Annotated in this window: 62 protein-coding genes, 4 pseudogenes and 1 other annotated feature (2 of these 67 running past the window's edge); of the genes and pseudogenes, 11 read left to right on the top strand and 55 right to left on the bottom strand. The window is 42.1% G+C overall.

Features of this window, described 5'->3' with window-relative positions:
• The 17 genes from BN1067_RS13310 to BN1067_RS13230 all read right to left on the bottom strand — a co-directional run.
• Positions 1 to 971, bottom strand: partial view of a spore germination protein gene (locus tag BN1067_RS13310; protein WP_053219338.1) — the 5' portion only. Its footprint begins 535 nt before the window's first position; the window shows 971 of its 1,506 coding nt (coding positions 1-971); its start codon is at positions 969 to 971; the stop codon falls past the left edge of the window.
• A complete protein-coding gene (locus BN1067_RS13305; protein ID WP_053219337.1) occupies positions 968 to 1,534 on the bottom strand; it encodes a stage V sporulation protein AE in 567 nt (188 codons plus the stop codon). Before BN1067_RS13305 ends, BN1067_RS13310 begins: the two co-directional genes overlap by 4 nt.
• Before the next feature lie 28 nt (positions 1,535 to 1,562).
• The gene (locus BN1067_RS13300; RefSeq protein WP_053219336.1) at positions 1,563 to 1,982 is read right to left on the bottom strand and encodes a stage V sporulation protein AB; all 420 of its coding nucleotides are present in this window, start codon (positions 1,980 to 1,982) and stop codon (positions 1,563 to 1,565) included.
• Positions 1,960 to 2,595 carry a stage V sporulation protein AA gene (locus tag BN1067_RS13295; RefSeq protein ID WP_324777977.1) on the bottom strand — a complete coding sequence of 212 codons (636 nt, stop codon included), beginning with the start codon at positions 2,593 to 2,595 and terminating at the stop codon, positions 1,960 to 1,962. The genes BN1067_RS13300 and BN1067_RS13295 overlap by 23 nt, the downstream gene beginning before the upstream one ends.
• A gap of 413 nt (positions 2,596 to 3,008) precedes the next feature.
• Positions 3,009 to 3,764: an RNA polymerase sporulation sigma factor SigF gene (gene sigF / locus BN1067_RS13290; RefSeq protein ID WP_053219335.1), complete on the bottom strand. Its 756-nt coding sequence runs from the start codon at positions 3,762 to 3,764 to the stop codon at positions 3,009 to 3,011.
• Between the two features lie 10 nt (positions 3,765 to 3,774).
• Positions 3,775 to 4,215 (bottom strand): anti-sigma F factor, encoded by a 441-nt coding sequence (gene spoIIAB, locus BN1067_RS13285; RefSeq protein WP_053219334.1) that lies wholly within the window; start codon positions 4,213 to 4,215, stop codon positions 3,775 to 3,777.
• Entirely contained in the window at positions 4,212 to 4,565 is a 354-nt protein-coding gene (gene spoIIAA / locus BN1067_RS13280; RefSeq protein WP_053219333.1) for an anti-sigma F factor antagonist, read from the bottom strand. Before spoIIAA ends, spoIIAB begins: the two co-directional genes overlap by 4 nt.
• Positions 4,566 to 4,670: 105 nt before the next feature.
• Complete coding sequence (locus BN1067_RS13275) at positions 4,671 to 5,870, bottom strand: D-alanyl-D-alanine carboxypeptidase family protein (RefSeq protein ID WP_053219332.1); 1,200 nt, start codon at positions 5,868 to 5,870, stop codon at positions 4,671 to 4,673.
• A 93-nt stretch (positions 5,871 to 5,963) separates the two neighbouring features.
• Positions 5,964 to 7,265, bottom strand: coding sequence for a pyrimidine-nucleoside phosphorylase (locus BN1067_RS13270; protein WP_053219331.1), 1,302 nt, complete (start codon positions 7,263 to 7,265; stop codon positions 5,964 to 5,966).
• Positions 7,266 to 7,277: 12 nt separating this feature from the next.
• Complete coding sequence (locus BN1067_RS13265) at positions 7,278 to 8,096, bottom strand: purine-nucleoside phosphorylase (RefSeq protein WP_053219330.1); 819 nt, start codon at positions 8,094 to 8,096, stop codon at positions 7,278 to 7,280.
• Between the two features lie 13 nt (positions 8,097 to 8,109).
• Positions 8,110 to 9,291, bottom strand: coding sequence for a phosphopentomutase (gene deoB / locus BN1067_RS13260; protein WP_110943488.1), 1,182 nt, complete (start codon positions 9,289 to 9,291; stop codon positions 8,110 to 8,112).
• 96 nt (positions 9,292 to 9,387) lie between these two features.
• Positions 9,388 to 10,275: a site-specific tyrosine recombinase XerD gene (gene xerD / locus BN1067_RS13255; RefSeq protein ID WP_053219433.1), complete on the bottom strand. Its 888-nt coding sequence runs from the start codon at positions 10,273 to 10,275 to the stop codon at positions 9,388 to 9,390.
• A gap of 8 nt (positions 10,276 to 10,283) precedes the next feature.
• A complete protein-coding gene (locus tag BN1067_RS13250; protein WP_053219329.1) occupies positions 10,284 to 10,502 on the bottom strand; it encodes a YqzK family protein in 219 nt (72 codons plus the stop codon).
• 126 nt (positions 10,503 to 10,628) lie between these two features.
• Complete coding sequence (fur, locus tag BN1067_RS13245) at positions 10,629 to 11,093, bottom strand: ferric iron uptake transcriptional regulator (protein WP_053219328.1); 465 nt, start codon at positions 11,091 to 11,093, stop codon at positions 10,629 to 10,631.
• 109 nt (positions 11,094 to 11,202) lie between these two features.
• A complete protein-coding gene (gene spoIIM / locus BN1067_RS13240; RefSeq protein ID WP_053219327.1) occupies positions 11,203 to 11,841 on the bottom strand; it encodes a stage II sporulation protein M in 639 nt (212 codons plus the stop codon).
• Positions 11,842 to 11,928: 87 nt separating this feature from the next.
• Positions 11,929 to 13,044: an endonuclease Q family protein gene (locus BN1067_RS13235; RefSeq protein ID WP_053219432.1), complete on the bottom strand. Its 1,116-nt coding sequence runs from the start codon at positions 13,042 to 13,044 to the stop codon at positions 11,929 to 11,931.
• A 52-nt stretch (positions 13,045 to 13,096) separates the two neighbouring features.
• Positions 13,097 to 13,642: an NUDIX domain-containing protein gene (locus BN1067_RS13230; RefSeq protein ID WP_053219326.1), complete on the bottom strand. Its 546-nt coding sequence runs from the start codon at positions 13,640 to 13,642 to the stop codon at positions 13,097 to 13,099.
• A gap of 137 nt (positions 13,643 to 13,779) precedes the next feature.
• On the opposite strand from BN1067_RS13230, the gene BN1067_RS13225 reads away from it, so the two are divergent.
• On the top strand, positions 13,780 to 14,700 hold the full coding sequence (locus BN1067_RS13225; protein ID WP_053219325.1) for an aldo/keto reductase: 921 nt from the start codon (positions 13,780 to 13,782) through the stop codon (positions 14,698 to 14,700).
• A 97-nt stretch (positions 14,701 to 14,797) separates the two neighbouring features.
• On the opposite strand, the gene BN1067_RS13220 is transcribed toward BN1067_RS13225, so the two are convergent.
• The 8 genes and pseudogenes from BN1067_RS13220 to BN1067_RS13190 form a co-directional block, all read right to left on the bottom strand.
• A complete protein-coding gene (locus tag BN1067_RS13220; RefSeq protein ID WP_053219324.1) occupies positions 14,798 to 15,025 on the bottom strand; it encodes a YqkE family protein in 228 nt (75 codons plus the stop codon).
• Positions 15,025 to 15,357: an iron-sulfur cluster biosynthesis family protein gene (locus BN1067_RS13215; protein ID WP_053219323.1), complete on the bottom strand. Its 333-nt coding sequence runs from the start codon at positions 15,355 to 15,357 to the stop codon at positions 15,025 to 15,027. Before BN1067_RS13215 ends, BN1067_RS13220 begins: the two co-directional genes overlap by 1 nt.
• Before the next feature lie 67 nt (positions 15,358 to 15,424).
• The gene (locus BN1067_RS13210; RefSeq protein ID WP_053219321.1) at positions 15,425 to 16,219 is read right to left on the bottom strand and encodes an SDR family NAD(P)-dependent oxidoreductase; all 795 of its coding nucleotides are present in this window, start codon (positions 16,217 to 16,219) and stop codon (positions 15,425 to 15,427) included.
• Between the two features lies 1 nt (position 16,220).
• A complete protein-coding gene (locus tag BN1067_RS13205) occupies positions 16,221 to 16,418 on the bottom strand; it encodes a hypothetical protein (protein ID WP_053219322.1) in 198 nt (65 codons plus the stop codon).
• Between the two features lie 210 nt (positions 16,419 to 16,628).
• Positions 16,629 to 17,423, bottom strand: a complete 795-nt coding sequence (locus BN1067_RS13200) for an SDR family NAD(P)-dependent oxidoreductase (protein ID WP_053219321.1) — start codon at positions 17,421 to 17,423, stop codon at positions 16,629 to 16,631.
• Position 17,424: 1 nt separating this feature from the next.
• Positions 17,425 to 18,390 (bottom strand): MBL fold metallo-hydrolase, encoded by a 966-nt coding sequence (locus tag BN1067_RS13195; RefSeq protein ID WP_053219320.1) that lies wholly within the window; start codon positions 18,388 to 18,390, stop codon positions 17,425 to 17,427.
• Positions 18,391 to 18,610: 220 nt separating this feature from the next.
• Positions 18,611 to 18,918, bottom strand: a pseudogene (locus tag BN1067_RS20230) (IS5/IS1182 family transposase); the annotation flags it as partial.
• A gap of 217 nt (positions 18,919 to 19,135) precedes the next feature.
• A complete protein-coding gene (locus tag BN1067_RS13190; RefSeq protein ID WP_053219319.1) occupies positions 19,136 to 20,758 on the bottom strand; it encodes a M20/M25/M40 family metallo-hydrolase in 1,623 nt (540 codons plus the stop codon).
• Positions 20,759 to 20,840: 82 nt separating this feature from the next.
• Between BN1067_RS13190 and BN1067_RS13185 the strand changes: the two genes are divergently transcribed.
• The 3 genes from BN1067_RS13185 to rnz are packed head-to-tail and all read left to right on the top strand — an operon-like array spanning position 20,841 to position 23,572.
• Positions 20,841 to 21,572, top strand: a complete 732-nt coding sequence (locus BN1067_RS13185) for a glycerophosphodiester phosphodiesterase (RefSeq protein WP_053219318.1) — start codon at positions 20,841 to 20,843, stop codon at positions 21,570 to 21,572.
• A 41-nt stretch (positions 21,573 to 21,613) separates the two neighbouring features.
• Positions 21,614 to 22,633 (top strand): NADPH dehydrogenase NamA, encoded by a 1,020-nt coding sequence (namA, locus tag BN1067_RS13180; RefSeq protein ID WP_053219317.1) that lies wholly within the window; start codon positions 21,614 to 21,616, stop codon positions 22,631 to 22,633.
• A gap of 15 nt (positions 22,634 to 22,648) precedes the next feature.
• Positions 22,649 to 23,572 carry a ribonuclease Z gene (gene rnz, locus BN1067_RS13175; RefSeq protein WP_053219316.1) on the top strand — a complete coding sequence of 308 codons (924 nt, stop codon included), beginning with the start codon at positions 22,649 to 22,651 and terminating at the stop codon, positions 23,570 to 23,572.
• A 643-nt stretch (positions 23,573 to 24,215) separates the two neighbouring features.
• On the opposite strand, the gene BN1067_RS13170 is transcribed toward rnz, so the two are convergent.
• Positions 24,216 to 25,484 (bottom strand): DNA polymerase IV, encoded by a 1,269-nt coding sequence (locus tag BN1067_RS13170; protein WP_053219315.1) that lies wholly within the window; start codon positions 25,482 to 25,484, stop codon positions 24,216 to 24,218.
• A 266-nt stretch (positions 25,485 to 25,750) separates the two neighbouring features.
• On the opposite strand from BN1067_RS13170, the gene BN1067_RS13165 reads away from it, so the two are divergent.
• Positions 25,751 to 26,125 carry a hypothetical protein gene (locus BN1067_RS13165; protein WP_053219314.1) on the top strand — a complete coding sequence of 125 codons (375 nt, stop codon included), beginning with the start codon at positions 25,751 to 25,753 and terminating at the stop codon, positions 26,123 to 26,125.
• Positions 26,071 to 26,880 (top strand): membrane protein insertase YidC, encoded by an 810-nt coding sequence (gene yidC, locus BN1067_RS13160; RefSeq protein WP_053219313.1) that lies wholly within the window; start codon positions 26,071 to 26,073, stop codon positions 26,878 to 26,880. The genes BN1067_RS13165 and yidC overlap by 55 nt, the downstream gene beginning before the upstream one ends.
• A 225-nt stretch (positions 26,881 to 27,105) precedes the next feature.
• On the opposite strand, the pseudogene BN1067_RS13155 reads toward yidC, so the two are convergent.
• Positions 27,106 to 27,354 (bottom strand): annotated as a pseudogene (locus BN1067_RS13155) (transposase); the annotation flags it as partial.
• Positions 27,355 to 27,834: 480 nt separating this feature from the next.
• On the opposite strand from BN1067_RS13155, the gene BN1067_RS13150 reads away from it, so the two are divergent.
• Positions 27,835 to 28,017: a hypothetical protein gene (locus BN1067_RS13150; RefSeq protein ID WP_053219312.1), complete on the top strand. Its 183-nt coding sequence runs from the start codon at positions 27,835 to 27,837 to the stop codon at positions 28,015 to 28,017.
• A 442-nt stretch (positions 28,018 to 28,459) separates the two neighbouring features.
• Positions 28,460 to 29,347, top strand: coding sequence for a glycine betaine ABC transporter substrate-binding protein (locus BN1067_RS13145; protein ID WP_053219311.1), 888 nt, complete (start codon positions 28,460 to 28,462; stop codon positions 29,345 to 29,347).
• A gap of 524 nt (positions 29,348 to 29,871) precedes the next feature.
• Here the strand turns inward: BN1067_RS13145 and BN1067_RS13140 are convergent.
• Positions 29,872 to 30,234 (bottom strand): SpoIIAA family protein, encoded by a 363-nt coding sequence (locus BN1067_RS13140; RefSeq protein WP_053219310.1) that lies wholly within the window; start codon positions 30,232 to 30,234, stop codon positions 29,872 to 29,874.
• 84 nt (positions 30,235 to 30,318) lie between these two features.
• On the bottom strand, positions 30,319 to 31,554 hold the full coding sequence (locus tag BN1067_RS13135) for an MFS transporter (RefSeq protein ID WP_407701371.1): 1,236 nt from the start codon (positions 31,552 to 31,554) through the stop codon (positions 30,319 to 30,321).
• Between the two features lie 93 nt (positions 31,555 to 31,647).
• Positions 31,648 to 31,902: a binding site (T-box leader), on the bottom strand.
• A gap of 141 nt (positions 31,903 to 32,043) precedes the next feature.
• Between BN1067_RS13135 and BN1067_RS13125 the strand changes: the two genes are divergently transcribed.
• Complete coding sequence (locus BN1067_RS13125; protein ID WP_199868528.1) at positions 32,044 to 32,415, top strand: carboxymuconolactone decarboxylase family protein; 372 nt, start codon at positions 32,044 to 32,046, stop codon at positions 32,413 to 32,415.
• 860 nt (positions 32,416 to 33,275) lie between these two features.
• Here BN1067_RS13125 and BN1067_RS20225 read toward each other — a convergent pair.
• Positions 33,276 to 33,419, bottom strand: a pseudogene (locus BN1067_RS20225) (IS1595 family transposase); the annotation flags it as partial.
• Positions 33,420 to 33,514: 95 nt separating this feature from the next.
• Between BN1067_RS20225 and BN1067_RS13115 the strand changes: the two are divergent.
• Complete coding sequence (locus BN1067_RS13115) at positions 33,515 to 34,753, top strand: MFS transporter (RefSeq protein WP_053219308.1); 1,239 nt, start codon at positions 33,515 to 33,517, stop codon at positions 34,751 to 34,753.
• Here BN1067_RS13115 and BN1067_RS13110 read toward each other — a convergent pair.
• From BN1067_RS13110 to BN1067_RS13045, 16 genes and pseudogenes are all read right to left on the bottom strand, one after another.
• Positions 34,691 to 35,500, bottom strand: a complete 810-nt coding sequence (locus BN1067_RS13110; protein ID WP_053219307.1) for a helix-turn-helix domain-containing protein — start codon at positions 35,498 to 35,500, stop codon at positions 34,691 to 34,693. The genes BN1067_RS13115 and BN1067_RS13110 overlap by 63 nt on opposite strands.
• A 147-nt stretch (positions 35,501 to 35,647) precedes the next feature.
• Positions 35,648 to 36,619: a quinone oxidoreductase family protein gene (locus BN1067_RS13105; protein WP_053219306.1), complete on the bottom strand. Its 972-nt coding sequence runs from the start codon at positions 36,617 to 36,619 to the stop codon at positions 35,648 to 35,650.
• A 197-nt stretch (positions 36,620 to 36,816) separates the two neighbouring features.
• Positions 36,817 to 37,173: a VOC family protein gene (locus tag BN1067_RS13100; RefSeq protein WP_053219305.1), complete on the bottom strand. Its 357-nt coding sequence runs from the start codon at positions 37,171 to 37,173 to the stop codon at positions 36,817 to 36,819.
• Positions 37,174 to 37,186: 13 nt separating this feature from the next.
• Positions 37,187 to 37,648: an SRPBCC family protein gene (locus BN1067_RS13095; protein WP_053219304.1), complete on the bottom strand. Its 462-nt coding sequence runs from the start codon at positions 37,646 to 37,648 to the stop codon at positions 37,187 to 37,189.
• Positions 37,645 to 38,004 carry a VOC family protein gene (locus BN1067_RS13090; RefSeq protein WP_053219303.1) on the bottom strand — a complete coding sequence of 120 codons (360 nt, stop codon included), beginning with the start codon at positions 38,002 to 38,004 and terminating at the stop codon, positions 37,645 to 37,647. Before BN1067_RS13090 ends, BN1067_RS13095 begins: the two co-directional genes overlap by 4 nt.
• A gap of 48 nt (positions 38,005 to 38,052) precedes the next feature.
• Positions 38,053 to 38,841, bottom strand: coding sequence for a helix-turn-helix domain-containing protein (locus BN1067_RS13085; protein WP_234400698.1), 789 nt, complete (start codon positions 38,839 to 38,841; stop codon positions 38,053 to 38,055).
• 9 nt (positions 38,842 to 38,850) lie between these two features.
• Complete coding sequence (locus BN1067_RS13080; protein WP_053219302.1) at positions 38,851 to 40,314, bottom strand: carboxylesterase/lipase family protein; 1,464 nt, start codon at positions 40,312 to 40,314, stop codon at positions 38,851 to 38,853.
• A 418-nt stretch (positions 40,315 to 40,732) separates the two neighbouring features.
• Entirely contained in the window at positions 40,733 to 41,545 is an 813-nt protein-coding gene (locus BN1067_RS13075) for a GNAT family N-acetyltransferase (RefSeq protein WP_053219301.1), read from the bottom strand.
• Positions 41,546 to 41,569: 24 nt separating this feature from the next.
• Positions 41,570 to 42,598, bottom strand: a complete 1,029-nt coding sequence (locus tag BN1067_RS13070; RefSeq protein ID WP_053219300.1) for a serine hydrolase domain-containing protein — start codon at positions 42,596 to 42,598, stop codon at positions 41,570 to 41,572.
• Positions 42,599 to 42,883: 285 nt separating this feature from the next.
• Positions 42,884 to 43,060 (bottom strand): hypothetical protein, encoded by a 177-nt coding sequence (locus BN1067_RS19905; RefSeq protein WP_199868527.1) that lies wholly within the window; start codon positions 43,058 to 43,060, stop codon positions 42,884 to 42,886.
• Between the two features lie 16 nt (positions 43,061 to 43,076).
• Entirely contained in the window at positions 43,077 to 43,379 is a 303-nt protein-coding gene (locus BN1067_RS13065) for a hypothetical protein (protein WP_053219299.1), read from the bottom strand.
• A gap of 10 nt (positions 43,380 to 43,389) precedes the next feature.
• Entirely contained in the window at positions 43,390 to 43,899 is a 510-nt protein-coding gene (locus tag BN1067_RS13060; RefSeq protein ID WP_053219298.1) for a serine hydrolase domain-containing protein, read from the bottom strand.
• 285 nt (positions 43,900 to 44,184) lie between these two features.
• The gene (locus tag BN1067_RS19900) at positions 44,185 to 44,361 is read right to left on the bottom strand and encodes a hypothetical protein (RefSeq protein ID WP_199868527.1); all 177 of its coding nucleotides are present in this window, start codon (positions 44,359 to 44,361) and stop codon (positions 44,185 to 44,187) included.
• Positions 44,362 to 44,377: 16 nt separating this feature from the next.
• Complete coding sequence (locus BN1067_RS13055; protein WP_053219297.1) at positions 44,378 to 46,336, bottom strand: aconitate hydratase; 1,959 nt, start codon at positions 46,334 to 46,336, stop codon at positions 44,378 to 44,380.
• Between the two features lie 190 nt (positions 46,337 to 46,526).
• Positions 46,527 to 47,003 carry a GNAT family N-acetyltransferase gene (locus tag BN1067_RS13050; RefSeq protein ID WP_053219296.1) on the bottom strand — a complete coding sequence of 159 codons (477 nt, stop codon included), beginning with the start codon at positions 47,001 to 47,003 and terminating at the stop codon, positions 46,527 to 46,529.
• Between the two features lie 490 nt (positions 47,004 to 47,493).
• Positions 47,494 to 47,892: pseudogene (locus tag BN1067_RS13045) on the bottom strand (VOC family protein); the annotation flags it as partial.
• Between the two features lie 58 nt (positions 47,893 to 47,950).
• On the opposite strand from BN1067_RS13045, the gene BN1067_RS13040 reads away from it, so the two are divergent.
• Positions 47,951 to 48,472, top strand: coding sequence for a cysteine hydrolase family protein (locus BN1067_RS13040; RefSeq protein ID WP_053219295.1), 522 nt, complete (start codon positions 47,951 to 47,953; stop codon positions 48,470 to 48,472).
• A gap of 332 nt (positions 48,473 to 48,804) precedes the next feature.
• Here the strand turns inward: BN1067_RS13040 and coaA are convergent, their stop codons facing one another.
• The 9 genes from coaA to BN1067_RS12995 all read right to left on the bottom strand — a co-directional run.
• Positions 48,805 to 49,746 carry a type I pantothenate kinase gene (gene coaA / locus BN1067_RS13035; protein ID WP_053219294.1) on the bottom strand — a complete coding sequence of 314 codons (942 nt, stop codon included), beginning with the start codon at positions 49,744 to 49,746 and terminating at the stop codon, positions 48,805 to 48,807.
• Positions 49,747 to 49,847: 101 nt separating this feature from the next.
• Positions 49,848 to 50,693: an alpha/beta fold hydrolase gene (locus tag BN1067_RS13030; RefSeq protein WP_053219293.1), complete on the bottom strand. Its 846-nt coding sequence runs from the start codon at positions 50,691 to 50,693 to the stop codon at positions 49,848 to 49,850.
• Positions 50,694 to 50,845: 152 nt separating this feature from the next.
• The gene (gene ddlA / locus BN1067_RS13025; RefSeq protein ID WP_053219292.1) at positions 50,846 to 51,946 is read right to left on the bottom strand and encodes a D-alanine--D-alanine ligase; all 1,101 of its coding nucleotides are present in this window, start codon (positions 51,944 to 51,946) and stop codon (positions 50,846 to 50,848) included.
• 279 nt (positions 51,947 to 52,225) lie between these two features.
• On the bottom strand, positions 52,226 to 53,269 hold the full coding sequence (locus BN1067_RS13020; protein WP_053219291.1) for a DUF2332 domain-containing protein: 1,044 nt from the start codon (positions 53,267 to 53,269) through the stop codon (positions 52,226 to 52,228).
• Between the two features lie 160 nt (positions 53,270 to 53,429).
• Positions 53,430 to 53,927, bottom strand: a complete 498-nt coding sequence (locus BN1067_RS13015; RefSeq protein ID WP_053219290.1) for a Crp/Fnr family transcriptional regulator — start codon at positions 53,925 to 53,927, stop codon at positions 53,430 to 53,432.
• Positions 53,928 to 54,043: 116 nt separating this feature from the next.
• Positions 54,044 to 54,487, bottom strand: coding sequence for an RrF2 family transcriptional regulator (locus BN1067_RS13010; RefSeq protein WP_053219289.1), 444 nt, complete (start codon positions 54,485 to 54,487; stop codon positions 54,044 to 54,046).
• A 343-nt stretch (positions 54,488 to 54,830) separates the two neighbouring features.
• On the bottom strand, positions 54,831 to 55,256 hold the full coding sequence (locus BN1067_RS13005; RefSeq protein ID WP_053219288.1) for an OsmC family protein: 426 nt from the start codon (positions 55,254 to 55,256) through the stop codon (positions 54,831 to 54,833).
• Between the two features lie 112 nt (positions 55,257 to 55,368).
• A complete protein-coding gene (locus BN1067_RS13000; protein WP_053219287.1) occupies positions 55,369 to 56,496 on the bottom strand; it encodes a M20/M25/M40 family metallo-hydrolase in 1,128 nt (375 codons plus the stop codon).
• Between the two features lie 100 nt (positions 56,497 to 56,596).
• A protein-coding gene (locus tag BN1067_RS12995; protein WP_053219286.1) for an acyl-CoA carboxylase subunit beta crosses the window boundary here: on the bottom strand, positions 56,597 to 57,541 show its 3' portion. It continues 603 nt past the right edge of the window; the window shows 945 of its 1,548 coding nt (coding positions 604-1,548); its start codon lies beyond the right edge, outside the window — the gene reads right to left on this strand; its stop codon occupies positions 56,597 to 56,599.

The raw sequence follows: 57,541 nt of genomic DNA, 5'->3' as shown, positions 1-57,541 counted from the left end.
TCCGGTTCCATTACCAATACCAGCCAAAATGGCAGCAGGAATACCGATGCAAATATCCCCAAAAAGCGAACCCAGCGCACAAAGGTCCCGATTGCAGGCGCTTGTCTGTATTCTTCCGCATGCTGAACGTGATGGAAAAAAGTAGTCGGAGTGATGATCATGCTCGGCGAAGTATCCACCATGATTAGAACATGGCCTTCCAGTAAATGAGTCGACGCGACATCAGGTCTCTCGGTGTACCTGACGAGCGGGAAGGGATTGAAGCCTTGTTTTACAAGGAATTCTTCAATGGTTTTATCCGCCATGGAGATCCCGTCTATTTCGATGTGTTTTAATTCGTCCTTGATTAGTTTTACGAGGCCGTGGTCCGCAACATCCTGTAAGTAAGAAATGCAAATATCAGTTTTGGAACGTTCTCCTACTTTAATCATCTCATGACGGAGCCGCTCGTCTCTGATTCTTCTCCTCGTTAAAGCGGTGTTTTCGATAATATTTTCTGTAAAACCATCCCTAGAGCCCCTAACGACCTTTTCAGTATCCGGCTCTTCTGGTGTACGACCTGGATAAGTACGGACATCCACTACATATGCTTCCGATTCATTATCCATGAATATAACGATTAATCCGCTAAGCATTTGGTCTATTGCTTCATCCATGGTGGACACTTTGGTAACTTGTTGATGGACTAGGTGGCTTCCTATTATCTCAGAAATATTGCTTTTATTTCTTCCTGTTGTAACAGAGGAGGTTTCATTGATGTCCGTTAGTTTCTTTAACAGCTCGACAATCGTTGGTGTCTCACAAAGACCTGTCAAATAATAGAGCTGTATTTTTTTCTTCAATATGTCCAGTTCGCGAAAACCAACGTCAAAGGATGTACCGACACCGACTTTTTCTTCCATAAAATGCTGGTTATCCAAGAGGTCTTTTGATATGGTGTTTTTTTTCTTCTGTTCTTTTTGTTTTTTCATCGATTACCACCTCTTTCCAGGATGATTTCTATGGCTTTTCTCGTAATCGGTGATCCCACTTTCACGTCATCTTTTCCTTGCATTTTCCCAATATCGCCAATGGCAACCACGACAGGAATATCTACTTGGTCCAAGGCATAAATCGTATCCCCGTTTATCCTTCCAATTTCGGGAATGGGGATACCTTCTTTGCTGATGCCGTAGGAAGTCAATTCGCCATCCTGGTCAATTGCCAGTGTGAATCTTGTCCATTCTGCATTTTTAGTATGCGAGGCTACAGCAATTGCACCAATTATTTGTACCTTTTCGTTTGCTGCAAGTGCGAGTAATATTTTCTCGCCTGCCCCAGGGCCCGGTGCCCCACCGTCATCGATCAAAACATATACCGGCTCTTCTTCCGCAGCCATTATTGCTTCTGTTACCTGATTTTCCGTCACATGTGTGGGATTATCGGATAAATACGACAAGCAAGTTCCCCCGATTTCCCTAGATAAGTAATCGATGGTTTTCTTTGCGTATTCATCCCCATCTGTAATGATAATTACCTTTTTCGGTCGTACCATGGCACCGATTCCTTTCGGGTGGTGATAATTATTTAACAAAAAATATCCATTGAAACAGCGAACCGGCTATTTTTCCAAGCACAATAGCCATGAGCAGCCAAAGAAGATGATTTTCCATCCCGATCCGTTTTGCTAATAATGGAAAAACATTCAATACTTCCGTCAGCGCTGCAGCCAGCATTCCTATGAAAACGCCGTGGAAAGCTCCCCAGAAAATCGGAACCCACAATGATAGATGAAGTGAAACACCGACGAAGGAAAGATAGGTGCCAAATAGAGCGCCAACTGTCACACTTGCTTCATACGTTTTAATAAAAGCGTTGGTTTTGCTTAATTGAACGAGTCGCGGAATGATGCCCAGTACCGTCAGGAATGCGACAAACCCAGTTCCTACTACAAGCCCGGACGCTAATCCAATAAATATCTCAACGAGTATGGTGATTATCATGCTCTTTATTCAACTCGTTTTCATGGTAAGTGACATAACTGTCCAGGTCCTGCTGGTATTTAAATATTTCCACTTCCAATGGACTTGGTTCTTCATTGAACCTTTTTTTGAATAAATGGTTAAAAAAAAGGATCATCCCTATCCCCAAACCAAATGAGTAAGGAATTTGCATCCAAAGGGGATAATCTTTGTGTTCTCCTGTCAACAAAAAATGCAACCGTTGTTGGACATCCTGCATACTGACATCATAGTGAAAGTTCATGATTGCCATCGCTGATCCAATAAACAGGAGTAACCAGATCAATGTCACCAGCAGAATGGGAACCTCTTTCTTCTTTTTTTCAATCATTAATATTGTTTGAGCTGCGCCAACTTGCTGGAATTCCAGATTGGGATAAAGAACGGTCAATTTGTCAATAACAGTGAAAATGTCTATTACCGATACATTTTGATCTTCAGGGGTTACTTGATAAATGTGTGTTTCACCCAACTGTTGAACATCGGCCATGGTACCTGATATAACAGCGATATCCTTAAGACGGATTGTTGTATCCTCCGTGACATATAGCTTCTTCTTCAATCTCAGGTATACAATACCTTTCAAACCAGCCACCTCCACTGTCGGATTCCTTCTTATTATGGATAACCGGTACCGTAAACATGCATCAACTGCCCAAAAGCCCGTCAAGGCATTTGGGAAAAGAACAACTTATTCCATTACAATTATAAGACGAATGAAAGGAACGATCTCGCTATTGCCGAAAAATGGAGAATGTCAGTAAGATAAACTTCTTTTGACATCGTTTATCATTTGAAGGGGGAGGTTTCTTTTGGATGAACGTTACTCTACATAACAACGGGGTAGTACAAAACCATTTGATCAAAGAAAAAACCGAACAATGATTCGAATATGATAAACATTCGAATTCGCTCGGTTTTCATTTTATAATCGGCAATTAAAAGGCTTCCAGGGTCTCTGGTAAGGTACTTGGCTTTCAAGCCGCCACAGTATGACAAGATACTCTTCTAAACACCGATCTGGTCTTTTATATATTGAAGAATTCGCTTTTCGAGCCGCGATACTTGTACTTGAGAGATTCCAAGCCGTTCTGCCACTTCTGATTGTGTCTGGTCCTTATAGTACCGGAGATAAACAATCAGCCTTTCCCTTTTTTCCAGGTTCCGGATTGCATCTTGCAACGCAATTTTGTCAAACCACTTCGTATCCTGTTCTGCTATTTGATCGAGCAGGGTAATCGGATCTCCATCATTCTCATATACGGTTTCGTGAATCGAATGAGGGAGTTTGGAAGCCTCCTGAGCATGAACAACTTCCTCTGGCGATATCTCCAGCTTGTCGGCTAGTTCACTAACAGTCGGCCCCCGACCTAGCGTTTTGGTCAATTCATCCTTTGCTTTACGTATCTTATTCCCTGTTTCTTTCAAGGACCGGCTCACCTTGACACTACCGTCGTCCCGTATAAAACGTTGGATTTCTCCGATAATCATGGGCACGGCATATGTACTAAACCGCACATCATAGGACAAATCGAATTTATCAATGGATTTTAACAAGCCAATACAACCAATTTGAAACAAATCATCCGGATCATATCCCCGGTTGATAAAACGCTGGACAACGGACCAAACCAACCTGACATTACTTTCCACAAGCCGATCTCTGGAACACTGGTCACCTTTCTGACTTTTCACAATCAATTCCTTTACCTGTTCATTTGTCAATGGGTCCTCTTTATGACTTTTTTTCAGCTCTATCTCCATCGGCATCCCCTTAATTGCACAAGGTTTTACTCTTTTTCAGTTGTTTATACAACTTAAGCGTGGTGCCTTCTCCGGGGTGTGAAATAACCTCAACCTTATCCATAAAATTTTCCATGATGGTAAATCCCATTCCCGAACGTTCCAATTCAGGTTTCGAGGTGTACAATGGCTGTACGGCTTCGTCAATATCCTGGATACCTACACCTTCGTCCCTAATGATTAATTCAATTTCATCGTCCTCAATGGAACAACTGATATAAATCTTTTGGTTTTCACAATTGTCATAGCCATGAATAATGGAATTCGTTACGGCTTCGGAGACAACTGTCTTCAGTTCGGTTAATTCGTCCATCGTCGGATCAAGCTGTGCCACAAAAGACGCGACAGTAACACGTGCAAATGCTTCATTTTCACTGATACTGGTGAATTCTAAATGCATATTATTTTTCATGAGGCTACCCCCAAACGAAGCAATGCATACTCTTCACTTTCTTCCAGCCGAAGGATTTTAAATAATCCCGACAAATCAAACAAACGTTTCACTGCAGGAGATATTGAACAAACAACCATCTCTCCACCCAATTGCATCACTTCTTTGTACCTCCCCAAAAATACTCCCAATCCAGAACTGTCCATGAAATCCAATTCTTCTAAATTTAATATTACATGTTTCGCGTTATTATCCCTGATTGCCTGCTGCCATTCCTTTTTCAAACGATCTGATGCATGGTGGTCAAGCTCACCCGAGAGACGAACCAATAAAACATTCTCTTTGGTTGTAAATTGTACGTTTAGACTCACTACTGATTCCTCCTTACTGTTTCTGTAGTGAATCTTTTCTTTACCGATTAACTTAAATCCTGCAAGGTGACAAAAGAAGTGATAATTCGTTAAAACCAGAAAAAATCAATCTTTTTTCAACATGGCATGAAACGTCCTTTTAAATAATTGCCAGTAACCTGCATGGTCAACGTTTTCTTTTACTATCAGTGGCGTTTCGGATAAGATGTTCCCATCATGGACGATTTCGACCTTTCCTACTGTATCTCCCTTTTTTAATGGGAGTGAAATATCTTCCTTCATGACAACATTGGTTTCGATGTCATCCAAAGGCTCCCCTTTTTTGTAAATCAAGGATATTGGTTCATCGGTAACCGCATCAATCGTCTCATTGGCTGCTTTTAACAGCTTCAACTTTGATACTGGTTGATTGCTCTTAAATAACTGTTTGGTATCAAAATGGTTGAATGCATAATCAAGCATCTGCGTGACATCACTGTTGCGTTTCTTAGGTGTATCTGCTCCCAACACAACACTAATCACCCGCATATCATCTTTCTTTGCGGTTGCGGTTAAACAATATTTTGCTTCAGAAGTATAACCTGTTTTCAGTCCGTCAACCCCCGGGTAAAACTTGACCAGTTTATTTGTGTTGACCAGCCAAAACTCGTCCTCTGTACCTTCTCGTAAATAGCCGTCATATATGCTTGTATATTCTGTTATTTCTTCGTGCTTTAACAGTTCCTTTGCCATGATTCCCATATCGTAAGCCGTACTGAAATGTCCTTCTGCAGGCAGCCCTGTCGTATTTTGGAAACGTGTATTTTCCAATCCTAATTTTCTTGCTTTATCATTCATCATTTTGACAAAGGCTTGTTCACTTCCGGCAATTCTTTCTGCCAATGCAACACTAGCATCATTTCCAGAAGCGACAGCCACCCCCATCAAAAGATCCTTTACCTTCATTTCTTCTCCTGCCTCAAGAAAGATTTGCGACCCACCCATCGAGGCGGCATAATCGCTCACTCTCACTTTTTCATCTAGTTTTAATTTCCCCTCATCCAAAGCTTCCATAATAAGAATCATGGTCATGATTTTCGTCATGCTCGCCGGCGGCAATTGCTTATGTGCATCTTTTTCATAAAGGATTTTTCCCGTGTCTCGCTCCAACAATATTGCTGATTGAGAGTTCTCTGCTAGATTCAGCTGATCCTCTTCTGTCTTGTCATTATTTTGATTATCCTTATTTTCCTCAGCCATCAAGTTGCCGGGCAAAACGACAGAGAAAATCAACAGAAACGAAAGTAGCAAGATTATTTTTTTCATAGCAATACCTCCATATGTTAGTATTGCTATTTTTTCCATGTAGAGGATAATTTATAACAAAAAAATGACCCGGATTTAACCCGGGTCATTTCATTATTTGATCACTTCATATATTAGCTGTTGTTTTTTTGGTTTTTCTTGGGCAATTTTGTATGCTTCTTTCACTTTTTCCAAGGAATCATTCGGCGTTGTATCTTCACTATGCAAAACCGCTATCGTTTCACCTTTTTTCACTTCGTCGCCGATTTTTTTGTTCAGGGTTATACCGACGGAATGATTGATTTTATCTTCTTTTGTCGCCCTTCCTGCCCCCAAATACATGGCTGCAACCCCTATCGATTCGGCATCTATCTCTTCTACGTATCCTTCCTTGTCAGACACCACCTTGATATGGTGGGCTGCTGCCGGCAGTCGGGATAAATCATCAATCATGGATATATCCCCGCCCTGGGCAGAAATGAATGTACGGAATGCTTGGAACGCTTTTCCATTATCCAGATTGTTTTCAAGCTCGCCGTATGCATCCTGATAAGATGAAAAAGCCCCTGCCAACACCGCCATATGCGCGGCCAATTCCAGGCTGAGATTCCGTAAATCCTCGACCTTTTTTCCCTGGAGTACTTCTGCAGCTTCTTTTATTTCATTTGCATTACCGATTTCATAGCCAAGAGGCTGGTTCATATCACTAATTACGGCTATCGTGTTACGGCCTAATTTCTTGCCAATATTGACCATCTCTTGAGCAAGTGCCCGTGATTCATCCAATGTTTTCATAAAAGCTCCGGATCCTGTTTTCACATCCAAGACGATACTGTCTGCTCCGGAGGCAAGCTTCTTGCTCATGATGGAACCAGCAATTAAAGGAATGGAATCGACTGTTCCCGTTACATCTCTCAATGCATAGAGCTTTTTATCTGCTGGGGCCAAATTGCCTGTTTGGCCAGCTACAGACAGCTTATTTGTATTGACGTTTGAGATAAAATCTTCTTTGCTCATTTCAATTTGAAAACCGGCAATCGATTCTAGTTTATCCAATGTTCCTCCTGTATGACCCAATCCCCTGCCGGACATTTTCGCTACAGGTACACCGACCGAAGCAACCAAAGGGCCGGTGATAAAAGTAATTTTATCTCCTACGCCTCCTGTGGAATGTTTGTCCACTATATGCCCTTCGATTGCCGATAGATCGATAGTATCTCCAGATTGCGCCATTGCTTCTGTAAGAACCGCTGTTTCATCAGCGCTCATTCCCTTAAAATAAATCGCCATCATTAGTGCAGAGGCTTGATAATCCGGGATGTCTCCAGCGGTGTATCCTTCGACAAAATAACGAATTTCCGCCTCTGTCAACATTTGACCATTCCGTTTCTTCAGTATCACATCAACCATTCTCATAGTAATCACCTTTTATGGTAAAGTTTTGACAATTTGTTTCACGAAACTTAAGAAATCCTGACGTACCTGTTCAGTCGTTTCGATTACTTCCTGATGAGACAAAGGCTGGTCCAGAATACCAGCTGCCATATTGGAGATACAAGAAATACCTAGTACTTTGATTCCCATATGGGCTGCTACGATCACTTCAGGCACCGTTGACATTCCAACCGCATCGCCTCCCAGTGTACGTAGCATTTTTACTTCTGCTCCCGTTTCATAAACAGGACCAGTATTACCGACATACACACCTTGTTGAATCGATAAATCCAATTGTTCTGCACATTTGCGAGCATGTACCAGTAAATCTTTGTCATAAGCGCGAGACATGTCCGGGAAACGGGGACCAAATTCTTCTTCATTAGGACCAATCAACGGATTTGTTCCCATATTGTTGATATGATCCTCGATCAGCATTAAATTCCCTGGTTCAAAGTTTTCGTTGATACCGCCGGCTGCATTGGTGACTAGTAATTTCTCCACTCCTAATAGCTTCATGACACGTACAGGAAATGTTACCTGATCCATATGGTATCCTTCATAAAAATGAAAACGTCCCTGCATAGCAATTACTTGCTTTCCTTCAAGTTCGCCGGCCACCAATTGGCCTTTATGACCGGATACCGTAGATTCTGGAAAATGCGGTACCGTCTTATAAGGAATGACGACAGGATTTTCGATTTCTTCGGCCAGTACTCCGAGGCCAGAGCCAAGTATCAGACCGATAACCGGCTTCTCCTCCAACTTAGATTCAATAAATTGCACCGATTCTTTCAATTCTTTCTTATTCATTGGCTTATTCCCCCTATTCACTGATTTCTTTCAAGAAACTGTGTCCATGTTCCGGCATTTTAACCTGAAAATTATCGGCAATCGTTGCCCCGATATCGGCAAATGTTTTTCTTACCTCAAGTTCATTTCCGGTTTTCACTCCCGTATGATATACGAGCAATGGCACATATTCCCTTGTATGGTCTGTTCCGTGATGAACGGGATCATTTCCATGATCAGCAGTAATGATGAGCAAATCATCGTCTTTCAATTTATCGAGCACTTCCGGTAAACGGGAATCATAACTTTCCAATGCTTCCCCGTAACCTTGCGGATCGCGACGATGGCCATATTTAGCATCGAAATCTACCAAATTCAAAAAGCTCAAGCCACGAAACGGTTTATTCATTGATTCGGACAATTTGGTCATTCCATCCTCGTTGTCTACCGTGCGGATTGCTTCTGTTACACCTTCTCCGTCGTAAATATCGGAAATTTTACCTAGTGCGATGACATCCAGGCCGCCATCTTCCAACTCATTCATCACTGTTCTTCCAAAAGGCTTCAACGCATAGTCATGACGGTTCGAGGTTCTTTCGAATGCACCCGGTTCTCCAACAAACGGACGAGCAATTACACGGCCGACCATGTATTTTTCATCAAGCGTCAGTTCTCGGGCGATTTCACAAATGCGGTACTGTTCTTCTATCGGAATAATCTCTTCATGTGCAGCGATTTGCAATACGGAATCGGCAGAGGTGTACACGATCAATGCCCCTGTTTCCATATGCTCTTTCCCAAGCTCTTTGATGATTTCAGTACCGGATGCAGGCTTATTCCCAATAATCTTCCGTCCCGTTTTTTCTTCTAATTCCGATAGCAATTCATCAGGAAACCCCTCTGGAAACGTCCGGAACGGTTGTTGAATATTCAACCCCATTATTTCCCAATGTCCAGTCATCGTGTCTTTGCCATTGGATGCTTCTTGCATTTTTGTATAGTGTGCTTTTGGGGCGGACGCTTTGGATATTCCTTTTATTTCTCTAATATTGCTCAAACCAAGCTGACCCATATTCGGCATCTTCAAACCGCCCATATGTTCTGCAATGTGGCCTAATGTATCCGCTCCTTTATCATCAAATTTCTCAGCATCCGGAGCCTCTCCTATCCCTACAGAATCCATAACAATTAAAAATACACGATTGAATTTCTTCACAACGATCCCTCCTATATAAATTACTTTCCCTTAATTAACTGCAATTATGCTGCTAAAGAATTGTTGTAGGATGTCAGACAACTGTAAACAGAAAATTCAGGCTCTTGGGTGATAAGCCTGATAGATATCCTTCATTCTCGCTTTTGTTACATGCGTATATACCTGGGTGGTCGATATATCTGCATGGCCGAGCATTTCCTGTACCGCTCGTAAATCTGCACCATTCTCAAGCAAATGTGTCGCAAAGGAATGTCTTAATGTATGCGGCGTGATTTCTTTTTTGATCCCAGCATCTCTGGCAATCGCTTTCAATACCTTCCAAAACCCTTGTCTCGTCAATTGGTTTCCGTGATGGTTTAAAAATAAGGCATCGGTATTTTTTCGATTAAGCAATGCACCTCGAGCAGAATGAATATATTTTTCCACAGCTTCACTTGCAACGTTGCCTAAAGGGACAATTCTTTCCTTTGATCCCTTCCCAAAGCACCGGACAAATCCCATGGTAAGATGAAGATCCGAAACCTTTAATGAAATCAATTCACTAACCCGGAGTCCAGTAGCATACAGCATCTCCAGCATGGCTTTATTTCGAATCGCCAATGCATCCTTTTCCGGAATGTTCAGCAGCTTGTCCACGTCCTTAGAAGAGAGGACTTTCGGAAGCTTTCGTTCCTTTTTCGGTGTTTCTATATGTAAACTTGCATCTTTGCTGATGCCGTACTCTCTTACGATAAATTGATGAAAAAGCCTTAAAGAAGACAGTGTCCTGGCAATCGTAGCTGACGATTTGCCGTTATCTTTTAGCTGGTATAAGAATTGCATGATGTGATGGCGTTCCACCTCTTCCCATTCCTTAACCTCCAGGGTTTCGTTCAGAAATAACTGGTATTGCTTCAGATCTCGTTTATAGGATTGCAAGGTGTTCTCGGACAATCCCCGCTCCACGGTCAAGTAATGGAAAAAATCATTCATTTCATCTTTCATCTTTGCTTCTACTCCCCTAATCGAAAAAATATCGACAAACGTTCCATCCAATCCTGGTCCTCCTGATTAAATACCTTTACCGCCCTGCCCTCAGGCGGGTCGTAACGGTGATAATCCTGATATTCAGCATGCATCGCTCTTAAACCGAAATAGAATAAGAGGGTACAAGCCGTAAAAATGATGAATATTTTCAACGCATCTTTAATCAGTAATAATGCGGGTTTCATAGGCATATCTCCTCAATCAGACTAATCGTTTTTCTATTAATAAAGATATGCCAAAAAAACGGAAAAATATACGTCAAATTAAGATTAACAGATTCTAACGAAGGATAAAAGCATTTCCCTGAAGGTTTAAGAGGTTTGTGTTTTTTTCGCAGCTTCCAACTGGCAGTTTCTGCACACTCCATGGAAGGTCAGTCGGTGATCCTTTACCTGGAAACCCCAATCACTCTGGACGATTTTTTCCACATCCTCCAATAGATCATCCTCTATCTCCTCCACAGATCCACACTCCATGCAAACAAGATGGTGGTGAAAATGGGCGGCTCCTTCTTTTCTTAAGTCATAACGGGAAACTCCGTCCCCGAAATTTATTTTATCGACAATTTTCAATTCTGATAGCAATTCTAACGTACGATAAACGGTTGCCAAACCTATTTCAGGGGCTTTTTCTTTTACAAGTAGGTAGACATCTTCCGCACTCAAATGGTCTTCTTCCCGTTCCAACAAGACACGAACGGTGGCTTCCCGTTGAGGGGTCAATTTATAACTTTGCGCATGCAGCTGTTTTTTAATCCGGTCGATTCGGTGTTCCAAGTCCCATCCCTCCCTCATAATACCAACTTAATTATAAGCAGACATGGAACCAGTGTCAAATTGTAATAATTATAATCTGTAATTTAAAATAATTATAAATTAATACCTATTACTGATAAATCCATTCTATTACCTGTTGCATGGCAGGTTTTGTCACGAAAGATTCCACGATTGATGCAGCGGCTACAAAGATTAAGAGGGTGACAAAAGAAACACTGTATTTTGCCAGCGGCTGTAATATCGGTTGTTGGGAGCGTCGGCTGAACAACTTACGCAAAAGGGCAAGCGAAAAAATCATGGCAAGGCTTCCAGCGATCAAATATGCTGGTATGATCAGCAAATTTTGCGGCGCTATCGAAGCAGCAGCAAACAATAGCCCCTTCAGGCCCATTTGATTGACAAAAAATCCGACGGAGAACCCCACTACAAGCCCCTTTACAAACAGCATTACCCAAATCACCGGCAGCCCGATGATCGACAACCCCAATATAAATAAAAGAAGCAAATATTTTAAATGATAAAAAATACTTGATTTAAGGATTTCCTGACTATCTGCTATGGTTCCTTCTGTCATCTGGCCGAAAAAACGTTCCAAGTAAAAGAATAAATCCTGCTTTTGGGCAAAATTCATACTGTTAACAATAACGGCACCAAAGATGATTCCGATTAAAAACAAAACAAGCATAAAAAAATAAACGACAGCATGGTCTCTCATATGGTTTGCGATCAGGTTCCGATTTTTATACATGTATATCCCCCATCATCCAGCAGATAGTTTTGCTTATACTTCAAATCTATGAGGGATGATGAATAATTAGACCAAAAAATAGAACCATTACGGAAGCTCCACTTTGCCATACTTCCCTCCGCCTCCAGCTACGACGCGGATCCGGCCTTCTCTCATTGAGACGATAGCTTTTGCAAGTTTTTCAGAGACTACTTCTTTTAACGCCTTTTCGGTAGTATGATGGAGAATGTCCATCTCTGTGCCAAAAACATTAAGCAACTTTTCAAGTGTCTTGGGACCAAGTGTCGGCAAATATTCCAGTGGAACCTGATAAATATAGGGAGGTCGGGAAGGAAACACGTTGGCATCAGCTAACTCGTTGATTCGATCGGCCACACCCTTGACCCACTTGTTGCTACTGCATTTTCTGCATGTATCCCCTGCTTTCACTGGCTGGAAGCATTCTGCACATACCGTTTTATGGTACTTACCAAGAAGCGGATTCATCCCGTAATTGGCCTCGATTTTCCTTCCTTCCAAGTTGTGAAGAGCACTTTTTAATTCTTGAAAGGAAGGCATTTCCATGTGAATTTTTTGATATTCCCTTCCTATTTTAGCAAGAGAATGAGCGTCCGAATTTGTCAGAAAGGTGTAACGATGCAATTCACTGATTTGATCTGCCATTGCTGTATCCGCACTCAATCCCAACTCGATGGCATCTATTAATGCAGGGTCCAAAACTTCCGTGAGTGACCGTTTCACTCCTTTTCCATATACGCTTTTAAAAGGGGTGAACACATGCGCCGGGATGAATAACCCAGAAAGTTCTTTTACTTTGTATTGCAGCTGTCTCGCAGTCCCGTAATACCGCTGGGAACTTAAATGGATGTTAGTCACGCGCCTCTTTAGCCACTGGGTGAACTCTTCCATGCTCTTCAAATCCGGCAAAAAACAGAGAACATGGATCGGCCCTTGGCAAAGTGAATCATAAACCTCTATTTCCGAACCGAGAATTAACGTCGTTCGTTCATATTGGATACCGCCATTTGCCAATTCCCGTGCTCCTTGGTTGGTTAACAACTCTCTCAATTCCATTTGAACAGCAGGTACATGGCTGTCGATAACACCAACTAAATCCATCCCTTTGTTTCTGCTCGCTTCCAACAAGATATTCGACAAAGTGAGGGATTTTGCTCCGGTGATTTTCACCGGCTTATCGAACATATCTCGGCCGATATGGATATGCAAATCGGCAAAATAACTGTTGAAAACCACTTTATTTACGCTCCAACAGCCGCAAATACAATACAGCGTAAGCGGTTTTTACATCATGAATCCGTTGTTCTCTGACTAATTGCTCTGCTTCTTCAAGCGTCAACTCCATTAATTCCACAAATTCATCTTCATCCCCGGCTACCTTTTCCTCCAGCGGAATAAGGTCTTCTGTCATATAGAGGTGAATGATTTCATCTGCAAAGCCCGGAGAAGTATAAAAGGAGGTGATGAAGGTCAAATCATTCGTCGTATAACCTGTTTCTTCTTCTAATTCCCTTTTCGCCGTGACTTCAGGTTTTTCGCCAGGTTCCAACTTGCCAGCAGGGATCTCTACGATCGATTTTTCAAGCGGCTTGCGGTACTGTTCGACAAAAACGATTTTATTGTCTTTGGTCACCGGAATAATCGCTACAGCGCCGGGATGTTTTACAATTTCCCGTTTTGATGTTTTTCCGTCAGGCAAAGCCACTTCATCTACTTGAAGGTTAACTACTTTTCCTTTAAATATCGACTGAGAGGCTGTTGTTCTTTCTTCAAATTTGTCCATGTTAATCCTCCTAAGGTCATTTATTACCATAAAGCATACATCAGTTTAACATACATCCCTATCTTGATTCTTCTTATTTGTCATATGTCTATCCGCTTCCTTAGAATAGGAATCAGATAGAACAAGGAGGAGATGTAATGGAAAAGCGCCAAATCGGCAATTCAGATTTATATGTTTCCCAACTTGGCCTGGGTTGTATGTCTTTGGGATCAAATGAACAGAAAGCGCGATATATCCTGGACAAAGCCCTTGACTCCGGTATTAATTACTTAGATACAGCTGATTTGTATGATTTTGGAAAAAATGAAGAAATAGTCGGCAAGGCTTTGAAAGGGAAAAGAGATCAGGTTATCCTGGCGACAAAAGTCGGAAACCACTTTGAAGGACAGAATGGTGGTTGGTATTGGGATCCTTCCAAGGCATATATTAAATCAGAAGTAAAAGAAAGCTTACGGAGACTTGGAACCGATTATATTGACTTGTATCAATTGCACGGAGGAACAATCGATGATCCGATCGATGAAACGATCGAAGCGTTCGAAGATTTAAAACAAGAGGGGGTTATCCGTTATTACGGAATCTCGTCTATCCGACCTAATGTTATTAGGGAATATATAAAGCGTTCCTCTATTGTTAGTGTCATGATGCAATACAGCCTCTTGGACCGCCGGCCAGAGGAAGAAATGCTTGACTTGCTCCACAAGCATCGGATCAGTGTGCTGGCTCGCGGGCCACTTGCTAAGGGCATGCTCAGCAATCAAGCCGAAAAAAAAGCGGAAGCAAAAGGCAAGGAAGGATATCTTGATTACAGGGCACAGGAACTGCAGACTATCGCAGAAAAGCTGAAGGAATACAGCAGCCATAACAGGTCGAGTAATGCGCTTGCCCTTCAATATGTTTTACAACATCCTGCCGTTACTGCCGCTGTCTTTGGAGCGAGCAGTGTCCAACAACTGGAAGATAACTTAAGTATCCAAAATGCAGACCCGTTGACTGCAGAAGATGTGAAGCATTTACAATCGATCAGTAAGCCAATCAAGTATGCCAATCACCGCTAAGTAAAGGAAACGTCAAAGAATACTTGAAGCTTGTAGAGAAACCCCGGTTTTTCTACAAGCTTTTTTCTTACCTCTTGCCACTGAGAATCTAGCAGAATCATTTGTACTGATGCCAGTCAAGATCGCTTTCCTTGAGCAGTTCTTCAAAGCTTTTATTTGCTTCCCTTATTTTTCGTTCTTCCGCTTTTCGCTGTTTTTCCTGTTCCAGCTTAGCCTGCTCCTCCTTTTTCAACTCCTTCTTCTTGGAAGATAATTTGTTAACTAATTCAGGATCTAAACGTTCCTTTAACGAATTGGTATCTCCATTCTGACTTTTCTTAGCCATTATACTGTCACTTCCTTATCCAGGTCTTGGGGAGAAATAAACGCATTTAAAACTCCCTGTGGACTTGTTAAGCGGAATGTCCGTTGATTAAAATCCAGTTTCATCTCTTTTTCAAAAAAAGTCGTTTGCTGTGGATGAACGATGACAGAGAGAGATTCATTATCCACTAGTAAATCTTCCGGATGTTTTTCGTCTCTCAGTCTGATTGTAGGCACCCCGTTTACACCACAACAACCCTCTGTATCATAATAAATTTGCAAATAATTTTTTTGATTAGCTTTCATTTCCTCGTTCAGTCGCGCTAGTGCTGCCTCTGTAATTGCCAGATACATAAGCGTCCCTCCTTCCCTATTATTTTTCATTATATCAATCGCATCAACGCTGTTCATTTTCCGCGACTTATTTTTTGTTAAATTGATTTTTCAACAATTTTTCCATCCATCCTGGAGAAAACTGATACAGCCTGCTTCCGAATTCCATCCATCGCGGCAGATTAATTTCCCTCTTCTTTCGAAACAGGTTCAATACCACTTGATCGGCCACCTTATCGGCCTTCAGCATGTATTTTCCCACTGCCTGTCGATACTCACCAGATGGATCGGCATGATCAAAAAAGCTTGTAGCGATTGGACCAGGATTAACTGTAGTTACCCATATACCCTTTTGTTCTACTTCCAGCCTCAAAGCATTGGAAAACCCAATAACGGCATGCTTGCTTGCACTGTAAACGGAAGATTTAGGTGTGGCAATTTTACCAGCCTGTGAGGCGATGTTCACAATATGCCCGTATTGGTTTTGGAGTAAGTGCGGCAGTAATTGATGGACGACTTTAACCAATGCAATAACATTAAGCTTGAGCATGTTTTCCACCTCGCTCCACTGCGCATCCTGGAAAAAATCAAATACCCCAAATCCTGCGTTATTCACCAATCCTTGAATTGGCTGATGCTTCTCTAGTATATCTGCCAACACCCCTTCCAATTGATCGATTTCAGTCAAATCTGCTGTATAAAAAGGTATGTTGGTTTGATGAGTCTCTGACAACTCATTAGCCAATTTTCTTAAGGTATCTTCCGATCTTGCAATCAATATTGGCACGCCACCTTGTTGCGCAATCTTTTTGGCTATTTGTTCACCCAAACCACCGGATGCTCCAGTGACGATTATCTTTTTCCCTGCTATTCTGTCACCCACACTATTCACTCATTTCTAATTTGAACTTAGACAGTCCATTTATGTTCATTCTTTGAATATGACCGCATGCTTCCAAATAGTCAAGCTGACCAATCGTTTCGGACATCGTCAGCCCGAATTCTTTTTCAATATGGTTGGGAAATAATCTTTCACAGACCTGGAAAGCAGTTTTTTCCCCATCGTCGAGGATTTCTTTCACTCTTTCTGCACGTTGTTCTTGTTTTTGTATCCGTTTATCGATTAAAGGGACAGCTCCACTGAAAATTNCAAATAATTTTTTTGATTAGCTTTCATTTCCTCGTTCAGTCGCGCTAGTGCTGCCTCTGTAATTGCCAGATACATAAGCGTCCCTCCTTCCCTATTATTTTTCATTATATCAATCGCATCAACGCTGTTCATTTTCCGCGACTTATTTTTTGTTAAATTGATTTTTCAACAATTTTTCCATCCATCCTGGAGAAAACTGATACAGCCTGCTTCCGAATTCCATCCATCGCGGCAGATTAATTTCCCTCTTCTTTCGAAACAGGTTCAATACCACTTGATCGGCCACCTTATCGGCCTTCAGCATGTATTTTCCCACTGCCTGTCGATACTCACCAGATGGATCGGCATGATCAAAAAAGCTTGTAGCGATTGGACCAGGATTAACTGTAGTTACCCATATACCCTTTTGTTCTACTTCCAGCCTCAAAGCATTGGAAAACCCAATAACGGCATGCTTGCTTGCACTGTAAACGGAAGATTTAGGTGTGGCAATTTTACCAGCCTGTGAGGCGATGTTCACAATATGCCCGTATTGGTTTTGGAGTAAGTGCGGCAGTAATTGATGGACGACTTTAACCAATGCAATAACATTAAGCTTGAGCATGTTTTCCACCTCGCTCCACTGCGCATCCTGGAAAAAATCAAATACCCCAAATCCTGCGTTATTCACCAATCCTTGAATTGGCTGATGCTTCTCTAGTATATCTGCCAACACCCCTTCCAATTGATCGATTTCAGTCAAATCTGCTGTATAAAAAGGTATGTTGGTTTGATGAGTCTCTGACAACTCATTAGCCAATTTTCTTAAGGTATCTTCCGATCTTGCAATCAATATTGGCACGCCACCTTGTTGCGCAATCTTTTTGGCTATTTGTTCACCCAAACCACCGGATGCTCCAGTGACGATTATCTTTTTCCCTGCTATTCTGTCACCCACACTATTCACTCATTTCTAATTTGAACTTAGACAGTCCATTTATGTTCATTCTTTGAATATGACCGCATGCTTCCAAATAGTCAAGCTGACCAATCGTTTCGGACATCGTCAGCCCGAATTCTTTTTCAATATGGTTGGGAAATAATCTTTCACAGACCTGGAAAGCAGTTTTTTCCCCATCGTCGAGGATTTCTTTCACTCTTTCTGCACGTTGTTCTTGTTTTTGTATCCGTTTATCGATTAAAGGGACAGCTCCACTGAAAATTTTTCCGTGTCCCGGATAAACGGTATGTATGTCAAGCTCCCTGCAACGGGAAAGGGCATCACGATATTGAAGCAGCGGCTTCGGACGGGCCATTCCCGGTATCGCCGGCGGTTCTAATAAAGGGTTGGAGGAAATATGGGACAATAAATGATCCCCGCCGATGAAAGCACCCGACTCTTCTTGAAAAAAAGACAAATGGCTTTGTGCATGGCCAGGAGTTTCCAATACACGGTACTCCTGATGCCCCGGCAGCAGGTCCCCTTCCTTTAGACTATCGGTAAGTGCACCTTTTCCTGCAAAACGAAGCGGAGCTCGTAGCGTTTGCAAAAAAGCATGGTAGGCTTCCGGAACTCCTGATTCCAAATATAAATCATAAAAAAATTGTTCATATCGCTTAAAATAAGCTTCTTCCCGTTTTAGCCAGACATCATTCAAAGCATGTCCATAGATCGCTTTCAGCCTCGGAAATTCTTCCGTTAAGCCAGTATGATCTGGATGATGATGCGTCAAAATAAGCTGTTCGATATCCTCCGGGTAATAGCCGATGCGTTTCAATCCGTCTGTCAACGCTTCCCAAGCCTGCTTTGTCTTTGTTCCTGCATCGATCAATGACAAAGTATCCCCTTTAAGTAAGTATACATGTACATCTCCGACTGCAAAAGGAGTCGGTATGGTAATCTGATAAATATTTGTATTTGCCATTAAAAAACCCCCACAATGAATGACCATTCATTTTATGATTATTTTACGCCTTTCTCAATGGAAAGTCACCCCTTTTGCAAAATGAAAAACACCCCGGTGTTATGTGAGGCCACTGAAAAACTGAAGTTCTATGAGAGGTAGAATTTAAAAAAAGCGGTCTGTACGGAAATTAATTTCCACACGGACCACTTTTCGTCTGATTTTTAGAGGTTTGCGTCCTCTATTCCTTCATTAGTTTAACGATTCGTTTTACGCTTGCCGTCAAAATCGTCATCGCACATTGAAAGCGCATGCCTTCGAGACCCGAAGATGAGGCGACCTCATATCTGTGTCTATGCTTCCATTCGCTATTTTTAGCTTCAATCTTATATCGTTCCTTCGCCCTTTCTTTAAGGTATCACTGTTTTGAAAGGTGAGTTGATCGATATGTTCTTCGGATTTTAAGCTGACCGAATAACTTTTGGTTTTGGCACCAGGTTTATAACAGTACAAGAATAAAGAGTTGGTTTTCTTTTTTAAATCAAAGAAAACCAACTCTTTTTAGATTGGCCCTTGGTAATTCCACGACGAGCGAGCGGTGGTGACGCCTGCGGGAACAGCGCGAGCTGAAGATCTACTTGGTCAAGTGATCTTGTTGACCAAGTTAGCTGTGGCCATGCCCGCGGCAAGCATCCACCGACAAGCGATTCGCGGAAGATTAAAAGGACTTTTTCAGCGGCCTCGCGTTATGTCGGAGTGTTTTCAGTTACTTCCGTAACAATGATTGGATGGCCGTTTTTACGATTTCCGGCAAATAACCGAAGCTATAAGTTAACTCCAGCCGCTCTGTCCACTGATGGGGGTCTTTTCCCAATGGACCTATATTCAGTATCGGCATGGTCATCTGCTCCATTACATCCTCCGGCAGTTCAAACCCCTTATTCTGCAAAGGCATATTTTGGGTCAACGGCGACAAACTACTGTTTGAAGCAACAGATCCTATATAACTTAGGTCAGACAACCCGGGAAAATACTCCACTGTTTGCAACGATATTCCGTACCGTTCACTAACATGACTCCCTACCGCTTCAACCGTACCAGCTATGTATCTATCTTGATGAGAGGTTACCGCTGGATAAAATGGCGGGCTGTAAAATAATACAATCATCGGAGCAAGGTCTTTACACAGAGCTGCCAGCTCCTGAACCAACAACGTCGAAAAATCTCTATCACCAGAGTCACGTTTTTTTATCAGTAGATTCTGTCTTCGTTCCACTTCCTCCTTGCCAAATTGTTCAACAGCAAGGTGGTAAAGTTCCTCGTAATGGAACACATTGACATGGAATTCCGGTTTGACAAAATCAGCAGCCATACGTGAATATTTATCCACTTTTTCATCGTAATGCTGTTCGATCGCTACAGCCGCTTTTTGCGCTGCGTGGTACAGCTTTTTATTAATGGTTTCAATTGACTGTTTTAAATAATGGACGTTATACATCGATACAGCCGAAACAGGTGTCTGGACCGAATATTCCTCTTTCAAATCACGCTGCATCAAGCTTACCGGCGGAGGTGTTACTTCCTCGCCGACTTTCTCGACAAAAGCTTCATTCAACTCCAATTCTTCGGATAAGAATCCGACCATTAAATTGGCGTTTAATCCGGCAAACGGTTCCCCCACATGTGTTTCCTTTCCATAACATAAAAATCCAGGAAGAACCTTACCGATCGAACCGGTGTACATATAATAATGATGATCGCCAGGATATTTACTGAACATTGGCTCTCCGTTTAAACAAGCTCGGTAGCGAAGACCCTGTTCCTCTCTTAATCTCTTCAGCACCGGCAATGCAGTAATCATCCCTAAAGAGTTGACTTCTTCATCAGGCACTGTCAAAAGAAGGATGTTTCCATCAAATTGACCGGAGATAGCCTTTTCAAGCATCGATAAATGGACAGCAAGCCCCGATTTCATGTCCATTGTCCCTCTCCCGAAAACCCATTCTCCCTCTGTTTCCAAGTCCTTTTGGACCAATTCAGGCAATTCAGCCTTACGTTTTACTAGCTCTGCTGTCAGTTCCTGCGGGTGAAAAGCGAGATTTTTCAAAGAGCCGTAATCTTCTATACCGACGACATCGAAGTGACTGAGCAGGATAACCGTATCAGCCTCCTCATTTTGTTTGACCAGCGCCGTAAGAAGCTGCCGGCCATCTTTTAAAGGATGCAGACTTAATAATTCGGGATGTTGCTTGAAATAGTCTTTTTCCTTGAGGGTATAAAACAAATATTCGGCTAAGGCAAGTTCATCTTCACTGCCGCTGATACTAGGATAACGGACCAGTGAATATAATAATTCAGTCAATTGCTCCTTTGTCTGCCATTCTTGCATACGGCTACATCCTCCCTTTGCGTTGACTTTTCTACAGAAATAACACACAATTTAACCATACTTTCAAGATGAGGTGAAAACTGTGAAAACGCTAGTGTTTGCACACCGTGGTGCTAGTAAACGAGCACCAGAAAACACCATGCCTTCGTTTCAGCTGGCGTATGAGATGGGAGCCGAAGGCATCGAAACAGATGTCCAGCTATCGAAGGACGGTATCCCTGTATTAATCCATGATGAAACGGTACGGCGGACGACAAATTCTGTCGGCTTTGTTCAAGATTATACCTATGAACAGCTGCAAAATCTAGATGCTGGATCATGGTTTTCAGAAAAATACGAAAATACCAGGATCATCTCTTTAGAAGATTTTTTGATATGGGCTCAACCGAAACAGCTTCAGTTGAACATCGAGCTTAAAAACAACGTAATCGATTATGAAAACCTCGAAAAAAAGGTCTATGACCTGTTAATAAAATACAAGCTCGTCAAGCGGACGACGATTTCAAGCTTTAACCCTGTAAGCCTTGAACGGTTTAAGCAAATCGATAGAAAAATTGCTACCGCTCTGTTAACATCACAGAGAATAAACGGACTGGTCGATTATACGTCAGGCCTCGGGGCGAAAGCTTTACATATTAAGTACCGGTTGTTGAACAGCAAAGTTGTTGAGGAATGCCGGGAGAAAGATATGAAGCTCCGGATTTATACGATTAACCGAGCAGGCGCAATGAAAAAATGTTTTCAATTGCATACAGACGCAATATTCACCGATGTACCGGATATAGCGATTGAGCAGCGCCGATTGTTTGAGTAGATCGATCACAAAAGACTAATCGCAAGCAGGAGGTAATAAATATGTCTGCAAAACTTTTTACTCCCATCACATTTAGAGATGTCACCTTAAAAAATCGAATTGTCATGTCACCGATGTGCATGTACTCATGCGAACCAGAGGACGGAACTGTCCAGCCTTTCCATCTCGCTCATTATGAATCCCGGGCAGCAGGACAGGTGGGCCTTGTGATGGTGGAGGCAACTGCTGTACAACAAGCTGGCAGGATTTCAGCAAAAGACTTGGGTATCTGGGACGACAAGCAAGTCGAAGGATTGAAACAAATCAGCGACAGGGTTCACGCCCATGGTGCAAAAAGCAGTATTCAGCTTGCCCATGCCGGAAGGAAAGCAGAAGATGAAGAGACTAATTATAGTGCAAGCGCACTTGCATTCAATGACAGATACCAGACACCGGTTGAAATGAGCACCGACGACATCGCTGAAACAATCGAAGCCTTCAAGCAAGGTGCATCCAGAGCTAAACAGGCAGGTTTCGATATCATTGAACTTCATGGTGCACACGGCTATTTAATCAACCAGTTCTTATCTCCTCTAACCAATCAACGCAACGACCAGTATGGTGGAAACCGTGAAAATAGGTACCGCTTCTTATCAGAAATAATAGATGCGGTTAAAACGGTTTGGAATGGCCCTATCTTTACTCGTATTTCAGCAAATGAATATGCGGACGGTGGGAATTCTACCGAGGACTTTATCTATTTTGCAGAACAAATGAAACAGCAAGGTATCGATTTAATTGACTGCAGTTCTGGCGGTGTTGTACCTGCCAAAATTTCTGCTTATCCTGGATACCAGATACCTGGAGCGGAAACAATCAAGCATCAGGCCGGTATCCATACAGGAGCCGTTGGATTGATCACCACTGGTATCCAAGCAGAGGAAATTCTGCAAAATGATCGTGCTGATTTAATTTTTCTAGCCCGTGCTTTGTTAAGAAACCCCTACTGGCCTAAGGCTGCTGCAGATGAATTAGGCTGTACAATCGAAGCACCGAAACAATATGAACGCGGCTGGAGGTAAATTGGGAGGAGTATCATGGACGTCATATTTTTAGGAACAGGTGCAGGTCTGCCGTCAAAGGAAAGAAACGTTTCATCGATTGCGTTGCGGATGTTACAGGAACAGCAAAGTATCTGGCTTTTTGATTGCGGGGAAGCTACACAGCATCAAATCCTTCATACGACAATCAAACCAAGAAAGATAGAAAAGATATTTATCACGCATTTGCATGGCGATCACATTTATGGATTGCCAGGAATGCTGAGCAGTCGATCCTTCCAAAGCGGTGAAACACCAGTGACCTTATTCGGCCCTAAGGGTTTAAAGGAATACATTGAAACAAGCTTGCGCGTAAGCGGAACAACCCTTACCTATCCGTTGATCGTCAACGAAGTGAAAGAAGGCATGTTGTTTGAAAATGAACAATTTCGCGTATCCGCCAAACAATTGTCTCATGGTATTGCCTGTTTCGGTTATCGTATTGAAGAAAAATCACGCCCTGGGGAGTTGCAGCCGGAAAGACTAAAAGCTGCCGGCATTGAGCCTGGGCCAATCTATCAAAAAATCAAAGAAAATGAAGAGATAACATTGCCTGATGGCAGAACAGTATTACGAAGCGATTTTATCGGACCTGATAAACCTGGACGAATCGTTACCATTATCGGTGATACCAGGTACCTTCCGGAACTGAAGGAATTCGCCGCAAATTCCGATTTACTGATCCATGAAGCAACCTTCAAAGGGGACAACGAAGAGCTGGCATACGAATATTTCCATTCCACTACGAGACAGGCTGCAAAAATCGCCAAAACTGCCGGCGCTCGAAAGCTCGTCATGACACATATTTCTTCCCGTTATCAAAGCGATATGGAAGAACAGCTATTATACGAAGCTAGAGAGATATTTCCCGCTTCTGAACTTGCTCAGGATTTTCATCAGGTAGAAATCCCTCAAAACTAACGGCACGGTTAGGATGACGCTATCTACAAAATGGCGTTCCTAGCGTGCCTTTTTTGTTTCAGCCAATTACCTCCTTCTTTAACCCACTCTTCTAAACGCTTCTTATCACGGCACAAAATTATCTACCATCATACGACCATACGACCTATAAAGCGCAAAGCTTATGGAGGCTCGACAGCCGTCCGCAGAGCGAAGCATATTTCTGTCGGACCATGTTAATAGAAAAAAGTTGGGGTGTAATGAAGCGTTCGGAACCAAACCACAATCTTCGAAACCAACCTTATCTATATGTGTTTTACCTTTTTGCAATTGGGTAAATAAAGGAGTGAACGAACAAACTAATTATAAGGAAATCATCATAGAGAGGAAGAATAAACATGTGCCAACACATCAAAGAACACATTCATCTAAACAGAATGCAAAACAAACCAACTTACAGTACCACCTGTCAGGATTGTTTCCGACAAATTCTTAAAAACCCGAATATACTGAAAAACATTTATCAAACAAATTGATACGGAAAAGCATCTGCTCTTGTAGAAAAACAATCGTTTTTCTACAAGATTTTTAGCTTTTACAAGGAAAGAGGCTGGCAAACAACGTTTAAAAACAGTATTACGGACATTTAATGGAGAAACAAACGTTAGTCCCCCTCTCCTTTTTCATTTTTTTTATAATCGTTAAGAAAATCTTTTTGAAAACTAGTCCGCGGCTCTATTTCCCCTACATTACCACCGAGTTTTTTAAAAGGATTCTTTCCATATTTCTCTGTTAACTGGTCGATTGTCTCGTAAAGTTTTTCTTTGCTCGCTTCTTTTTCATACGTGAATAAATCCAACTGCTGTGCAACATCTCTTTTCTCTGCCACGTCTTGGACGGTAATACCCAACAACCGTACCGGCTCCTCATTCCAATGCTTTTCAAACAAATCCATACTTGCCGTTAAGATATCAGAATCATTATCTGTATAATCAGGAAGTTTTCGGCTTCTCGTGATGGTTTTATAGTCGTGATACTTTACCATGATTTGGATGCCACGGCCCACAGCCTGCTTTCTTCGCATACGCCTGACCACGTTTCTCGTTAAGTGGGCAAACAGCTGTCTGATCTCTGTATAATCCGTCGTATCCTGTGGCAGCGTTTCAGAGCTTCCGATACTTTTGAATTCATGCACAGCATCTGGATCGACCGGACTGGAATCCAAGCCGTTAGCACGATTTTGCAAACGTTCCCCATTAATTCCCAACAGACGTTTCAATTGAAGCGTATCCGCCTCTACCAAATCCTTGATCGTATAAATTTCCAATTTTTTAAGCTTATCAGCTGTTTTGCTTCCAATCCCATACATCTCTTCGATGGGAAGCGGCCAAAGCTTATTGGCTAGATCGCGTTTCCTCAGGACCGTTATGCCCATTGGTTTTTTCATATCGGAAGCCATCTTTGCCAAAAATTTGTTTGGGGCAATGCCTATGCTGCAGGGCAAGTCTAGTTCACTTGCTATCCTTTTTTGAATGGATTCTGCAATTTCCAATGGGGAACCCAGATGCTGACAGTCGGTTATATCCATGTATCCCTCGTCAATGGAAACAGGTTGTACAAAAGATGTCACGTCCGATAATATCTTAAATATCTCTCTGGAAGCCGCCCGGTAACGATCAAAATTTGGACGCATGACCAACAGTTCTGGACAAAGCTTTTTCGCTTCCCATAAAGGCATCGTTGTTTTAACCCCTTTTTTTCTGGCCTCATAACTGCTGGTGACGATAATCCCCTTTCGTTCTTCCGGATTGCCGGCAATTGCAATGGCCTTTCCTTTTAATTCCGGGTTATATGCCATTTCAACTGAAGCATAAAAACTATTCATATCGACGTGAAATATAACACGGCCTTTTTTTGGATACCACTTCGACATAACATTCACCTTCTAACAGAACGGTTGTTCTACTCCTAATAGTATAGCATACTTGGCCAATTTAAGACTTTCCAGGATAATCAACAACAATGAAACCATTCATGGAAATGAGGGAATATAATGCGCATGTGAATTTTCGTGCTTTTTTCCCTTAACCCTGACAAAGAGTCAAGCTATTTTGTCACGAAATGTTCTTTGACAAAAACGGTTAAGAGGAGTTTAATAGAAATAGTTTTCCATACGAGTAAAAGGAGGTGAATACAGATTTGATTGAATTATTGAATGAATTATTGAACGAAGCATCACCGTTTTATTTTTACGTTAGTATGATTCTTGCGATCTACTGTGCGTTCGGTTTTTCCGTGATTGCCTACTCCTCTCTATCAAAAAGCAGTGAGATGGTCACCCGGGATTACCACGCCATTCAGTTCCGTCTTCTTCCCGTAGCGGCAAGGCTGACCGAGACCTGTTTAGTGACTACCTGGATAGCAAGTAAAGTAAAACGGAAAGATGGCCCGGAAGATGATGCAGACCACCATACCTTCTCGCTATACAACCAGAAACATATCCTGCGAGGAGGAAAACAATGGAGAAACATTCTGTATTCACAACCTTTAAAAAGACCGGTTTTATCTTACTAACACTGCTTTTGTTACTGACAGGCTGCCAAGGCACTTCTGATGGAGGATCGACTGGCTGGTTCCATCATTACTTTATAGACAGTTTTTCGTTCTTAATAAAAAGTATGGCCTCGTTGCTAAACGACAATTATGGTGCATCCATTATCGTTGTAACCTTACTAATACGCTTGGCATTGATGCCATTGATGCTGAAACAGCAGAAAGGCAGCTATCAAATGCGAGAAAAAATGGCTGTCATGAAACCAGAAATGGATGCAATCAAAGAAAGATACACCAACAAGACCGACCAGGAATCGAAACGGAAACAACAGCAGGAAATGATGCAGTTATACCAAAAACATGAAATGAACCCACTCGGGGCGATGGGCTGCTTACCGATGATTATCCAATTCCCTATTTTGATCGGTTTTTATTATGCAATCCGGACAACACCTGAAATAGCGTCCCATACGTTTCTATGGTTTGATTTAGGTAATACCGATATGTTTATGCCCGTGATTGCCGCCGCTATTTATTTTGTACAGTTTAAGGTGACGCAAATTGGCATGGACGCTCAACAGCGAAAACAAATGGCTGTATTAGGTTTACTTTCCCCGGTAATGATTGGGTTTGTTTCCTTCTCCGCGCCAGCCGCCCTACCACTATATTGGGCTGTCGGCGGATTGTTTTTGATATTTCAGACCCTTCTGGCTAAACGGTTATACCAGCCAGAACAATCCCATGAAACAGCAGCTGTAAATCAGCCCGTTAAATAACCAAATAACTCCCCGGTGATCGGGGGCCACTGAATAACTGAAGTTTTATGATAGATAGAATGTTAAAAAAGCGGTCTGTGCGGTAATTAATTTCCACACTGACCGCTTTTCGTCTAATTTTTAGAGGTTTGTGCCCTCTATTCCTTCATTAGTTTAACGATTCGTTGTACGTTTGCCGTGAAAATCGCAGTCGCACCTTGAATGCGCATGCCTTCGACACCCGAAGATAAGCGAATGTTCTGGAGCCATTTCAAGGAAATACTTGAAGGACATGTCGACCTGAGCTCGTTCCACGAGATCCACATCAGACAACGTATAGATGGCTTTTAGGAGGAGGTATTTGAACATTCGAATGGGATGAAAAGCGTTCCGTCCATTGTCATGACAGTATTTGTCCTTCCGTTCGTCATAAACGAAGGAAAAATCGATAATCTCATTGATTTCCCGAAGAAGATAGTCCTTAAAGACCACCATATCGTAGAGGCCTTCATACTTTATAATTGACGGTCTAGCATCGAATCTCTCCCTTTTATGTATTCCTTTCATTGTACAACAAAAGAGCGATTTTCTTTTTTAAATCAAATAACATCAACTCCTTTTAGATTGACCCTTGGTAATTCCACGATGAGCGAGCGGTGGTGACGCCTGCGGGAACAACGCGAGCCGAAGATCCACTTGGTCAAGTGATCTTCTTGACCAAGTTAGCTGAGGCCGTGCCCGCGGCAAGCATCCACCGACAAGCGATTCGCGGAATCAACAACGAGCGTTGACAGCCATTTTAGATTAAAAGGACTTTTTCAGTGGCCTCGTGATCGAGAGTTTTTTTCTCTTTAAATGGCTCTATTAAAGTTAGTAATTTTTGAGGGGGGTAATTCTAAATCGGGAAACTTATGATACACTTAGGTTAACAAAATACTCGAATAGCTACGGTTGAAAATGCTGGAGGTGTCAAATGTGGCAAATGAGGTTATGTTCATTTTAGTTATTGTATCCATGGCTATATGGATTATGGTGTCTCGTGAGGCTGTAAAACCTTCTAAAGATGTAAACTGGCGAAAAATGATTACATTACTGTCTGCAGGCTCTTTATCTACATTCATTCTAACCATCACGCTTTTTCAAAACTTGCCGTTTTAGTCCCGTTATCGGGGGCTTTAGTTGGTAGAAGGCTTGACTACGGTAAAGAACCTCCAAATAATGGTAGTTCTTTTTTATTAAACCTTCCACGCTAAAAGAGACAATGGTTCAAACTTACCCGTACCCCACACTTACTGGATGAAATAGCTCCTTGTGTTCAAGAAATCCTCTTTTTTTGCTCCCAATTCAATATGGTTAATGCAACCCTAAAATTACTCCTTCATTTGCATGTATTTCTTCTCTTGGTATAATATACTTTGTGTCCATATTTCAGCCTTTCGACTCTTGTTGACTGTTTAGTTTACCCGCTTTAACCCCAGCTTCCCAATGCCAGGAAACTCGGTTTTAATGGATGACTTCCGTTTCGATCTCTACAATACATATTTCCAATCTGTTTATACTATCCATGGACACTCAACAATATAAGGAGGATGATGAATAAATGAAAAAACTACTTTCCTTTTTATTCCTGGGAATAGCTTTACTTTTAACCGCTTGTGGCGGAGAAGAATCGAATGAGAATTCAGACCAACCAGCAAATGATAACAGCCAAGGCGATAAAGGAACGATATCCATCGGGATGAATAACTGGGCAGAAAACGTAGCTGTCTCTAATATGTGGAAAATCATTTTAGAAGAAAAAGGCTATGACGTGGAGTTGACCTCTGTAGAGAAGGCCTTTCTCTACGAAGCACTTTCTGCAGGGGATCTAGACATCGGAATGGAAATTTGGCTGCCAAATACCGACCAAGCCTATTATGATAAATACAAAGACGAAATTGACTGGCGGGATAATTGGTATGAAGGCACTGATCTGGCACTCGTTGTTCCATCTTATATGGAAGAAATCAACAGTATTGAAGATCTGAAAGACCATAAAGAAGAGCTGGACTCGCAAATCGTCGGGATTGATGCAGGAGCAAGCATTATGTCTTTAACAGAAGAGGTAATAGACACGTACGGACTGGATTTTGAATTGGCAAGTTCTTCTGAGCCAACCATGCTAACCGAACTGCAGAACAACATCGAAAATGAAGAACCTATTGTCGTTACTTTATGGAAACCACACTGGGCATTTGCTGAAATGGATTTGAAAATTCTTGAGGACCCAGAAAATGTATACGGGGATTCCGAAAATATTTCTTATGCTGCCCGGAAAGGACTGGAAGAAGACCAACCAGAGGTCGTACAATGGTTCGATGATTTTGAATTAGATGACGAGCAGCTGGGAAGCCTGATGGCAACAATTAATAAAGCTGAATCAGAAGAAGAAGGTGCCCAGGAATGGGTTAATGACCATCAGGATTTAATTGAGAGCTGGACAAAATAAATAAGGCTATTTTCGTAAAAGGTTGTATCTACCTCGAAAGATACAAAGTAAGAATTCGGTATATGTGGATATTTCCTATTCGGACTAAGATTCGTGATAGTCCGGTGCTGCAGAAATATACTCGCTTTCCGTGGGGAACGCTTCAGCCAGGGTAGTACATGAATAAGCTTCTTCGCTCCCTTGGGTCGATGAAGCCAGCTACGAAGCTTAACAGGACGACGCAGACCCATCCGGGGGGGGCGGCGGGGTCTTCAGACTTTCCTCTCCACAGGAGTCTCGCATTTTTCCGCAGGGATGGGTGAATACTCCGGTATGGATGGAAGTCATCCAAGGTGCGTTCGCATTTTGTATAAAATGTGAAAAACTTGAAAACAACAAAGTCTGAGAAAAGAGTCATAAATAAAAACCACGGCGACATCTTACGGTGTACCGTGGTTTTATTTTACGTTTTTCAATGATAACGGCTATATTCAACACCCAATCACTAATCCCTCTTCGAGACTTTAGTGTCAATATATCATGAATCAGGCTGACTCATGGAGCCAATCCCAAGCTTCTGAGAGCTCATCTTTTTCAAATTGCTTGACTGTAATACCTGGCAAGTACTTCCCTATTTTAGTCAATGATTCAATGGAATCTTTTTCTGTCACAACGGCAAATTTTTTAAATTGTTCCCAATGCTTGGCATCGAATTTCATTCCTTCAATCATCCCCTTCAATGTGGATCCTTTTATATCATGGACAATCGCCAGTATGTTAAAGGAACCACCTTGCGGAAAATGTTCACGTACATAGTTTTCCAATTGATCTGCGTCCTCTTTAGTTGCCTCGCCCGTGAACTGCACAGCAATCGTCTTCTCTTCCTGGCTCGGTAAAAATGATAACATGAAAGCTCTCCTTTCGATGAAGCTTATCATCCTGTTACCCGATTTTTAGCAGTTTTCAAACCAACCTATCCTATCTGATTCCTATTAAACCTGTTTAACGCTTTCTACTCCAACGGCAGAGGTCTTTATGCATTGAATGAACAGTACGAGAGAGATGATCAATAACATTCCGGAACCCGCTACTACTGTCATTCTTACAGAAAAAAAGTGAGCCAGCAGACCAAATAATCCCGTACACAAAATGACAAGTATTGATTCCACCCATCCATATATACTGCTCAGCCTGCCTAGCATATCGATAGGAACTTCAGTTTGAATAAAAGTGGTGAAGCCTGTTCCGGCAAAGGCTAAGGAAAAGGAAAGAATGAAAAAACCAATTCCAGCTATCGAGAAGCTTTCGGAAAAAGCATATACTAAATAACCTGCCGCCAAGAAAACGGAAGCGATACCGATTAATCCCAACGGTTTCAGCAAATGAGAAAACAACGTATTAAGAATAGCACCGAAGATAATTCCAGCCCCAGCTACGCTGACAAGCAAGCCATACCAAAAGTCAGTCAAGGCTAATTCCTGTCTAGCAAAAACCGCCTCCAACGAATCTATGGCAGCTGTCAGCACTGTAATGCAGCTAAATAGCATATAAATGCGCAATACATACTGATTTTGTCTGCTGAATGTGCTAACCGTTTTCCAATCAGTCTTCACCATGACAAAACCCGAAAGCTTCTTACCATGTTGCATCTCTTGTCTATTTTCTACATCCGGTATCAAAAGGGTAAGAAATCCTGACACTATAAAAGTAACTCCATTTAAGAAAACGGCGATAATTGGTGAGCCGACCATAAATAATATGCCGGCCAGTGCAGGACCAACCAGAAAAGCTCCGGAATCCACCAAGCTGCGCAAAGCGTTAAACCGATACCTGTTTTGCTCTGGAATCAGTTTTGTCATATAAGTCAGGGAAGCAGGATGAAAAATGGCACTTCCCATATTGATTAGCAGTACGATAAAATAAATGACAGATAAAGAAGAAACCATCGGCAATATAAACAACAACAATCCCCTGCTAACATCCAACCATATCATCAATTTCTTTTTGTTCATTCGATCAATCAGACTTCCCGACCATCCATTGGTTAGAATCGCCGCAACTGGTTTTAAAATATACAGGATTGCGACAGCAATGGGAGAGCCAGTCATGTTAAGGATGATCAAATTGTAGGCAATTAAGTAAATCCAGTCCCCTATATTGGAGATCCCGATAGCGACCAGCAATACGAATGATATTCTCGGCATCCTTTTTACTTCTTTTCTTTGCACCACGTTCTCCCCCTATTTTCTATAGAACAGAAATACTTATTTTCAATTCTTGTTCATAAAAAAAGAAAAAAACCCACCCCCAAGACATCACATCTTGGGGGCGGGTCTGACCGCGGTGCCACCCCAGTTTACCGATACCTCACAATATCGGCCTTTTCAGGTACGGCTAATAAAAGCTTATACCTTAGCCCTGTAACGGGAGCTCCCGTTACATCATCCCCGTTCGCTTTTCGGTTCCGATGTAAAGCTCTGAGGCTTGCTTCAATAAGCGCAGCTTCCTCCCTTCCCAGCTGACGGGGGTCTCTGTAAAGCTTCACGTTTATCTACTCTTCTCTTCATCGCTCTATTATAATTTTACTTATCCTAACACTTGATAATAAAATTGTAAATAATCATCTTCATTCAACCATTTTATACCATGTATGAGAATTATCCGCTAATATCACGCTATGTAGTGTAACTGAATTTCGCGGAATTGGAGTGGGAACGATGGAAATGCATGAAGAAGACAGAAATTTTTTTGACCAGGCGATTCTGGATTATAAAGAAGGAAGCAACCGGCTGGAAAAAGGCCTTCCGGAAATGACGAAGAGTTATTTCGATTTTACAGAAGCCTGCTTTCAGGACGGCGCAATGGATGGAAAACAAAAGCAATTGATCGCCCTTGGTATCAGTATTTATGCCCAGGACGAATATTGTATTATGTATCATACCAAGGGTGCTGTAGAACATGGGGCTACCGAAAACGAAATGATGGAAACAATCGCTGTCAGTGCTGCTCTCGGTGGTGGTGCAGCCTTTTCGCAAGGTGTTACGTTGGCAATGGAAACATTTGATCACTATAATGAAGTAAAACATTGATTCAGTTGATTCACTGAATCATGCAAAACCAGGCAACATGGCCAAGTATTTTCCCCTGCCATTTTTGCTTGGTTTTTTCAATTTAGGCTCTGTTAAAGTTACGTGTTGATATTACTAACAAAAAAAGAAACTCCAATTTTTATGGAAGTTCCTCTTATTTAGATTGGGTTTATTCAACTAAACAACATCTTCTATTATTAAATTTGTTTCTTCCTTACTTCTTGCATTGCTGCTTGTTTGGAATCTTTCACTATTTTCAAAAGCACCGCCAGGATGAGACCAACCACTACCCAATCCTTTTAGCCGCCTTTTACAATATGCTCAAAATATACAATAACCATAAAAATTAGCCAGACCGTTAATGGAATTGCCAAACTCTTAATTGCTTGTAACGGTTTATAATCTTTATTTTTCTTTTGTAGAAGTCTATCGGTAATAAAGAACAACATAGAAGCACCTAAACTATACAATAGTAATATAAGACCAAAAATAACGTGCAAAATGCCGGAGAGAATGATTTCAGATTTTTCATTTCCTGTTTTTGTTGAAATAATTTTACTGACTTTATCACTAATAATAGAAGTTAACACTCCATAAATTAAAATAGCTTAAAATAGCTGGGAAACTATACATCAAATAAACAGGTGTGGTTAATACAACCGCAAATAAATAATTTGGTAGTGATGTAATCGTTTCGCCAAATGGATTTGGCACGATTAGACCCAACAAAATAGAAAACAAAGAACCAGAAACAGATGCCGAAATGATTTTTCTTGAGAATATTGTGCTCACCTCCATTATTCCGTACATATATAGTTTCACGAAACACTAAACATTGAACTTTGCCAATCTCCGCTATCCTATGGATCGGCCAGTTCAAAAACAAATGAAGTAAGTAAAAACTCTTTAATGTTGAGTTTTGTACGCTCATCACTACAACTATCTACAAACAAGAACCAAGTAAGGTAATGTTCAAGATATTTCGTAGGTAGCTTGTAAAATCGTCACTATAGAATCCAAAAAAATTGGTACTATTTGAAGCAATATTTCATAAGCCTCACGCCAATATTCTATGTAATATGGTGTGGAGGTGATGTGTATGTACACATTGGTAAAGCGGAATAAAAATTTCCGGTATTATGTAATCGGAGGGGGTATCTCGCGGCTGGGTGATATACTGTCTGGCCTTGCCTTCCTGTTTTTAGCTCACGATTTGACCGGATCTGCTATCCATACTACTGGGATGGCCATAGCAGAGACACTGCCCTATCTATTTTTCGGACTGGTTGGTGGTGTGATCGCCGACTGGATTCCTCGAAAAAAGTTATTAATTTGGCTCGATTTATTACGTTTGCCGCTGATTCTTTCCGTTGTTTTGCTGGATTCAGCTGGTAACCTTTCCTACCAATATTTATTGCTTGTCAGTTTTTTGCTACAAACAATTGGCTGCTTTTTTAATCCTGCTCATCGAGCAGTTCTTCCGTTGATCACAAGCGAGGATGAACGGACGGCAGCAAACAGCTTGCAAGATAGCATTACTAGAGGCATAACTATCTTAAGTCCCCTAGTCACTGTCTCTATGCTCGAAACAATCGGAGTGATCCACTTTTTCACGTTGGACGCAGTTACCTATTTGATTAGTATTTTTTGTCTCCTCCAAGTGAACGTTACAGAAACAAATAATAAAGGAAGTAAATCAGTTCGGGATCTTTTTTCAGCTATATTTTCTTTTGTTTTTTGGGTAAAGCAGCAGGCGACTATCCGGCAATTGTTCCTGTTCACATTTATTACCGTGTTTTTCAATACATGGGTATGGGAAGTTGGATTACTATTGGCACTTGCTGATCTGACCACAAACCATCAATCGATTTATAGTGTACTCCAGGGATTGTTTGGTACTGTCGTCATTGTCACGAATCTAATCCTGCCTTATTTAGTCAAAAGAATGACGTTGAAAACTTATTTGATCGGGGCAGCTATTTGGGGAAGCGGAATCACCTATTACGGCATTATATACGAAGTCAACCATTTCTATATCGGATGCGCAATTGTAGGTATCGGGCTGCCCATAGCCGGACTATCCCGCGTATATCTCATACAGTCGCTCGTAACGGAAGAGAAATTAGGCAGGGCATTCAGTTTCAATGCAGTTCTTCTCTATTTCGCCAATACGATTTCTCTCGCAATATTCGGAGTCCTTGCTGCCTTTGTTCCGATAAGATTTTTAATGACAGGAAGCGGAGCTATCATCCTACTCACCAGTGTAACCTTTTTATTAGTCAAAACGGTGGGTCCTTCTACTCGCAGAAGGGGTCGCCCCGTAAACTTTTTTAAATAGATGTACATAGGCAGAAACGTTTTTAAAACCATGATCCATGGCGATTTGCAAAACCGTTTGGTTGGAATGAAACAAAGCCGGCTGACTTCGTATCAGCCGGTATAATTGTAACCAGGAGTATGGAGATAAACCTATCCGCTCTTTGAACAGATGAGCAAACTGATATTTGTTCAACCGGGCTACCTCTGCCATTCCACTCAAAGTCCAATCTTGCTCATAGCTTTGTTTAACCGCTTCAATCACCCGCTTTAATACTTCATCTTGAACCACTTCCGGCATGGTCACCTGATGCTGTCCCAACCCATATTGCACCATCAGAATCGCAAGCTGGGTAAAACTGTTTTCCACAAACAATTGATTGATCTCCGTAGGTTTTCCGCAATTCCAATCAATAAATTCACGAATAAAACTAGCCCATCGATATAGTTGGGGATGATAATAAGACACAGTCGCAAATTCCATTTCAGGACCAGAAATCCCCAATTCCTTGGCTGCATTCTTTAACAATTTCTGATTCAGTTCAATCAAAAACTTTTCACCCGACATATGGAGTTGTTTATGTTCTTGCGAGGGATTGAAAATAGCAACTTGACGTTTCTCAATAGTTAAATCTCGATAACGTGTTTGATATGTTCCCCCACCTTTGGAACCAAATATAAGCTTATATGTATGATCGCTGCGCCAGTCACGCTCTCCCAACTTGTCCGAGCGCAATAAAAGCAGTCCGTTTTCGTCTTGATAAATCATAACGCCTATCCCCTCTAAATGTGGCAATGAGCCTTTTCCTTACTGTCCATTATATCATTTGCTGGTAAAAGAATGTTCTACAGTTTTCTTATGTTCACAAAAAGAACGAACAACCGTATAATCCTGGATCTCTAAATGATCTCGTTCTTATTCTATTTCCAAAATGATCTTTCCGACGCTTGTTCTTGACTCCAAAAGTTGGTGCGCTTCCCTGGCAGCTTTCAATGGCAGCTTCTTTCCTACCTTTATGTCAAGCTGTCCGCTTTCGATATATTGCAAAACACCAGAAGCTGTTTCCTGCAATATTTCCGGTCGTTCTTTCCGGGTCGTCCCTAAGCTGAACCCAAGAACAGATCGGCAGCTTGCATGCAATTGTTTTGTTTCGACCATACCTGTGCTCCCACTTGAATTTCCAAAGTGGACCAGCCTTCCGAAATGGGATAAACAGTCCAGACTTTCTTCGAAAATTCGGCCAGAAACAGAATCGAGAATGATATCGATACCTTTTCCATTGGTAATCCTATTTACGCTGTCAGCAAAATTTTCATAACCGATGACATGGTCCGCTCCTGCTTCTTTGGCCATTTGCTGTTTTTCCTCCCTGCTGACAGTCCCAATAACCAAACCAGCTCCCATCAGTTTAGCTAGTTGGACAGCTGTGCTCCCCACTCCCCCAGCCGCCGCATGAACAAGCACCGATTCTCCTTCATTTATATGCGCAATCTTTTTCAATAAATGATAGCTTAGAAAACCTACGGTCGGGCAAGCAGCTGCACTGATAAAGTCCATTTTTTCCGTGATAGAAAAGGTCAGTTTTTCACTCGCTACTGCATAATCTGCATAAGAACCGGAACGAGGAAAACAGATAACTCGATCTCCAATCTTGAACCGGTTAACCTTATCTCCAATTTCAACTACTATTCCTGCCGCATCTAACCCGGGAACAAACGGCATGGGACCTTTCCATTTCCTGCCTGATCGGTTTTTAATATCTGCATAATTCACACTAGTATTAACCACCTTGATAAGCACTTCGTTTTCCTTTATCTTCGGTACTTCCATTTCAACGAGCTCTAGTGCCTCCGGTCCGCCAAACTTCTTCACTACGATCCCTTTCATCTATCTTCCCCCTTATTTCTGTCCATCGCTCTTATTTATTTCTCGTTCCACTTACCTTGTTCCTGCCTAGTAATTGTGGACTCCTTTTTCGACGTATCTTTTTCTTATCGAAGAGTGGTTTCATTAGATAAAAACAAGCCCTTCCGGAATCACCGGTTGAGCTTGTTTGTCGTTAGCCGGGCTAAATAAAATAAAGATTACCCTGAATGAATGATCTCTTCGAATAAACCTAGCCGATTTCCCCACGGATCGGAGAATGTGGCCCATCTTACCGGCACTTCTTCCCTGAAATAAATGGTAAAGTCCTCTACTTGCCCACATTCCAACAATCTGGTCCGTTCTTGCTCAATGGAATCTGTCTGAACACGTAAAGGACCATTGCCAACTGCCGGTTCCCCTTCTGCTACTTGCAGCCAGCAACCAGGAAGCAACTCCCACTCGGCAAATCCCTGATGGGGTTCAAAATCAGGCTGCTTTTGTAAAAATTCAGCATACCATTTCTTCCCCTGGTCGAAATCCGATACACGTACTTGAAAAGTAACTGTCTCTATCAAGTAATCCCCCCTCTTAAAGCAAATCTTTTTTGAAAACCAATCCTGTTTCCAGATAGATTTTGAAAAGCGTCAACGCTTCACCCCAACCGGAAGCACAATATAAGCTAGTCTCAAGATCCTGATTGGAAAGAGTATATCCTTTTTCTTCTAACTCTACCATGGTACCCGCTTTATAAGGTTTCAATAGCAATCTGACGATTGTTTCTGATCGACCAGGTTTCCACGTAAACGCAAATAACTTATCTGTAGCCATCGCTGTAATTTGGCAATGCTCTACTATGCATTGTCTCTCTTGTCCAAAATCTTCCCAACACAAGCGTAACGTTCCTTTGCCATCCTCAGAAAACGTCAATGTAGTTTCATCCGTGAACCAGGCATTCCAACCTTTCTCTGTTGTCAATGCTCTATAAATATCAGAAGCATATGTTTTTATGTAGGTTCTGTGTTTGATAACAGGTTTGTAACCTTCATTCACTGGCTAAACTCCAACACTTCCAACTTATTGCCAGACGGATCTTCTATTTCAATGTACCGTCCGGGTGGACAAGGTTTCGGTTCATCTGTTACTAACCTTACTTCCTTTTCTCTCAACATTTCAATATCCCGATCCAAATCATCGGATTCTAACCCTAATACAATATTATTGCTATTTCCATGGTCTTTACCAGTTTGGCTTGTTTCCAACACAAGTGCTATCGGTTCCTGTTTCAAACTGACAATTGTTTCACTATACCGTCTCGAGATTTCAAATCCCAAAATCCTCGTGTAAAAGGCAATCGCCTCTTCCATGTCCTTCACTTTAATCGTTACCACACATGCTTTGTTTAACATCTTATCCCCTCCTGTTCCTTTAAAGTTCATTATACTGGAAAAGCATGCTCACATTTTCTTCCCGTTTGCTGAGTTATTCACTTTTCGGAACAGGAGTAATGGCAAATTAACTAGTATCGGCGGGTCATAGGGCAGAGGCTTGCGCAATGTTAGGGATACTTCGAATTCGGAATCCTCTGTTATTACTAATGGCTGATCATATTTGGCTCGCAAACAATTATCGGGTATAAAATAATCTTTAACATTCCGACTCCAAGGAAGTGCAGCAGCCATTAAATAGTATCTACCAGAAACAAGTCCTGAAAAAGTACAAAAAGGGGTGCTCCCAGTTACCGCTGTACCAACTACCGGTGCTTCATCCGGAATCTCCCGGCGGAATAACCCGACAAAGATTATCCCTTTAAAAGAAGCAGGAACCATCACTTGGCAAGTTACAAATGGTTTGGACGATGGAAGACTATCGAGCAGAACCGGATCGGTTTGCGACTCCATAAAAGCAGCAAGTCGCTGTGTTTCTAATGAGAATTGTTTAGGAGACAAACCGACATTATGTTTAAAACGACTGCTGAATGTTCCAATACTCTTAAACCCCACCAACAAAACCGTGCGTAAAATCGAATTGCGTGACGTATCTATCAATTTTTCCTTACCCGCCTGGATTCGCAAAGCAGATAGATATTGCCGTGGTGAAACGCCGGTTACTTCTTTGAATATTCTTGTGAAATGATAAACACTATAGCCCGCCTTTACCGCTATTTGTTCGGAAGTAAGCCCTTCCTGTAAATGTTTTTTCATATATTCGATGGCCACAACAACGGACTGTTCTTTCTCCTCCAATGTTTCTCCTCACTTCCCGGGTTCGTTTTCCCATAACATCCTTCGCTTTTCTTTCTGAGGATCAGAAAGATTCTGATCCGATTCGTTAAAAACTTTTGTATTCCTTTCATCCAGGTCGTAAGCAGGCCAATCCGATCCTGGATCGCCTGTGCTTGCGAAGGAAACCCAGGCAGTCTGCATACGGGTTGACAAGTTTTCCATTGGACTTTCCACCTCTATCTCCAACTGCCGAAAATAATCGAGATTATGAAAAACAAACGGGATTTCCAGAGCATGAACTGCACGTCCTGCATAGGGATGACCCGGTTTATGCCAGTCAAAGCGATACATCCATACAGGAGCATGGTTGGATTGGGCTTCAGCTAATTCCACTGCCGGTTTCCAAAAAACAAAGTCGGTGATCAATTGAGCTTGCCCCTCTGCGCTAGGTGGATAATATTCTTTTATTTGTCCCGCATTATCTCTGCCTGCCATTCGCTTTACTATTTCATCCATTTTCCCTTCAGGCATCTCTTCCGCATCCGGCCTGACAAAAAACACACCCTCATCGAGATTAGTGCCGATGATTAACGGAATATTCGCCGCCGTACCAGCAGCGACTGCATCGGTCGGATACTGCGGCAGCGTTTGGTCATCTAGTGCTGGTTGAAAGAGAAGAACCGATTGATCCCCTCCGTTTTCCCGATAAACTTTTTCGCTTGCTTTCATGATGGCTTCCAACGGCTCATTCTTTATTTCCGGCAAGTTAGCAGGTTCGATACCGAGAAAACCGATAAAATCTTTTGCAATATGGAGCGCTTGTCCAGATGGAACTACCTGGGATGCACCGCTTTCCATGATGGCTTTGTGAAACAGCCCATCCGCTTGCGGCATCGCTAACAGGGCAGCAATGCTCATCGAACCGGCTGACTCACCAAAAATGGTTACTTGGCCCGGATCTCCTCCGAAAGCAGCAATATTATTTTTCACCCAACGCAAGGCAGCTACCTGATCAAGCAAACCGAGATTGGCTGAAAAGCGATCGTCTAAACCGGCAAGATGCAGAAATCCTAAAGCACCGAGACGGTAGTTCAATGTAACAACCACAACGTCATTCTGTCCTGCAAGCCGGGCTCCATTGTACAAGTAACTGCTTCCGGCACCAGAAGTAAAAGCTCCACCATGGATCCATACCATTACAGGTAAATCCTTTTTCGAAGAATTTGGCGTCCACACATTTAAATAGAGACAGTCCTCTGACATGTCCTCTGTTTTGATTCCCTGCATCGCTGCAGATTCTTGAGGCTGAGGACAGACAGGCCCATATTCAAAAGCCTCACGAATTCCTTCCCAGTTTTCCGCAGGTTGTGGAGGCTCAAAACGCAGTTCGTCAATCGGCGGCTTGGCATAGGGAATACCCTTCCAACTAATGGCGTCTCCTTCTATCTTTCCCTTCAGTTGTCCTTGTTTCGTTTCTGCCAATATTTTATCCATTATGTAATCCCTCCATCTTGGTGTCATCTATTCATCAAGAAATGCAAAACTGGATTCATTTATCTGCTGATCATGTTCTTTACCTTATATATCCTTTCTTCGTAGGGAGTAAAACGTAACCTCTCCCAGAGATGCATTGCCCGGTTATTTTCTGCATGGACGGCTATTTGAATACAGTCGGCTTGCATTTCTTTCAGGCCTTTTTTCAAAAACTTGATATGCTCTTTCCGCGCTACCCGTACCTTGAAAACCTTTTGCGAATATGAACAAACTGATCGACTCTCTATATTGCTCATAAATAAAAAAAGTTTTATAGCACTCGTTTGCCATAGGCAATCATGTTATATTGCTGCTGAGAATTGACAATCCTTTTTTCAACTCTGCTTCATTGTATTCATCCTTCTCCTTCTAAAAAGGGCTACTGTTTTTGATTGCTCCAGATTGCTTTTGTGAATGCGATTTTCATTCCAGCCCTCTCCATATTACGCATGCTCGCGCTCCCATAAGCTGCTTGCCCGACCAGAAACCGACAGTTTCTTGACTTTGCTGCTTCTGCCCGTTTATCGATCAGTGCCCTATGCACTCCTTTTCCTCTGAATTCCGGGAGTGTCGCCGCAGCTGCAAGCACAGCGACAGCACCTTTAATATATACAACGCCGATTCCGGCAGGCACCCCACCAATGGTCGCCAGATAGAATATCCATCCCCTTTCATTTTCCAGTACTTGGTTATTTGTTTTAATAAAAGGTTTTAGAGAACCGGGCATGTGAAAAGAATCGGCATAAATCGAAGCAAAGGTGTCAAACTCGTCACTCTTCAATGGTCGTACAAAAACCTTTCCTTCTTCCTTATTAACCGTGTCCAAAGAAGATAGACGAATACAGAGAGAAGTATGAAAATCCGCATGATAGTATCCCTTTCCACTTAACGTTGTCAGCAATTGACGGGACACATGTGCAGGTGTCAGTTCCCACCGAAAGGGAATATCCCGTTTTTGATAGAAGCTGATTATTTGATCGAGCAGCTTTTCATCGCTATCCTCCACGCCTTTCACCGTATTAAAAGACGGACCAGGAATGCCAGCTGCAGAGAAACAAGTTGCTTGACCAAATGATTTCAATTCAATCCTCATCGGATTCCCTTCTATCCTTTTGATCGCTGATAATTTGGAATATAAACAGGAAATTTCCGCTTGTTCGATTTCTTGAGCAAGTGCTTTTGTCATCACCATCTACGTTCTAACATCCTTTCTGTTTCACCCACTTGTAAATAAGTGCTCCTCTACCTTCTTCATGATTTGAAATGGGCCTGAAGAATGGTTGGACGGTATCGCTACTATCATCTCCGATTTAGGATAAAAAGCGGAATGAAAGCTGACACCAGGATCATAGCCCATGACGTGATATTTCAATCCGTAGTTCCCCTGCCGGTTTATCCAGACACCGTATCCATACTCCACCCCATCTTTCACCTTGATATGCGGAGTAAGCAATAGATCGGTAAAATCTCTGCTTAGCAATCTATAATTTACGAGTGCTTCCCACAGCTTGATCATATCTGGAGCTGAGGTGAAAGCACCGCCATCCGCCCCCCCTTTTACTGGAACAGCATATGTATTGGTTCTCCATGTCCCGTCATCGTGATGGATGTACCCCAATGCAGTATTGCCAGGCAGCTGATCCATTGAATAGTAACCAGAATCCACCATATCTGCTGGTTGAAAAATGTTTTTTGTCACGTAATCGGAAAAAGAAATTCCGGTTTGCTGTTCGATGATTAATCCAAGCAAAATATAGCCTGCATTATTGTATTGAAATCTTTCACCAGGCTTATCTTTCATGGATTGATGTTGAAACATAGGCAGGAAGTCAGCTGGGTTCTTCATTAAATACATTGGTGTTTGTTTCCACAGCTCTTCGAAATCATCTATTTCTTCTTCATCAAAATAATCAGGAATCCCAGCGCTGTGCGTTAGTAATTGATGAATAGTAATCGACTGGTTGAACTGGGGAAAATCCCCCTTTATACAGTCGTTAAGACGTGTATGGAAGGAAAAACTTCCCTTTTCCGCTAGTTGGCAAATAGCGATGGCAGTAAACAGTTTACAGCCCGAAGCGATACCGAATCTGGTATCAAGGTGATTGAGCCGCTGATTGGCTTTGTCGGCATAACCTCCTGCATACTCATACAAAATTTTTCCTGCTTTTTTGACGATTGCAGTCCCGGAAAATTGCTCCTTTTCCACTGCTTCTGCAAGGTAGTTGCTTGCTAAACGTTGTTTCATCTTTTCCCCCGCTTTCCTTTCACCTATCTACCTTTCCCATGTGTCTCTTCCGCAAGGTATTTATTTTATCTACATTATTTATCTCCTTTTCAATTCGTAATCAATAAAAGATTACTTCCATTGGCATGTCGTGTTTTCCTGCATAATGATCAGGTTTTATTCAAAATTCAGGCGCTTTTTTGTCTACAGGGTCTGTTTTAACCTTTTTTCCGTAAATTTAGTTTTATTACTTGGTTGTCAAAAAAGATCATGTAAAAAACCCGGACATATCTGTCCGGGTAGATTCTAATCCAAAAGCCGATTGTTTTCATCTACATTGATTGGACTTGGAGGCTCTGCTCGATCACCAGGAGAAAAACTCCCATCCCCTCCACAAACGGTACAAGTATATTGCCATTCTTCGTCGTCAGCCAGCATACCAGTGCCTTCACAAGCTTTACAAACATTTTTTCTATTCACCATATGTTTCTCTCCTTTCTCAAGATTTGGCAGCGTTCTGCCGCTCTTTCACCCAGTTGATCAATCCGCCTTTGAGCATGATCTCAACCTGTCGACCGGACAATGCATGTTGGACCGCAATGGATTGATTTTTGCCTTTAATTGAAATATTGAATTCGTTACCTTGTTGAAGCTTGTTTCGCAGGTCGGTTAGTTCCAGCACATCGCCTTGGTTTATTTTGGCATAATCTTCTTCGTCTACGAAAGTCAATGGCAAAACGCCAAAATTGACTAAGTTCTGCCAGTGAATCCTTGCAAAGTCTTTTGCTAAAGCTGCACGCAAACCGAGAAACCTAGGGGCAAGAGCGGCATGCTCCCTNATTATTGTATTGAAATCTTTCACCAGGCTTATCTTTCATGGATTGATGTTGAAACATAGGCAGGAAGTCAGCTGGGTTCTTCATTAAATACATTGGTGTTTGTTTCCACAGCTCTTCGAAATCATCTATTTCTTCTTCATCAAAATAATCAGGAATCCCAGCGCTGTGCGTTAGTAATTGATGAATAGTAATCGACTGGTTGAACTGGGGAAAATCCCCCTTTATACAGTCGTTAAGACGTGTATGGAAGGAAAAACTTCCCTTTTCCGCTAGTTGGCAAATAGCGATGGCAGTAAACAGTTTACAGCCCGAAGCGATACCGAATCTGGTATCAAGGTGATTGAGCCGCTGATTGGCTTTGTCGGCATAACCTCCTGCATACTCATACAAAATTTTTCCTGCTTTTTTGACGATTGCAGTCCCGGAAAATTGCTCCTTTTCCACTGCTTCTGCAAGGTAGTTGCTTGCTAAACGTTGTTTCATCTTTTCCCCCGCTTTCCTTTCACCTATCTACCTTTCCCATGTGTCTCTTCCGCAAGGTATTTATTTTATCTACATTATTTATCTCCTTTTCAATTCGTAATCAATAAAAGATTACTTCCATTGGCATGTCGTGTTTTCCTGCATAATGATCAGGTTTTATTCAAAATTCAGGCGCTTTTTTGTCTACAGGGTCTGTTTTAACCTTTTTTCCGTAAATTTAGTTTTATTACTTGGTTGTCAAAAAAGATCATGTAAAAAACCCGGACATATCTGTCCGGGTAGATTCTAATCCAAAAGCCGATTGTTTTCATCTACATTGATTGGACTTGGAGGCTCTGCTCGATCACCAGGAGAAAAACTCCCATCCCCTCCACAAACGGTACAAGTATATTGCCATTCTTCGTCGTCAGCCAGCATACCAGTGCCTTCACAAGCTTTACAAACATTTTTTCTATTCACCATATGTTTCTCTCCTTTCTCAAGATTTGGCAGCGTTCTGCCGCTCTTTCACCCAGTTGATCAATCCGCCTTTGAGCATGATCTCAACCTGTCGACCGGACAATGCATGTTGGACCGCAATGGATTGATTTTTGCCTTTAATTGAAATATTGAATTCGTTACCTTGTTGAAGCTTGTTTCGCAGGTCGGTTAGTTCCAGCACATCGCCTTGGTTTATTTTGGCATAATCTTCTTCGTCTACGAAAGTCAATGGCAAAACGCCAAAATTGACTAAGTTCTGCCAGTGAATCCTTGCAAAGTCTTTTGCTAAAGCTGCACGCAAACCGAGAAACCTAGGGGCAAGAGCGGCATGCTCCCTGCTGGAACCTTGTCCGTAATTAAAACCGCCGATGATCGCATGTCCTCCCTGGCCCCTGACTGCCATGCTCCGTTCGTAATAGGTTTCATCCACAATTTCAAAGGTAAACTTGCTTATTTCCGGCAGGTTGCTGCGAAAGGGAAGTACACGAGCGCCTCCTGCCAAAATTTCATCGGTGGAAATATTGTCCCCCATCTTCAACAAAACCGGGAGTTCCAATTGATCAGGCATTGAATCCATTTCAGGAATTGATGCAATATTCGGCCCCTTGTAAAGCTCAACCTGCCGTGCTTGCTCTGGCTCAAGCGGAGAATCCAGTAAATTCATCTCCATACTAGGCTTTTTGGGGCTTCTAATTTTAGGATAATCCATTTTCAACGTTCTGGGATCGGTGATAACCCCTGTAAGCGCTGATGCAGCTGCCGTTTCCGGACTGCAAAGAAATACACTATCCTCTTTCGTCCCCGAGCGTCCCGGAAAATTTCTGGGGGTAGTACGAAGACTGTTTCTACCAGTTGCCGGAGCTTGTCCCATTCCGATACAGCCGTTACAACCCGCCTGGTGAAGCCGTGCACCGGCTTGCAATAAATTGGCGATATGCCCCCCGTTGACTAAGTCTGTAAGCATTTGCCTGGAAGTAGGATTGATATCAAAAGAGATCCCTTCAGCAATCCGTTTCCCTTTCACGATTTCTGATGCAATGGCAAAATCACGATAGCCAGGATTTGCAGAAGAACCTACATACGACTGATAAATAGGCTCACCGACAATTTCTTTAACTGGCACTACATTACCTGGACTGGATGGTTTGGCTATTAACGGTTCTAACTCAGATAGATTGATTTCTTCCTCCAAATCATATGTGGCACCGCGATCTGCCTTTAATTCCTTCCAATCGTTTTCACGATTCTGTTCCTTTAGGAACCGCTTAACCTCTTTGTCAGAAGGGAAAACCGTTCCCGTTGCCCCTAATTCTGCTCCCATATTCGCGATAACGTGCCGGTCCATGGCGCTCAATCCCTTTAAACCAGGTCCGTAGTATTCAATGACTTTGCCTACTCCCCCTTTGACATCGTATCGTTTCAACAATTCAAATATAACGTCCTTGGCGCTTACCCATTTCGGTAATTCACCAGTCAGTTTCACTCCCCACACTTTCGGCATTTTCACATAGAATGGTTCCCCGGCGATCGCCATTGCTACATCTATACCGCCTGCACCCATCGCGAGCATGCCCATACAACCATTTGCACAAGTATGGCTGTCCGAGCCAAGTAACGTTTTTCCCGGCTTAGCCAGTCGCTGCATATGGACAGGATGACTGACTCCATTGCCAGGGCGGCTGTAATATAAACCGAAACGTCTGGTTGCACTCTGCAAGAACAAATGGTCATCAGGATTTTTACTGTCTACTTGGATTAGATTATGATCGACGTATTGAGCCGAAGCTTCCGTTTTCGCATAATCAAGACCCATGGCTTCTAGTTCGAGCATCACCATTGTACCTGTGGCATCCTGTGTCAATGTCTGGTCGATTCGGAGACCGATTTCCGTCCCCGGAATCATTTCCCCTGATATCAAATGATCCTTTATCAATTTTTGCGTGACATTCAAAGGCATAGATGAACCTCCTCAAAATACTTGCTACTATCATTTTGGGTTCTAATGCAAAAAACTATGCCCTCAGGAGGCTAAAAGGAGAATAGAATTTTATCTGGACGAAAAAATGCTGAATGAAGCCACAGGCCCATTCAGCTTTTTCAACCATTATATTTACAATATTTATATTATGTAAATTAACTCTCTCCATTTACAATTGTTTCATCAATAGAAGTTCATCCCGTATGGGAATCCCATTTCCTGCTATTAAGGGGATTTGAGGTTTTACCAATCTCGCTCGCTCGACGGCGTTCTGATAAATCTCGGTTATCCTGTAACCCCTGCGCTGGTAAAATCCAAATGCATGCACATTATCATTGCTTGTAACCAATTGAACATGTGTACATTTTGCATATTTAGCCATGTCTTCCACCATCGATACGAGTTTTGTACCGATCCCACGTTGTTCCAGCAAACTGTCCAAAGAGATGATTTCACATGTATTTCTAACAAGTGTGTAGGTGATCAGACCAACAATTTCATCCCCTTGAGAGACCGCTGCAAACCCGGGAAGCTTATCACATTGAAAAGTGCCGCTTGTGATAACCATTTCCGAACTTCCCCAATATTCTATAAAAAAGCCAGTAATGATTTGTTTATCTAATTGTTCCAAATTCACATATTCCATTAATCTCTCTCCGGTTTCATTATTTTAAAAGTGCTTTAATTTCCCTTAACCCCCCAGAGAATCGAAGCTGATCGCAAGGAATGCCAGCTTCAATATAGCTTCTTACCATTTTCCATTCGTCCTGCATCGTATTTCTTTTAAAAGCATTAAAGAACAAATTTGCTGTATCAAGCGGTTTTCCCTCTATTTCCAGGGTGGCGGAAATGATAGCAATTGCCTCATTTTCACCTGTATTAATCTTTTCATGGACAGTCAAATTCCATTCCGCGAAACCTGTCAACTGCTGAAATGCCTGTGCCCAGCCTTCAAGCGATTGTTCGTAGCCAAAATCGACGATTTCACCGTCTCTTGATTCACGTGCTTGATAATCGTTTGAAATATACGTTTGTAACTCATTCAATGAAAACCTTCTCCATGCGTCGAGGTAGCTTTCCAAACATTGATCAAAATCTTTTGTTTCTTTCCCTTCTGTTCGGGCCAAGTTATGGAACTTTTTATAAGCGGGACTTAATTCGCTCCATACATCGAATTTATTGCCGTCGATATCATGAAAAATGAAGTTGTTACCGGGGTGACCTCTGTCTTCAATCGATCCTACCTCCACCCCTTTTTCAAGCAACTGAAGTCGAATCGCCCGGAGTGCATCCTGTCCGTCTACTTCAAACGTGACAGAAAAGTGTTCTTGTCCCTTTGTATCTCTAAAATTTGCCGATTGGTTCTTCTTTGCTTTTACCAGAAAAAAACTTTGGTCAGCAAGATTGATAATCGCTTTTTCTTCATCCCGGTAGGATAAACCAGCATCCAGTTTGGTTACATACCAGTCAGAAGCTCTTTTCACATCCGCTACCGGTAAATAAGTTGTACCCACTCTGATTAATTTTTCACTCATTTGCAACACTCCTTTGTTTCGTTCTGATAGACTGTAGAAAAAACAGGAGGACAAAATCTTGAAATCTGCCATCCTAATAATCGATGTCCAAACTGGTATGTTTACCATGGAACCACCTGTACACGAAGGAAATAAATTACTCCAAAATCTAAAAAGATTAATTAACTTTGGCCGTGAAAACCACTTACCGGTGATTTTTGTAAAGCATAATGGTCCAAAAGGGAGCCCCCTTGAACCGGGCACATCGGGCTGGTCGATTCACAAAGAAATCACACCCGAAAGCAACGATTATGTACTAGTAAAAGAAACGCCGGATTGCTTTTATAAAACAAACCTTGCCGATCATTTAAACCAATTGCAGGTTGATCACCTTATTGTTGCTGGAATTCAGACCGAAGCTTGTGTAGATACTACTTGCAGAGTCGCTTTCCATAAGCAATACAACATAACGCTAGCCGCTGATGGACATAGTACATTCGAAAAAAAGGAATTAACAGCACAACAGATTATCAAACACCATAACCAAGTACTAAAATGGTTTGCCGAAGTAACACCTGTGAGTGAGATTATGGAAGGTTGAGACACTCCAAGAAATAACCGCTTAACTTATATTTCAACGAAATGATTGTTTTTCCTTTTTTCACGAATCGCTTATCGGAGGATACTTTCCGCGGGCGGCTGGTGAGCTTCCTCAAGCTTACGCTCTGCGGGATCTCACCCAGGACATTCCTCCCAAAAGACAAAGAACGCTTCAGCAGCGATACATCGCACGAAGGAAATCGGTTTGTTGGCAGTGCGTAATGGGGATTATTACTAATTCGTAGTTGATAACGAAAGTATGGAGACAGTATATATAACAATTAAGACTGCATAACCACAAAACCGGATGCCCTATAGAGCATCCGGTTTTGTTTATATCTTTCTTAAGCTGATCTTTTCTGTCAGGTGGTCTTTTCCTTTTTTAAATATAATAGTCGAACGATACTTGGTAGGTGATATGTTCAGTTCAAGGTTTTTCTTGTTTATCCGATTCCATATATCCTCAGCTACTTGTTCAGCTTCCTCATCGTTAAGGTCTGCATATCGATTGAAATAAGCATTCGGGTCCTTGAATGCCGACTCTTTTAAAATCTTGAACCGTTCGATATACCACCGTTTTATATCTTCTTCGTCTGCATCTACGAATAATGACATATCAAAAAAATCAGATACATATAACCTGGAAAGCATCTCATTAGTGACGGGCGTTTGCAAGACATTGATCCCTTCAATGATTACAATATCCGCTCCGTCCACCTCGATAAACTCCTCTGGTACGATATCATACGTGAAATGAGAGTATACGGGCGCCCGTACTTTGTCCTTGCCAGATTTCAGATCGCTCAAAAAATGAATGAGCTTTTTGATATCATAGCTTTCCGGAAACCCTTTTTTGTCCATTAAGCCTTGTTCTTCCAAAGTTGCATTTGGAAACAAAAAGCCGTCAGTCGTCACTATTTGCACTTTCGGATGCTCCGGAAGTCGGGATAAAAGGGATTGCAAGATTCTTGATGTTGTACTTTTTCCTACAGCAACACTGCCTGCAACACCTATGATATACGGAACCTTGCGTGTAGCTTGTCCAAAGAACTGATCGGTCACTGAATGAAGCTGTTGCGATGCGTTGATATATAGATTAAGCAGCCTCGTGAGCGGCAAATATATCTTTTCCACCTCTTCCACTGACAGTCGTTCATTGATTCCTTGAAGTTCTTTTATTTCTGTTTTTGTTAAAGTCATCGGCGTGTTAAATCGTAATCTTGCCCACTCTTCCCTGGTGAAAGATATGTATGGGGAAATTTTTTCAGAAACCATGAATATCTACCTCTGTTAGTTAATTGACATACTTCTACATCATACTATGTCACCTGATATTTGAGAAGGGAAATCCTCGATTTTGACCCATCAATCAAAAGTCAACGCCTGGCACTTGTCAAAAAATGATGGATATCCTCCAAAAATAACTGCCGCTCTTCCAAGAATGGATAATGGTTACTGTTTTCATAGGTGATCAATTTCGACCCTGGTATAAGTTCCTGTATCTCCCTGGAAAACTCCCATGGACATTGGACATCTAATCTGCCGCACATCACCAATACCCTGCACTTACATGTGTGCAGCTTGCTTGTCAAATCATAGATTGCCAATTCCCGGCTAAAAAATTCCAATCTAATCGGGGACAGCTTTTTCTGGATTGGTTTATTAAAAAAATCATCATAATATTCCGGGCGATGTAAAGACAACTTTGTCCTTTCCTGACTAAGTGAGGTTCGTTGATCTGGAGTTAAATCAGCTTTTTTCAAGGCTTCCATCAGCTCTTGCATGTGATGAAAGTGCCGATGATTCTCGTGGTAAATACATGCAGGTGAAACTGTGTAATCTCTTGCAGCAGTTCCGACAAGAATCAATCCAGTTAACCGTTCCGGAAAAGTAACACCATATAACAGACCAAGCATACCTCCAGTCGAATGCCCGGCAAAATACCATTGGTCAAAACCTAATGTTGTCCTCACTGCCTCTAAGTCAAGTACACTCTCCAGCATGCTCAGCTGATGATTTTTCTCTGCTCTCGCCGATCTCCCCGTTTCCCTCAGGTTAACTAAAAAAACGCTATTATTTCCTATCAATGATTCTGCAAAATAATCACCGGATTCATTGAACTCCGAATAGAGATGTGTTACACAAATCGGCTCTCCTTCTCCTTTGATGAATACCTCGAAGCTTCCCCTCGCAGTATCTACCATCCGTCTCTCCCATAACATAGAACCCCCCCTTTTACTTTAGTATAACAAACCATCCGGTATGCGGTTTAACAGCAGCTCCACCGTACTGACAGTAAAATGACATAAAAAAATCCGGTCATTGCCAGCCAGTTTTAGTGACCTGGAGACTGCAACAACCGGAATCTACGTGTTTATTCCACCGTGTTTTTTAATGCTTTATCTCTATCATGTCTTGCAATGGCCAATTGAATTAATTCATCAATCAAATCCGGATAAGATAACCCGGTTACACCCCAAAGCTGAGGGTACATGCTGATTTTTGTAAAACCAGGCAGCGTATTTACTTCATTCAATACAAGGCTGCCATCCTTTTTCAGGAAAAAGTCGACTCTTGCCAGACCTTCACATTCCAACAATCGAAAGGCATCAAGTGCAGTATTTTGAATGTTTTGAATCTCTTCTTTGGACAATTTCGCGGGTATCTCTAGCACCGCTCCATTTTCATCGATGTATTTCGTTTCGTAGGAATAAAAATCTCCCTGCGGTAAAATCTCACCCGGCAACGAGGCCTTTGGTTCCTCATTACCTAATATGGCACATTCTACCTCACGACCCTCCACACTTTCTTCTATCAATATTTTGTGGTCATAGCGGAAAGCGGTTTCGAGGGCTTTTTGGAAGGCTTCTTCATCGTTCACCTTACTGACGCCTACGGATGATCCCTGGCTTGCTGGCTTGATAAAAATCGGCAATCCTAACTGCTCTTTCGCCTTGGTAAAAGACACTGCTTCTTTTTGATGCTTTTTCACTGTTAAAGACTTTGCTACTTCTATACCGGCCTGCTGCAGCAATTTCTTTGTGATATCTTTATCCATGCATACCGCTGAGCCGAGGACATTCGATCCGACATAAGGTAAATTGGACATGCGCATCATTCCCTGAATACTGCCGTCCTCACCAAGCGTACCATGTAAAATCGGAAAAATGACATCGAGTTGTTCCAGCTTCGCTTCCTCACTTAAATTCATGATTTGCTGCTGATCTTCTCCTGGAATTAACGCTACATGCCGGTTGGATTTATTCAATTCGATCAGCTTCGGATTTTCTTCATTGATTAAGTAATGGGAAGCATGGTTTAAATGCCATTTGCCATCTTTGTCGATTCCGATTAATGTCACTTCATATTTATCTTTATTAATTGCGTCTACAATGTTTTTGGCAGATTGCAAGGATACCTCGTGCTCTGCAGATTTGCCGCCAAATATCAAACCTACCCTGATTTTTTTCTCCATGTCAGCCTCCTAATATGTTGCAAATAACTTTCTCTATTATCATATCAAAACAGAGCTTGTCTGAAATCATTTTTCTTCTATATCTTCCACTCATTCATCCCACAACCGGCCGTGACCGAGTGAAACCTTTTCAAACTTGTACGCCGCCCTATTTAGTCACACACTGGAGCAACCCTTCTTTCTAGGAGAAAGCATTTCTCCTTCCTCTAAACTTTTAACTGAGTCCGGGTAGAAAGCAGGGGTGGACTTTAGTTCTAAATGAAAATAAGATATTACCTATTAAGACATCTCTAGTGGAGATAAAAGCCATTCGAACCAGCGGCCATGACCATCTGTCCTTCCAATCGTTCTCCGATAGCTCTTCCCTTCCGTCATTCTGTCAAGATGAAGCAAGCGGTCCTGCATGTTATTGTAAAGATGAAATACCTCTCTCTGCTTGCCAAGGCGATTGATTCCTTCAACCAGTATTTGTTTTTCCTTTTCCGGTATTTGATTTGCTACATGCGTATGAAACACACAGACCGTTGAGTCAGAAGGCAGGCTCTTTACGGTTTCTTCCAATAATTCAACCCCGTTTCCTTCGACTAATTGGATGTTGCTTGCCTCTTCTTTAAAAAGAGCAGATGCTTTTTCAAAGGCATCTCTTCTCACATGATGCTCTGGCCAGATCAATGCCTTCAGCCAATGATAGTCCTCTGACTTCTCCAAATTGTTTATATGTAAATCCAACCCAATTCGAGCTGTCACGGGAGGACTTGATTTCATCAGGGCCGGCGGTTGTTCCGTTTTAACTTCGGAGGTCAATATTAAAGGGGAGTCTTGATTCCCATGGATCAAACCATTTTGGTAACGATAGGCATATTTATCCCAGATCAATTGGAGTCCCGCACTGCTTCCCAATTCCACGAGAGCCAGCGGGCGCTTCGTTTGTTCATACATATAACAAAAAGCCGGATACAGATAAGCACACCTTCCAACTTCATTAGTCTGTACCAGTTTGCTGGCAAGCAATCTCCTGATCTCGTTTAGGTGTGACTGACAAAAATCCTTGAAATAGGGAAAAGCATTTTCGGGCCGATCAGGGTTCGACGTCAAGCTGGCGTAAAATCTTTGTAATGGATGATCGCCCTTGGGTAATAGATAGTGAACCGCACCAAGCAGCAAGTTTGGTACTGGCTGCCCGACTCGGGCATGTTCGCACAATTGCAGGAGCTCTTCATCGCCCGCAATTTCCTTTGCCAGACACTCATATAACCCGCTTGATTCCTTGCATTCCTGAACGGAAAATCGTAAAAATAACACGGAATAGTGTTGATTAGTCATATAATATCCCCTTTGTTCGATAAAGTTACTAACCTATCCTTTCGCTACGATGAAAAAAACTCCTTCACTCTCTACATAAAAATGGGTAAATTATGGTAGGAAACGTGAAAAGGAGCTGTCCATAAGTTTGTAACAACTTAGACAGCTCCTTTTTACTTTATCAGGAACAATGGCAGCAAAGTGAGGGATCATTCTTTTTAAAACGGTGAAGTTTGGCATACCCTTTTTTCACTTGACTGAATAATTCTTTTGTTTCGGAAAGCAAAGACTGCTTCTCGGTTAAATAAATATGATTCTTCGACATATGACTGATCAACTCAACCGCAAGTTTAGGCTCGTTCCTCACCAGCTTGCTGTATGCTGTATCATCAAGCCGGATAAACGCAACTGGAGTTACAGCTTCGACGTATAGGTGTTTGGTCAAAAATACCGAGCGATCACCAAAAAATTCGCCAGCGCCGATAATTTTTGAACGGCATGTCTCTCTGTTGACAAGGCGGATAAATCCTTTTGTAAGAAAGAACACAGCGTTTGCAGGTTGGTCAAACGAATAGATTAACTCACTTTCTCCAGCCTGTCCCATTTCCCCATATTGCATTAATGTTTGGTGATTTTTTTCCCATTCATTGTCCAATTGTTTTCGTCCTGTCCTCTGCATCTTATTACCTCCTCATACTGAAAAAATACTGTAATTTTTTTCATTACATTTAAGGCGCAATCTATTTATAAAATAATCGTCTTTCCAAACTTATCCTTAAAGCGCGGCATAACAACTTACTCTCCGGTAAGTGCTTCAGCAACCTCTATGGGCTCATGGGTTACGAGGCTAGCCACATCTTTTATACTATAATCTGACAAAAAGGATTCCAACTGATTTTCGGCATCCCCAAAAATCGAAGTAATTGCCTGTTTCATGTTCGCCCCTACTACACATTCCGAATTGGGAGGCGGGCACTTTGGCACCAATGCACCTTCGCTTGTTATTTTATAAATTTCATTCAGCTTTATGTCGGCTGGGCTTTTCTGTAATATAAATCCTCCGCCACAGCCTTCTTTGGTAACGATAAAACCTTGCTTACGCAACAAACCGAGAATCTTCCTTATCCTGACAGGGTGAACACTTGCACTTTCCGCAATCGCATGGCTTGTCGCCATTTGATCAAGCTGTAGAGAAAGAAAGGTTAAACTATGAACGGCAAGGCTGAAATCACTATTCACTAGGAAGCCTCCTACCTGTTAATCTAAAAGTAGATGTTTAACTGTAATAATATTTATTATAGTTCCTTCTGTCAACCCTATTCCGTAAAAATCTACCTTAGAAACAAGCGAGTATGCTAAATTTATTAAATACTTTGGAAAACAATGAACTGGGAAACGAATTACAAGAAGGAACTATTCAAATTTGGATTCATCCTGAACGATTGGTTATCTCCTGAAAGTTGATGGCTTTTTAAAAAAGGCCGTCTCAAAAAAGCAACAGCTCCCATCTTATTTGTAGAAGGGAAACTTTGGCAGAGATACAGGAACCGTTAAGCTGAATGCATCTCCACCGTTTTTCTTCTTACATCTCTTTACTGCCCTGTTCCCCGTTTATCGAATAGCTGACCGTAAGCTCCGCATTTACTGAATGGGCAACGGAACAATACGTGTCCTTTGATAACTGAATTGCCCGGACTACTTTATCTTCCGGAAGGTCACCTTCCAAAACATAATGGACATGGATGCTAGTAAAACGTTTAGGATGACTTTCTGCACGTTCTCCATCTATTTCCACTTCAAATGAATCAGGGTTCAGTCGCATTTTTTTCAAAATTGACACGATGTCGATGGCGGTACATCCTGCTACCGCATTTAATAATAATTCAGTAGGACGAGCCCCTCTATTTTCACCTCCTGCATCTTTGGAAGCATCCATATGGATAGGATGACCAGAAGGAGTTGAACCCGTAAAAGAAAGCTTTTCGTTCCATCTTATGACGTTTTTCATCATCAAGCCCCTTTCTTCTAATTTAATTCTACTTTTCTCTTCTTGATTTTGTTTATGCGGACGAAACGGAGTTTTAGAAAGGCTGTCCCGAAATCGGTACAGCCCACTTATTCTATGAGTTGGCAGCTTCAGTGGCAATAGCCGTAATTAATTCCGCTACTTTCACCAGCTCTCCAACCGGCATCCGTTCATTGGTTGTATGAATATCTTCATATCCGACAGCTAAATTAACGGTTGGAATACCATGTCCGGCAATAACGTTGGCATCACTGCCTCCTCCGCTTTGCAATAGCTGGCTCTCCCGCCCGATGGTCTTTGCTGCTCTGCGTGCCACTTCTACGACATGATCTCCAGCCTGCTGTTTGTAGCCAGGGTACATCACTTTTACGTCTACATTTACACTACCGCCAAATTCTTCCGCTGTTTCTTCAAAAGCCTGTTGCATTTTCTTAACCTGGGCCTCCATTTTTTCCGGGATAAGAGAACGGGCTTCTGCCAGAATTTCAACATGGTCGCAAACGATATTGGTTTTCGAGCCACCTTCAAAGCGTCCGATATTGGCAGTCGTCTCTTCATCAATCCGTCCAAGCGGCATTTTAGAAATAGCCTTTGCTGCTAACGTGATCGCCGAAATGCCATTTTCCGGAGCAACACCGGCATGTGCTGTTTTCCCTTTCACCACAGCGTTGATTTTGGCCTGAGTCGGAGCAGCTACAATGATATCTCCGACGGTCCCATTACTATCCACGGCATATCCATAGGAAGCTTTCACCAAGGAAATATCCAGAGCCTTTGCCCCGACAAGACCAGACTCTTCTCCGGCCGTAATGACAAATTGGATGTCACCATGAGGGAGATCATTTTCTTTCAAAAGTCTGATGGCTTCCAACATGGCTGCCAAACCTGCTTTGTCATCAGCTCCCAAAATCGTTGTCCCATCCGATACAATATAGCCGTCTTTTACGGAAGGCTTAATGTCGTTACCAGGAACGACGGTATCCATATGAGAGGTAAAATATATCGTGTCAGCTTCCGCTTTGTTTCCTTTCAACGTACATATGAGGTTGTTGGCCCCATGTCCGGTCTTGGATTTGCTGTTATCCTCTACTACTTCCAGCCCAAGTGCTGTGAATTTTTTCCTCAATACTTTTACGATTTCTTCTTCATGTTCTGTCTCCGAATTTACCTGGACAAGTTCCAAAAACTCCTCCACTATTCGGTCCTGATTAACTTCTGGCATGTTTCACGTACCTCCTCGTTGTTTAAAAGGACTTTCTAGTCTCTTTTCTACGTTACTTAAATTCGAGGACCCCTGTCAATTTTTTCATCCTATTTTCCCATTATAATGGAATGTTGCCGTGTTTTTTGGCCGGTCGTTCTTCCTTTTTGTTTTTCAACATTTTCAATCCCTTAAGCAGCGCGATCCTCGTTTCCCTCGGATCGATGATGTCATCAATCATCCCAAGTCCTGCTGCAACATAAGGGTTGGCAAACTTTTCTCTATAGGTGGCAATTTTTTCACGTCGCGTTTGCTCTGGATCCTCACTTTCAGCAATTTCCCTGGCAAAAATAATATTGGCTGCTCCATCCGGACCCATTACGGCAATTTCCGCATTTGGCCAGGCAAAAACCAGGTCTGCACCGATCGATTTGCTATTCAGCGCCACATAAGCCCCTCCATAAGCTTTCCTTGTTATCACGGTGATCTTTGGGACAGTGGCTTCAGAATAAGCATACAAAATTTTTGCCCCATGACGAATGATACCGCCATGTTCCTGTTTGACACCAGGAAAAAAACCGGTAACATCTTCGAACGTTATCAATGGGATATGAAAGCTGTCACAAAAGCGGATGAAACGTGCTGCTTTATCACTGGCATCGATATCAAGACTTCCGGCCAGATGCTTCGGCTGGTTACAAACCAATCCTACCGTCTCACCATGCAGCCTGGCAAAACCGACAACAATATTTTTGGCAAACTGAGGTTGAATTTCCAAAAAGGAACCGTCGTCGACCACTTGTTCGATTATATGACGGACATCATAAGGACGAATCGTATCGAATGGAACCACGTCTGTTAAGTCCGCTCGATAATCCTCCTCCTCTTGAAAAGGGACAGCAGGCGGTCTTTCCTCATTGTTTGCAGGTAGAAAATGGAGAAGGCGGCGAACCTGGTCCAATGCTTCCTCCTCTGTTTCTGCCTTTAAATGAGCATTGCCGCTGACTTGGTTATGTATAGCAGCACCTCCGAGATCTTCGGCACTGATACTTTCTCCTGTTACGGT

It is taken from the genome of Virgibacillus senegalensis (assembly GCF_000821245.2).
Classification (GTDB): Bacteria; Bacillota; Bacilli; order Bacillales; family Amphibacillaceae; genus Sediminibacillus; species Sediminibacillus senegalensis.
This window is presented reverse-complemented; position numbering and strand designations above follow the sequence as displayed.

Excerpts from the sequence above, each read along its gene's own strand:
- BN1067_RS13305 (WP_053219337.1), bottom strand. The coding sequence starts at position 1,534 with ATGGTACGACCGAAAAAGGTAATTATCATTACAGATGGGGATGAATAC.
- BN1067_RS13300 (WP_053219336.1), bottom strand. The coding sequence starts at position 1,982 with ATGATAATCACCATACTCGTTGAGATATTTATTGGATTAGCGTCCGGG.
- sigF (WP_053219335.1), bottom strand. The coding sequence starts at position 3,764 with ATGGAGATAGAGCTGAAAAAAAGTCATAAAGAGGACCCATTGACAAAT.
- spoIIAB (WP_053219334.1), bottom strand. The coding sequence starts at position 4,215 with ATGAAAAATAATATGCATTTAGAATTCACCAGTATCAGTGAAAATGAA.
- BN1067_RS13275 (WP_053219332.1), bottom strand. The coding sequence starts at position 5,870 with ATGAAAAAAATAATCTTGCTACTTTCGTTTCTGTTGATTTTCTCTGTC.
- BN1067_RS13270 (WP_053219331.1), bottom strand. The coding sequence starts at position 7,265 with ATGAGAATGGTTGATGTGATACTGAAGAAACGGAATGGTCAAATGTTG.
- BN1067_RS13265 (WP_053219330.1), bottom strand. The coding sequence starts at position 8,096 with ATGAATAAGAAAGAATTGAAAGAATCGGTGCAATTTATTGAATCTAAG.
- xerD (WP_053219433.1), bottom strand. The coding sequence starts at position 10,275 with ATGAAAGATGAAATGAATGATTTTTTCCATTACTTGACCGTGGAGCGG.
- BN1067_RS13250 (WP_053219329.1), bottom strand. The coding sequence starts at position 10,502 with ATGAAACCCGCATTATTACTGATTAAAGATGCGTTGAAAATATTCATC.
- spoIIM (WP_053219327.1), bottom strand. The coding sequence starts at position 11,841 with ATGTATAAAAATCGGAACCTGATCGCAAACCATATGAGAGACCATGCT.
- BN1067_RS13235 (WP_053219432.1), bottom strand. The coding sequence starts at position 13,044 with ATGTTCGATAAGCCGGTGAAAATCACCGGAGCAAAATCCCTCACTTTG.
- BN1067_RS13230 (WP_053219326.1), bottom strand. The coding sequence starts at position 13,642 with ATGGACAAATTTGAAGAAAGAACAACAGCCTCTCAGTCGATATTTAAA.
- BN1067_RS13225 (WP_053219325.1), top strand. The coding sequence starts at position 13,780 with ATGGAAAAGCGCCAAATCGGCAATTCAGATTTATATGTTTCCCAACTT.
- BN1067_RS13220 (WP_053219324.1), bottom strand. The coding sequence starts at position 15,025 with ATGGCTAAGAAAAGTCAGAATGGAGATACCAATTCGTTAAAGGAACGT.
- BN1067_RS13215 (WP_053219323.1), bottom strand. The coding sequence starts at position 15,357 with ATGTATCTGGCAATTACAGAGGCAGCACTAGCGCGACTGAACGAGGAA.
- BN1067_RS13195 (WP_053219320.1), bottom strand. The coding sequence starts at position 18,390 with ATGGCAAATACAAATATTTATCAGATTACCATACCGACTCCTTTTGCA.
- BN1067_RS13190 (WP_053219319.1), bottom strand. The coding sequence starts at position 20,758 with ATGCAAGAATGGCAGACAAAGGAGCAATTGACTGAATTATTATATTCA.
- namA (WP_053219317.1), top strand. The coding sequence starts at position 21,614 with ATGTCTGCAAAACTTTTTACTCCCATCACATTTAGAGATGTCACCTTA.
- rnz (WP_053219316.1), top strand. The coding sequence starts at position 22,649 with ATGGACGTCATATTTTTAGGAACAGGTGCAGGTCTGCCGTCAAAGGAA.
- BN1067_RS13170 (WP_053219315.1), bottom strand. The coding sequence starts at position 25,484 with ATGTCGAAGTGGTATCCAAAAAAAGGCCGTGTTATATTTCACGTCGAT.
- yidC (WP_053219313.1), top strand. The coding sequence starts at position 26,071 with ATGGAGAAACATTCTGTATTCACAACCTTTAAAAAGACCGGTTTTATC.
- BN1067_RS13145 (WP_053219311.1), top strand. The coding sequence starts at position 28,460 with ATGAAAAAACTACTTTCCTTTTTATTCCTGGGAATAGCTTTACTTTTA.
- BN1067_RS13140 (WP_053219310.1), bottom strand. The coding sequence starts at position 30,234 with ATGTTATCATTTTTACCGAGCCAGGAAGAGAAGACGATTGCTGTGCAG.
- BN1067_RS13125 (WP_199868528.1), top strand. The coding sequence starts at position 32,044 with ATGGAAATGCATGAAGAAGACAGAAATTTTTTTGACCAGGCGATTCTG.
- BN1067_RS13115 (WP_053219308.1), top strand. The coding sequence starts at position 33,515 with ATGTACACATTGGTAAAGCGGAATAAAAATTTCCGGTATTATGTAATC.
- BN1067_RS13110 (WP_053219307.1), bottom strand. The coding sequence starts at position 35,500 with ATGATTTATCAAGACGAAAACGGACTGCTTTTATTGCGCTCGGACAAG.
- BN1067_RS13105 (WP_053219306.1), bottom strand. The coding sequence starts at position 36,619 with ATGAAAGGGATCGTAGTGAAGAAGTTTGGCGGACCGGAGGCACTAGAG.
- BN1067_RS13090 (WP_053219303.1), bottom strand. The coding sequence starts at position 38,004 with ATGTTAAACAAAGCATGTGTGGTAACGATTAAAGTGAAGGACATGGAA.
- BN1067_RS13080 (WP_053219302.1), bottom strand. The coding sequence starts at position 40,314 with ATGGATAAAATATTGGCAGAAACGAAACAAGGACAACTGAAGGGAAAG.
- BN1067_RS13075 (WP_053219301.1), bottom strand. The coding sequence starts at position 41,545 with ATGGTGATGACAAAAGCACTTGCTCAAGAAATCGAACAAGCGGAAATT.
- BN1067_RS13070 (WP_053219300.1), bottom strand. The coding sequence starts at position 42,598 with ATGAAACAACGTTTAGCAAGCAACTACCTTGCAGAAGCAGTGGAAAAG.
- BN1067_RS19905 (WP_199868527.1), bottom strand. The coding sequence starts at position 43,060 with ATGGTGAATAGAAAAAATGTTTGTAAAGCTTGTGAAGGCACTGGTATG.
- BN1067_RS19900 (WP_199868527.1), bottom strand. The coding sequence starts at position 44,361 with ATGGTGAATAGAAAAAATGTTTGTAAAGCTTGTGAAGGCACTGGTATG.
- BN1067_RS13055 (WP_053219297.1), bottom strand. The coding sequence starts at position 46,336 with ATGCCTTTGAATGTCACGCAAAAATTGATAAAGGATCATTTGATATCA.
- BN1067_RS13050 (WP_053219296.1), bottom strand. The coding sequence starts at position 47,003 with ATGGAATATGTGAATTTGGAACAATTAGATAAACAAATCATTACTGGC.
- coaA (WP_053219294.1), bottom strand. The coding sequence starts at position 49,746 with ATGGTTTCTGAAAAAATTTCCCCATACATATCTTTCACCAGGGAAGAG.
- BN1067_RS13030 (WP_053219293.1), bottom strand. The coding sequence starts at position 50,693 with ATGTTATGGGAGAGACGGATGGTAGATACTGCGAGGGGAAGCTTCGAG.
- ddlA (WP_053219292.1), bottom strand. The coding sequence starts at position 51,946 with ATGGAGAAAAAAATCAGGGTAGGTTTGATATTTGGCGGCAAATCTGCA.
- BN1067_RS13020 (WP_053219291.1), bottom strand. The coding sequence starts at position 53,269 with ATGACTAATCAACACTATTCCGTGTTATTTTTACGATTTTCCGTTCAG.
- BN1067_RS13015 (WP_053219290.1), bottom strand. The coding sequence starts at position 53,927 with ATGCAGAGGACAGGACGAAAACAATTGGACAATGAATGGGAAAAAAAT.
- BN1067_RS13005 (WP_053219288.1), bottom strand. The coding sequence starts at position 55,256 with ATGAAAAACGTCATAAGATGGAACGAAAAGCTTTCTTTTACGGGTTCA.
- BN1067_RS13000 (WP_053219287.1), bottom strand. The coding sequence starts at position 56,496 with ATGCCAGAAGTTAATCAGGACCGAATAGTGGAGGAGTTTTTGGAACTT.